This window comes from Blautia sp. HCP3S3_C4 (assembly GCF_052064095.1).
Lineage (GTDB): Bacteria > Bacillota > Clostridia > Lachnospirales > Lachnospiraceae > Blautia_A.
In genome coordinates this window covers 114,244-171,914 of the sequence record NZ_JBQHWF010000003.1, presented here as the reverse complement: position 1 = coordinate 171,914, position 57,671 = coordinate 114,244, and the positions used below count along the sequence as shown (strand labels likewise).

Below are 57,671 nucleotides of genomic sequence, written 5' to 3'. Positions count from 1 at the left end.
TACCTCACTTGGAAAGGCAGTAAACTCTATTATTGTTGCTGTTGTCCGTAAGTTTGTACTGCTGATCCCGCTGATCTATATTATGCCTCATATGATATCTGATCCAACAACAGGCGTATATATGGCAGAACCCATTGCAGATATTACTGCTGTGATCTTTACCTCTGTTTTATTTGCATTTCAGTTTAAAAAGGCACTGGCAGAAATTCAGAATTAAATACTGTACAAATCCATAATAAGGGGTGAACATTACAAAACGTTCACCCCTTAAATTATGCATTTCTATAGTCAAAGGATATTCACAATCCGCTTCGCTACTTGATTGATTAAAACAAGTCATTAATCACTTCCTGTACTGTCTGCAAACGCTCTGCTTTCCATGCTTTTGCACCACAGAAAAGAAGCCCTTCATCTACATTTCCTTTTACTGCATTGATCAGTCCGTCAGTAATACAGTAGGGTATTTCTTTTGGGCTGCATTTTACGAGACATCCATGACAGGGACTGTGTGGAATCTGTTCGCCGTTCATGACACGGGTCATGAATTTGTTCATAATGGCACGACCTGGCATTCCTACCGGACTTTTTACAATGGCAATGTCGGATTCTTTTGCTTTTAAATGGGCTTCTTTATAGCGGATGTCTGCATCACATTCTTCCGTTGTGATAAAGCGGGTAGCAACCTGAATGCCATCAGCACCAAGATTATCCACTTTTCGGACATCTTCTATGTTATAGATACCACCTGCTACGATCACTGGAATTTCTGTCTCATATTTCTCTGCGTAGCTTTTTACTGTTGCGATGATTTTCTTTATTTCTTCACTGTAGGATTCTTCAGTATATTTCTCCAGCTCTTCTTTATGAAAACCAAGGTGTCCGCCTGCCTGAGGACCTTCGATCACTACCAGATCTGCAGTTCTTTTGTATTTTCTGTCCCAGTATTTCAGGATTACTTTTGCGGATTTGTCTGTAGATACGATGGGTGCAATCTTTGTCAGACTTCCTTTTACCAGTTCCGGAAGCTCTGTGGGAAGTCCCGCACCGGAAATAATGATGTCTGCTCCGGCTTTTACTGCAGCCTTTACGTGAGATGCATATTCTTTCAGTGCAACCATAATATTGTATCCTATGATTCCGTCTTCTGAAATCTCACGGGCTTTTTTCATTTCGCCGGCAATGGCACGTTCGTTGGCTGCCGCCGGATTTCTGTCAAAGTCTTCTTCCCTGTAGCCGATCTGTGCAGTGGAAATAATACCAACTCCTCCTGCTTTCGCAACAGAACCTGCAAGTCTGCCAAGACTGATCCCAACTCCCATTCCTCCCTGAATCAATGGAACTCTTGTGATTTTATCTCCTATTTTGAAATTCTTCATTTTGATTCTTCTCCTATTGTTTTGTTTGCATTTTAAATATTTTGATGCTCAAAGTATATCATAATATTTATTCTTGTCAAGAGAAACCAGTTTATATAGTTTTTAATACTATATGCATAACCGATATCTGTCCTTTTTCCTATAGCAGTCCTAATAAATAATGCATTTAAGACAGTTCATCAGAGTGTGTGAAAGACAAGGAGGATATCTGCAGGCGTGCCGACACACGGCAAAGATATCTGACGCAGAATTTCTCTGCTTTTTTAACCGAAACAGGTAAGTCTCCTGCTTCAATTGCGAATACCCACATGACTCCTATCATTTTTCATGATGGATATCACATTTTTATTTCAGAAGCCGAATTATTACAAACAGTCAATTCAAAATGATTTCTATTTGTTTTTATAAAGCCTTCTTTCTGCAGCTTTGATATCTCCGTAGACATTGCCGCACGGTCAATGCACAGATAATCAGCCAGCTGCTGCCGGTCAAAGGGAATATCAAAGGATAACGACGAATGTCTGATAGACTCTGCCGACAGATAGGACAATAGTTTGTCCCTTGTCGTTCGCTTGCCCACATGTGTGATTTTGTCGTTCAGAATCAGTATCTTATTTGCCAGGACACTGACCAGGTTGCGGATCAGCTTCTGATGGTGTTCGCATGCAGTCGGGCAGGAAATCAGAAGCCTTTGGACATTTAGCAGAATAATCTCACAATCCGTATCTGCCACCACACTGACATTCAGAACAGCTCCCGGGCTTGCTGCATATGGCTCACCAAAGAAATCACCGGTATGACATTTCGACAGAATATTCCGATGCCCCCAAAGGTCTTCCTGAATAACAAGAACACAGCCGGACACCACAAGTCCCATTACCTCGGTAGAATCTCCTGCTCTGAAAATATAAGAATCTCGTTTTTTGGAAACTGTTGTTGCTTTTACACAATGCAGTATAGATAATATCTCGTTATCAGTAAGGCCTGTAAAAAATGGACTAGTTTTTAAAATAGATAAATATTTTTTCAAAATCATTCCTCCTGTTGGAAATCAAACATACAAGTTGTATTTATCATACTATAATGCTGACAGAAACAAAAGTTAAATCTATTGACGGAGGTAAAATGATAAGAAAGATTATTCGAATCGATAAAGAAAAATGCAATGGCTGCGGCGCCTGTGCAGATGCCTGCCACGAAGGTGCCATTGATATCATTAATGGAAAAGCAGAATTGGTGAGAGAACATTTCTGTGACGGACTGGGGGATTGCCTCCCGGAGTGTCCCACAGGTGCCATTTCCTTTGAGGAACGGGAAGCACCTGAATATGATGAAGCGGCTGTGAAAGAAGCACAGAAAAAAATATTTGCCAAAAATCAGGCAATAACTGCTCATGCCGGCTGTCCCGGGTCTAAAAGCATGCAGATTCAGCGATCAGAAATGCCCAAATCAGAAAAAACATCTTCAACCACAGGTCAGGTATCCAATCTTCAGAACTGGCCGGTACAGATTAAGCTGGCACCTGTCAGTGCCCCATATTTTAACGGCACAAAGCTTTTAATCGCAGCCGATTGTACTGCTTACGCTTACGCAGGCTTTCATCAGGATTTTATCCGAAATAAGGTAACATTAATCGGCTGTCCTAAATTGGATCAGGTGGATTATAGCGAGAAACTGACTGCAATAATCCAAAATAACGATATTCAAAGTGTGACGATTGTAAGAATGGAAGTGCCATGCTGTGGCGGACTTGAGATGGCAACCAGAAAAGCACTTCAGAATAGTGGAAAATTCATTCCCTGGCAGGTTATAACCATAGGTATTGATGGAAATATTATAGAATAAAGGAGGATACGACAATGGATAAAAAAATGTTTTGTTATCAGTGTGAACAGACAGTGGGATGCACCGGCTGCACAGGAAATGCAGGTGTCTGCGGAAAAAAGGCAGCCACTGCCAAATTACAGGATGAGCTGACAGGTGCATTGATCGGTCTGGCAAGAGCTGTCGATGGCGCAGAAACTATTTCCAAAAGTACCAGTCAGGTCATAATTGAAGGACTGTTTACTACCGTTACAAATGTGAGTTTTGACGATGCAGCAATCGAAAATATGATACAAAAAGTCAGAGCAGAAAAAGAAAGACTGGTTCCTGACTGCAATAAATGTCAGTCACCTTGCGGTAAATCAGACGAATATGACATACAGCAGCTGTGGAATGCAGATGAAGATATCCGCTCCCTGAAGTCCCTTATTCTTTTCGGGATTCGCGGAATGGCAGCCTATGCTTATCATGCAAATGTTCTGAATTATGAAGATGCCGAAGTAAACCGTTTCTTCTGCGAAGCATTATTTAAGATTGGTTATGAAGAAAGTATGGACACACTGCTTCCTACTGTACTGAAAGTAGGGGAAATCAATCTGAAATGTATGGCACTTCTTGACAAGGCCAATACAGAAACTTACGGAACACCGGAACCGACTGCAGTTACACTTACTGTAGAAAAAGGACCATTTATTGTAGTAACCGGTCATGATCTGAAGGATCTGCAGCTTTTACTTGAACAGACAGAAGGAAAAGGAATCAACATCTATACCCACGGTGAAATGCTCCCTGCCCATGCCTATCCACTCTTAAAGAAATTCTCTCACTTAAAAGGAAATTTCGGAACTGCATGGCAGAATCAGCAGAAAGAGTTTGATCATCTTCCGGCTCCGATCCTTTACACCACCAACTGTCTGATGCCACCAAAAAGCAGTTATGCTGACAGAGTATTTACAACAGAAGTGGTTGCTTTCCCAGGCGCTGTTCATATCGACGAGAAGAAAGATTTCACACCGGTTATTGAAAAAGCACTGGAACTGGGTGGTTACAAAGAAGATCAGACACGCACAGGCATCAACGGCGGTACGAAAGTGACAACCGGTTTCGGACATGCAGCCATTCTGTCCCATGCAGATACTGTAGTAGAAGCAGTAAAATCAGGCGCTATCCGCCATTTCTTCCTGGTTGCCGGCTGTGATGGTGCCAAACCAGGTCGAAACTATTATACGGAATTCGTGAAGCAGACACCTTCTGACAGTATTGTTCTCACCCTGGCATGTGGAAAATTCCGTTTCAATGATCTGGATCTGGGAGAAATCGGTGGTCTGCCACGACTGATGGATATGGGCCAGTGTAATGATGCTTATGGTGCAATCCAGGTTGCTGTGGCACTTGCGGATGCATTTGGATGTTCTGTAAATGAGCTTCCGCTTTCCTTCGTTCTCTCCTGGTATGAACAGAAAGCAGTTTGTATCCTGCTGACACTTTTACACTTAGGTATCAAAAACATCCGTCTTGGTCCTTCTCTTCCGGCGTTCCTGTCTCCTAATATTCTGAACTATCTGGTGGAAAATTATGGTATTGCACCTATCACCACACCGGAAGAAGACATCAAAGCACTGATGAACCAGTAAAATAAATTTTTCAAAATCTTCGCAAATTAACAAAGCCGATACAGGATTCAAAAATCCCGCATCGGCTTTATTTATGGGTCTGAAGACTCGGATCTGCCGACAACAATTTTAAACATGTGCAGCGATATTCTGATGGGGTTAAATGATAACGTTTTTTAAACAATCTGCAAAAATAATCAACGTTATGAAATCCACTTTCATAGGCAATTGTTTTTACTTTTTTATTCGTATTTTTCAATAACCAGGAAGCTGCCTGAAGTCGATATCCTATCAGATAATTAACCGGTGTAGTATGTAAAAACCGGTGGAACAAATTAAGTGCAGTACTTTTACTGATTCCTATATGCGAGGAAATTTCATCCAGAGACAAATTGCGATTATAGTTTTCATGTATATATTGCATGATTAACTGTACTCTTTTCTGTGCAACTTCATCAACTGTCTGTACCTCTCCTTTATCAGAAAACTTTACATTTTCATAAAAAGTCAGCCATAAATCCTGCATCAATGCCAAAGTAGCAAGTTCTCTTATTTTCTCATTCTCCTGTATTTCCATTATTTTTATCATAGTTTGTATAATCTTTGTCTGCCATAGTTCATCAGTCTGAAAACACCGGAAATATATATTCGATGAAATGATTGGCAAGATATATTTCTTATAGATCAGACTGTTCTCCGGTGCAATAAATTCCGGCATACATACAAAGTTAGGAATGATACCACCTGATGATGCGTAAAAGCGGTGCAATATTTTAGAATTAATAAAAATTGCTTCTCCTTCTGACAATATAATCTGTTTTTCTCCTATTCCGCATGTAACTTGTCCAGACTCCACATATAAAAACTCAAATTCTCTGTGCCAGTGCCACTCAATACAATGAAAATCAAACAATTCCAGATTATCATAATAATACTGGAATGGATAATCACTGCTTCCATGCTGTTTAATTTCCATGAACTCCTCGTCTGTAAGTATTCTATTATATGTTTTATTATAATCCATCTCCATATCACGTTCTTTCTTTTTTACGATATTATACAGTATTTCTACAATTTAATTCAATGTATATATCTAATATTTGCTATATAATCAAGTAAAAAAGAAAAGAGGTATACTTATGATTTTTAAATGTAGAAATTCTATAAAAAAAACAGACTACCATAAGACAAAAATCGCCTGTTATATGGGGTTTATCACACAGGCTATTACGGCAAACTTCGCACCGCTTCTTTTTTTGAAATTTCACAGTGACTACCATATTTCTCTCGGTAATATTGCTCTGATATCCACTTTCTTCTTTTTCACACAGCTTCTGGTTGACCTGTTCTGTGCCAAATTCGTGGACCATATCGGGTATCGTGTGTGCATTGTTACATCAGAAATATTTTCTGCACTGGGTCTGCTTGGACTGGCATTTTTACCTGATTTTTTACCTGATCCTTTTATTGGAATTATATGTAGTGTTATTGTTTATGCCATCGGAAGTGGTTTAATAGAAGTACTTTGCAGCCCTATTATCGAGGCCTGTCCGTTTGAAAACAAAGAAGCAACTATGAGTCTGCTCCATTCCTTTTACTGTTGGGGAGCTGTTGGGACAATTTTGATTTCCAGCTTATTTTTCCTGATATTTGGAATAGACAACTGGAAATGGCTCGCCGTAATATGGGCAATCATTCCTGCAGTTAATACTTATAACTTCATGACCTGTCCCATTGAACCTCTGGTTGACAATGGTTCTGGAATGGGAATTAAGAATCTGTTTTCCAAACCATTTTTCTGGGTTGCAATATGTCTGATGATCTGTTCCGGAGCTTCTGAGCTTGCAATGGCTCAATGGGCTTCTGCTTATGCAGAAGCCGCACTGGGATTGTCAAAAGCCCTGGGAGATTTAGCAGGTCCATGTATGTTTGCAGTAACAATGGGAATCAGCCGTATAATTTTTGGAAAATATGGAGAACAGTTAGATTTAATGAAGTTTATGGGTGGTTCAGGCATATTATGCGTTGTCTGTTATCTACTTGCCGCTTTGTCATCCAGCCCGATTATCGGACTTATCGGTTGTATTGCATGTGGATTTTCAGTTGGAATCATGTGGCCTGGAACAATCAGTATTTCCTCAAAAACTTTTCCAACAGGTGGAACGGCTATGTTTTCTCTTCTTGCCATGGCAGGAGATTTAGGTGGCAGCATTGGACCTGGAATTGTTGGTCGTATCACCCAGAATGCCGGAAATAATATTAGGATTGGCATGGGATTCGGACTTATTTTTCCGGTAATTCTATTGTTTATGTTATTCCTGCTGTATCGAAAAAAATCCACACAGCCTCAAATATCAACGCACTGATGAACCATTAAAAGTAAATTTTTCAAAACCTCTGTAAGATCAATAAAGCCGATACTGGATTCAAAAGTCCCGCATCGGCTTTTTACTTTGGTTTCTTTCTTTTCCCTGTAATTTTTTCTACCTTCAAAACATATCATTGCTCCATAACAAGGAAATCTATTGTATATCATTTTTTAAGTTCATAAAGAAAATTGCTATTTTATCTAACTTTCCTTCATTATATTCTGCAAAATCCAAATAATATTTTGGAATACTTTCATCTTGAATTTCTTTTTTATATAACCATTGTCTTGTTTTAGCTTCCGGAGCAAAAATAACTGCTTGATGTTCACTGGAAAAAATCTCATTATAAGTACATGCTGAATGGTCTAAAACACACTTCCAATCCATATTCTCATCCTGAAAATATCGATTTAGTTGATTCAAAAATTTCTTTGCTTTTTGCATATAAATGACATTCATAATTGGATTATAATGTTCTCCCTCTATTACAGGAATTTCCCATACCAAACAACACGTTTTCATTTATAGATCCCCCTTTACAAAATGCATAACTCCCCAATTTCCTAATCAATAAAACTTGAATTTAGCTGCTTAGAGATTCAGCTCTGAAACATCCATTTCGCCAGACATCAGTTTAGGAAGCATGGAATCTCTTATTGATGCAAGTGACTCATTCTGTTGTCTATTGCCAGAAATCATTTTATGTATAGGGCTACAAGTTTCGATAAATGCTGAAATTTTTTCTTCTACTGGATACTTAATAGGTATAGCATTTAGAATTGCTTGCGTCATTAGCGGTTGTCCGGTGCCAATATGTCGGGAAGATAGTGATGCATTTCGCAATAAGTAATAAATAAACAATGGTGAGGAGCCAGTACGATTTTTTGCTTGTATGGCATTATCGCTTGTCCAGCATTTATCAAGGCATAAAAATGTATTACCGCAATATGCGCCAACCCTACCAATGATAACACAATTATCAGCATTAGATTTATCAGTATATGCTAATATGCCATTTCCACCATATACGGGGATGTTTCCAATTGTTTTTGGGCGTTTTTTGCCATTTGCAAATACGATTAAATCTTGGAGAGTAGCATCCGTATTTAATGAAAAAATGTCAGGAAACATATCATCAAATATAGCCTGAGCTTGCTGCTCTAAATTTTTGTTTTCCTATAACATCTTACTCCAACATACACTATTGCTATCAGCCCAAATCTCCGTGGCGGAGTAGATGGGCGATGCTTGCTAAAGCAATACTAGTAGGTTTTGCTCCCCTTCTGAATGTAAAAGTAGCCCTGAGCAACTGAGCTCAGGGCATGTAGTTTAATTATTCTGTTTGGTTTTTGTAATTGTTATCAGTGTACACCTATCAAATCTTTGCCTTCTTAGCCTTTGAGTCGTAGCTGTAAGCCTTATACTTAGTATCATTATAAGTCTTTACCTTAACTGAAACAGTTTTACCCTTTAAGCTCATAGGCATATCCCAATTGAAATTCGCTGTGTAGGTATTCTTTGTGCCCTTAAGTGTCTTGTATGAAGAAATGCCGTTTACACTTGTAGTAAGATCTATACCCTTTGCACCCTTAGCCATCTTGCTTAAGGTTACAGTCATCTTGAATGTGGTCTTATATCTATATTTCCCTTCATTATAGCTAAAATATCTCTTAACCTTAACATTAGAAATCTTTACCGACTTGATTACAGGCTTAGTTGAAGGACCCATAGTCACTGTAGCTAACTTATAAACCTTGGAATTAACCTGATAGTTGTTAACTCGGTCTATCTGTCCTGCATACAAGTTATATTTCTTACCTGGCTTCATTGTCGATGGAGCCTTTGTTGCCATCCACTCTCCCCATCCATTCTTGAGCATTGCATCAAAGTTATGTCCTTTAACAAACACATTTGTATACTCACCATGCTGGTCACGAGTCAGACGGTCAGCATTAAACAGAATCTTGTCAGGATATGTTGTAATCATCATCTTAGTAGCTTTTTGGAAGTTTGCATAGAAGAAATCTATCGTATAATTCTTCCAACCATCGCCATTACATGTAAGACTATACATTCCTTGCTTAAGATTACTACCTTTAATATTTAATACACCATATGCAACGGTTCCATTCTTGTCCCACTCCTGGTTAGGAAGTCGTTTACTATAAGTTAGACCAAAGAAAGGGTAATTGCCGAATTCATCGCCTTCCCTAAGCTGAATTTTGCACTGAATGTAGTCTGTAGCGACAGGTTCATTAATAAGATCTCTAGTAAAGGACACAACAGTACCATCTTCAAGAGTCTTAGAATACTTATAATCTGCATCATTTTTGTTAATTGTTGCTGCGCTTGCAACCACTGCAGTTGCAGCGATCATAGCAATTGTCACTGCCAGAATTAACAGCAGTCTCGATACTCTACGCTTTTTCATCTTCTTGCCCTCCTATTTGAAAGAACATTAACATTAACTTCTGAGTTCGAAATATGAAAAGTTTTGATGTATTAAGGTGCTGTACGTTCACCTCCTCGTCACCTAATTTACTTTAACGCTCTATATTGTTATAAACATAATACACTAGTTTACCCCTCCTCGCAAGACTTTTCGTATAAACTTTCACACCCTGCAGTTTGTATTCAGACTTATGGAGTTACGCAAATGTGCGATTATATGGAAATAGACAGCCGAAGCTGCCTATTTATGTTCGTATATAGGGTTTCTGTAAACTGGAAGTTACCTAATAATCTTTTCAAACCGAAACATTCCGTTCGGAAACTGCTCGTCCTGCTTTTCAGCATTCATTTCCGGATTATTGGGGGCTTGGTGATATTTGTTAAAGAACTCTACGATGTGAAAACCACATCTGTTCACATAAAAATGGATGTTCCGCTGCTCGAAATAGGGCGTTACGGTTTCCCAGACTTTCACTTCTGGATATAACTTCTCAACTTCGCACCATGCAGCATACCCGATGCCTTTGCTATGAACTGATGGCGCAATGAAAAGAAGATCTAGGTCGCCTTTTTCACCCTCGACTTTAATCACAACACCGCCTACTTTTTTGCCATCGAGTACGATGCGGTAAGCTTCACCATCGTCAATGGACTGCTCAATCGTTTCTCGTGATATAATCTGTCCATCTTCCTCAAAATGATTATCTCTAAGGCCAAATTCTTCCAGGGCACCGTAATTGAAGGCTTCCTGATTGTCTAAAACAAATTGCTCTCTATCACTGTGTTCAAGGGGGCGCAACTGCACAATAGTAGTCATGTCTTTACTCCTAAAAATTCCGATTGTTCTAATTATTTTTAGTTCCACCTTCTTGCCCCTCGGACAAGAAGTATCCCTCGCTTTCAGCTCGGTCAATTCCGATTGAGATTTCACCCGTTTTGTAAGCTGATTTTCTTTCCAGTCAATTGTGGAATCCACCTGGCATATAAATCACAGAGTGGCTGTGACTATTTTCCAACCCATATTTTCGTGACATGCTCCCACCACTTAAATCCCAGATTTTGAAGTGGGGGTTTCTTGCTCAATGACTCTACTGAGCCAAGTATCTACAAGCTATCCTCGCGTGCCCCGCGATTCTTTTTGCCCGGACACGGGCGTATTTTCTTACTTATTGTCCGGATATGGACAGTTTATACTGCCAGCATCCTTCTTGCCTCTTCACGGATATTGATCGCTGCATTTCGATCTCTGTCCATCTCATTTCCACACGTGCAGCGGTATACTCTTTCAGATAATCCCAGCTCTTTTTTTATCTTTCCGCATTTACTGCATTTTTTGCTTGAAGGGAAAAAGCGGTCTATCTTTACTAATTTCTTTCCCTTCCAGGCAAGCTTATAATCCAGCATATTCCGGAACATCCCGTATCCATTATCCTGTACACTTTTCCCAAAGTGCAGGCACTGGCCCATTGCTTTCATATCAATATCTTCTACCGCGACTATATCGTACTGGTCTGTAATCCTGCGGCTCAGTTTATGCAGATAATCCTTTCTCTGGTTTCGTATTTTTTCATGGCACCTGGCAACTTTCTTTTTCTGCCGCACATAATTGCGGCTTTCTTTTACACATCTCGACAGTTTACGCTGCTCCCTTGCCAGCCTTTTTTCATTTCTTCTGAAGAATCCTGCTCTTTCAAGTTCAATCTCTTCTGAAAACACTGCCATCCCCTGCATCGCATAATCAATCCCCAGTATTTTGGCATTGCTGTAATCTTCATCTGCTGCTTGGTTTTCGCAGCTGTATCCTTCATACAGCAGACTTGCAAAATACTTTCCGGACGGCTCCATACTGACTGTCACTGATTTCAGACAGCAGTTTTCTGCAGGCTCCCTGTGTTTTTTCATGGAGATCCATTTTAATTTGGGAAGCCGGATCCGCTTATCTTCTACCAGAATATTTCCGTTGACTACATTTGTTGTGTAGCTGTTTTTGGAGTGATGTTTTGACTTGAAACGTGGAAATCCAACCTTGGGATCACGGAAAAAATTCTTATATGCTTTCTCCAAATGAAGCTGAACATTTGCCAGTGCCAGCGAATCTACTTCTTTCAGAAATGAATACTCCTTTTTATACATGGCTGGTGTATTTTTTAACAGTTTTTTCGTCTTTTTATACTCCCGGATCTTGTCATTAAGCATCTGGTTATACAGAAAACGGCAGCAGCCAAATGTTTTTCCCAGAAGTATCTTCTGTTCTTCTGTTGGATAGATCCGGAAACGATATGCTATGTTCAATGCTTTTTCTCTCCCTGGGTTTCGATGTATTGACGGATTACTTCAGCTGGTGCGCCTCCTGCCGTCAAAAGGCAGAAACTCTGACTCCAGAATGCTTCTTTCCAAAGTTTTTCCCGGATTTCCGGATGCTCTTTTTTCAGCAGCCTGCTGCTGGCACTTTTATATGCATTGATAAATTTACTGAGTTCCGTTTTAGGCTGTGCACGAAACATTACATGCACATGGTCAATATCATGATTCCATTCCTCCAAAACAATTCCATATCGGGGTGCAATATATTCCCATATTTCTTTTGCTCTTTCTGAAATTGGGTCATTGATAACTTTTCTTCGATATTTTACCACCATGATCAGATGATAATACATCAAATATACTGAATGTGCATTGTGATCTATTTTTTCCATAAAAACAGTCCTTTTTTGATCTTTTACCTTATCGACTGATTCTATTATACCATGAATCGCGTTGCAGAACAAGTGTTCTTTTCTGTTTTTTTTGCAATTCATCTCCCACCTATAGAGGAAGGAGAATTCTTGCTATATATTATGTTAAAACTTACAACAAAAAACAGAGTTTCTGCAAGTCCTGTAATTCCCCATGAGAAGATATACAAAAGATACAGTGATGAAATCGTCTGGAAATGTGCAAATACTGTATAAATCCAGACAATACGAAATACGCAGGAGCCCAGAATAACGATAATGGTAGGCGGAATACTTTTTCCGATGCCTCGGGATGCGGCGATACTGCCATCCATAAAACAGCTAAACGCATAGCTGAATGCCATAATACGAATCCTCTGCATACCAGCATCAATAACTGTTGGTTCCGTAGCGAACAGAGAAAGAAACTGTGGGCCAAACACAAGGAGTAGTCCACCCAGGATTGCACCGAAAATGAAGGCATATGTAAGGCTGACTCTATAAGATTTCAGCATTCGTTTTTTATTACCGGCACCCCAGTTCTGACCGATAAAGCTTGCACATGCAGTATAAAAAGAAAACATGACATTATAGATCAGGGAGTCAGCATTTGCAGCAGCTGCATTTCCGGAAACCATCACTGCATCAAAAGAGTTGACACCAGTCTGCACAAACAGGTTTGCAATAGCAAAGATTCCGTTCTGAAGACCTGTAGGGATACCAAGCATGAGAACTGCTTTGCAGGCCTTGGGGTGCAGACGGATTTTACGCAGAGACACTTTGCAGTCATCGGTTCTTCTGAGGAGATGGATCATCACCAGAGAAGCAGAGATATACAGAGAAATTGCGCTGGCTGTTGCAACGCCTGCGGCTGCCATATGACAGACAATAACAAAAAACAGATTCAGAAGAACATTGACCACACCTGCAATGGAAAGGTAGATCAATGGTCGTTTCGTATCGCCTATGGCACTTAATACGCCGTTTCCGAAATTGTATACGGCCATTGCAGGCATTCCCAGGGAATAGATCTTCATATATAAAATAGCCTGATCAATAAGTTCCGGCTTCGTGTTCATCATGGACAGCATCCGCCCGGAAAACAGAAGACAGATGGCGCAGACGAGCAGACCTGTGATTGCGCACAAAAGAAGAGAAGTATGGATTGTTTCTTCTGTGCCTTTTTTATTACCGGCACCCAGTTCGTGAGCTACGCGGACATTGACACCGGCACCCATTCCGATAAGGATTCCGGTAAACAGAGTAACCAGCAAAGTTGTGGAACCGACAGCACCTAGTGCCATATAATCTGCAAACCGTCCAACAACGGCAACATCGCTTAAGTTAAAAAGAACCTCCAGTACCTGTGATCCCATAAGAGGAAGGCTGAAGAGAAGTATATTTTTCCAGAGAGATCCTGTGGTCATCTCAATGGAATGATATTTCTTTTTTTCATTTTCACACATAAAATTACCTCATAAAAATTACTTCATCCAAATTATACAATACTCTGTTGAAAAATGTTTGTCTGGAAGTTATTCATTTAATTCAACTTCAATTTCTTCAATGGTAGGCATACTACCTCTGAACTCTTCTGGTATAAGTTTTGATAATTCATAACCGGAAATACCGAGTGGCTGGCTTCTTATATTCATTATCAGCCTTAATCAACTCACTCATATATAATCCTTTCTAATGTGTCAGTTCGACAATTTCCGATTAGTAAATACTTTTCATTTCATATGTAACTGCTACTCCGCCAGTACATATTCGTAAAATACGAATTCTGTTTCTCCGGTACTTTCATAGTACTCCTGTGCTGTTCCGCAATTAACAAAGCCGTATTTTTCATACAATTTCTGTGCTGGCACATTAGTTCCGATCGCGTCCAGCCGCACTGCCTTTTTCTTTTTGTCTGCAGCCAGCTTGATGATTTCATCAAGTGCTGCTGTTGCCGCTCCATCTCCCTGATATTCAGGTAAAACCATCAGCAGATGAACCACCGCTGCATCCTAATCATCCACCTTAACTTTCCAGTGAATCTTTCTATATTCTTTTGACTGAGCATTCGTCACCGCTACTGCACCAATCACATCCATGTCCTTCAAAATCAAGTACATTTCACCTTTTACAATATAAGAATTCCAATCGTCATCATTTGGATATATATTCTTTTTCCACTGCAGGATCTGACCATATTTCGGAGAACTGTCCAAAAGTCTCCAGTACAGTGCCCTGATCTGATCAAGATCTTTTATAGATACTTCTTTTAATCTAAGATTTTTCATTATTGTTTTCTCCTCACCTTCTTGCCTTTCGGAGAAGAAGCATTCCTCGCTGTCGATATAGTCAAGATATTTCTTATCTTGTCTTCATTCCAACGCTCTCGTTCTTTCCAAATGTTTTTCTCAATTGTACCAGAAAAACAAAGAATTCTCAATCTGACCAAAATCGTTTTATCTACAAAAGGTAACATCCTGTTTCCTGACTAATGTCTCAAAGGACAAATCCTGATAAACTCCACAGTTAAGGAATTAGACAAAGCCATTTCTGATGCAATTAAAAATGGTTAACTCATACAAGAAGAAGGGGATTCCATTCACCAATAAAAAACATCTGCTGTACAACGGTAAAAGAACGTTGTACAGCGAGTCCAAAAGGCGTATGGAGTTAAATTAAAACTTCCATACGCCTTTTTAAACTCCGCTCTGCAAATTGTCTAAAAGTTAACTAAAAATATATTACCGTTCATATGATGCAATAATTTCTTTACTATCTGCTGTTTTATAATCAATTGTTCCCAAATTACCAATCAAGTCAAATGTCATATCTGCATTAGCCTGCAATTCATCTTCAAGGGTATCCCATAAGCTTATATGAGTCCGGTAATTCTTTCCTGCGATCCTGTATTCTTCCAGATGTTCTACAAAACCATATATAGGATAAAAGCTGGCCATAACTATCTCAAAGCCGAATTGACGCAGAAGAAATAAAAGGCTACAATAATAAATAAAAACAGAAGCGCATAATTGATTGCTACATACCAACTGAATAATGGAGGATATAAAGTAATGGCTGAACGAAAACCCTATACTACAAAAACAAGGCAGGTTATTCTAGAATATATGAAAGAACAAAGCGAAGTTACTGTCAGTGTTGCTGATATTGAAAAGTATTTAAAAGAAACGGGAATTAAAGTAAACACAACAACTGTCTACCGCTATCTGGATAAGCTTTGCGCGGAACACGTTGTAATTAAATACCCAGATCTGAATTCTGACAAAGCAGTGTTTCAGTTCGCAGGAAAAGAAAAAAAATGTACAGACCACCTGCATCTGAAATGTATCAGATGCGGCAAGGTTGTACATCTTGACTGTGACTTTATGGATGAATTAAAAGAGCATCTGTTCCGGGATCATGGATTCCGTCTGCAGTGCAGCGGAGATATGCTTCATGGAATCTGCAAAGACTGTGAAAACAAATCCGATCAGCTGTGATCTGTTTCAGATGCAGCATGATGGATCTGGCGGATCACACATCTGATTGATACCGGTACTGTAAAAAGGCAGGCAATCGCCCCAGACAGCATGATTGCAACATCCTGAAAAAGAAATTTGGAATTGAGAATAATTTCCAGGTTATATTGCTGTGTCTGAACATAGGCAAATAACAGAATAGAGCCTCCAAGATAAGCAAAAAGCAGCGTATTTACAGTTGTTCCTATAATTTCTTTTCCAACCTGATAGCCGGAAGAAGTAAGTTCTTTCGCTGTCAGGCTGTTTTTATGTGTCCAGACTTCATATACAGAAGAAGTTACAGATAAAGCAGTATCAATAACCGCTCCAAGAGTACTGAAAACAGTTACAAAAACTGCCACATGAAGCATATTAATATGGATATCCGTACTGTAATAATACATAAAATCATCTTCTGAAAGCTGAAGCTCATTCAGTCCATAGCTTCCTGATCTCCATATAATAAGATAAATCGGAATAAATAAAAGCAGCATCACAAGCAAGGTAGCCAGAAAAGCCGCCCGTGTCTTTGGATTGTTTCCATTCTGGTAGAACAGGGAATTATAGCAGACTCCTGCCCCTGCTGCCAATATCAGAAGCAGAGCCGGGAAACCAATGGACATCAGAAGAATCGAAATAAACAGAATTACAATATTACCGGCCAATGTCATAAGAGAAACTGCTCCGCGCTCCCCACCAATCAGAATCATTAAAATAATCAACACCAGTGCAAGAAAAATTATCATTTTTTGTCGCTCCTTTTCAGAAATGGTAGTTTCATGATAATAGAAGAAATAAAAACAGATACAGGGATTGCCAGTACAATTCCTATACTTTCAATCAGAAAACGACAGATATCATATGGAATATGATATCGTATGATCGTTATAAACCTGATCTCATTATTCATTTTCAGGATAAACATAGGAATCATGCCGCTTGCCAGAACAAAAAGCAACACATTTATCATGGTTCCCATAATATCATATCCGATTTCCCGTCCTGAATGTATTAATTTTCTCAGAGAAACATCTGGATTTTTCCGGACAATTTCCCCTGTTGCAGCACTAATAGTTACAGCTACATCCATGATAGCTCCAAGTCCTGTCAGCATAATATCTGTCCAGAATATATCAGCAGAATTACTCATACTCCCCAGATATTCCAGATTAGAATAATCCAGATCTCCAAAAAACTGAATAGAAAATTCAAATAATGCCATGATCAGAAACAGTACGCATATGGTTGAAATAACAGAAGCCCATGTTTTTCTGTGGATTCCATTCAGACAGATCAGAGTTGTTATCGAAAATAGAAAAGCAATTACATTGCAGATATTTAAGATATTTTCCCCTTTCATAAAAGCCTGAAATCCAAACGCGAATATAATTGTGTTCAATATCAGCGATATGATCGTATAGAATCCCTGCTTTCCTGTAATACAGATCAGAAGAAAAAACAGACCACCTGCCAGCAATACCAGATAACCATCACGCTTTATGGAACGTATGGATTTCCCTGGATTTTCCCTTGAACCACTTAAAAAGACCGTGTCTCCTTTGTGATATTTCTGATTCTGAACCTGAGACGATGTATATTCATTAGAAATAGAAATCTCTTCCCCTTTATGGGTACCGTTTAATATACGCGCTGTAATTTTCTGAGTATAATAATACTCTTCTGCATCCCTGGTTCCTTTCCTACTCATTGTTTCCTTTTCTGTTACTGAAGATATCTTCGCCAGAGGCGTATGATAAAACCTGGCGTTAAAACAGGTAAATATAACACAGATAATATAGATGCCTGCTAAGAAATATTTCATCTGAAATGCATGAGATTTCATAGGATTCTTTTTCTCCTTCTTAATAAAAAATATTGCAACCTTAAAGATACTAATCAGTTACTTTTTATCGAAATACTGTGAGTTCTATATCTTTCAGCTGCTATAATGATCCAGTATTTTTTCCATATCCCCATCTTCCACTTCTCCAATTAACTGTTCACAGCCAAATAATTCTCTGACTGCATTTTCATATACCACACATTTCTCAGCCTTCTTAATCTTTTTGGCATATTTTTTATTGTTTGTAAACATAGGTGCCAGATAAGACCATAATTCTTTCATACGGAACAGGATATTTCTGTCTCCGGACAGGTCTTCACAGTATTCATTGTACATCATATCATGAAATCTGCGGATTTCTTCCTTTGACGCAGGTGCACCGCCAAGGATCTCTCTGGCAAGTGCAGGATTCTTCAGTGTTCCTCTGCCTGTCATAATGCAGTCCAGGGTCGGAAACATTTCCTGTAATCTGGTACAGTCTTCTGCTGTGACAATATCTCCGTTATAGCAAACCGGGCTCTTTGAGTGCTCCACAGCCTCTCCAAATGTTTCCAGACGGGGCTTATTTTTGTAATAGTCTTTCTGCACTCTTGCGTGAACAATTAACTCCTCCAGTGGATATTTATTATAAATGGTCAGCAGATCTTCAAATTCTTCCGGATCATCCATACCCAATCGGGTCTTGATGGAAATCTTCATATCACATTTACGGAAAATCTCATCCAGGAATTTATCCAGCTCATCCGGTCTGTCCAGAAATCCTGCTCCTCTTCCCTTTGTCACAACAGTCTTTGACGGACAGCCGAGGTTCAGATTTACTTCATTATAACCGTATTCCTGCAGTGTTTCCGCTGTCTGGATAAAATCCTCTGCATTCTTTGTGAGAATCTGGGGAACTGCATACATCCCCTCATTATTCTCAGGCATAATGTCTTTCTTTTCTCTGGTGCTGAGATGTCCTTTCTGATTTGGAAGGATAAAGGGAATAAAAAACTTGTCAAAACCTCCAAAGCACTGGTAAAGTGCCCTTCTGTATGTATATCCTGTGATTCCCTCAAGGGGGGCTAAATATATTTTCATGTGCTTCTCCTGTTGTATTTATTGTATTCTTCATTCATTATACTGTAGTTATTCTGTTTTCTCAATGCAGATTTGAAACAGCCGCTGCAAATTGTAAAAAGGCTCAAAATTTCTTGGAAAAGCACCAACACCCTGTCCCGGACATAAACTATATAGAAATCCCCTTCGAGGTAGCGATTTGAAGGCCTTTCAAAAACCTTTGTCCATATCCCAGGAAAAATATTATCTTCAAAAATATCAGGAGGGCGATTCCCAGGCAAAAAATATCCTGATTGAGCATAATCTCCGACTGGTGGCCCATGTGGTCAAAAAGTATCAGGGAACCGGTGAGGATACTGATGATCTGATTTCTATTGGCACCATCGGACTGATCAAGGCTGTCACAACCTTTAATCCCCAAAAATCCTCCCGGCTTTCTACCTATGCTGCCAGATGTATAGAAAATGAACTGCTGATGTATTTTCGGGCTAAGAAGAAGCATTCGAAAGAAGTATCTCTGTACGACCCCATCGGAACGGATAAAGAAGGAAATGAAATCAATCTTTTAGATGTAATAGAAAGCGTGCCTGTGGATATTGTAGAAGAATGTTACATCCGGGAAAATACCACATATCTGCTGCAATCTCTGAAAAAAATCCTGTCAGAAAAGGAATATCAGGTGATCTGCTACAGATATGGGCTCTTTGGCATGGAGGAAGAAACTCAGCGGGAAATCGCACAAAAGCTGTGCATCAGCCGCTCCTATGTTTCCAGAATTGAGAAAACCGCTTTACAAAAACTCCGTGGACTTTTTCCCCAGACAGAATAAACGCAGCCAACGTTTCATTTGTTGGCTGCGTTTACTTTTACTCTGCTCTTCTCAATAAATCATAAACCTGGATTTCAGTTCCTAAATCAATAAACAGCTTCTGCTGTGCATGAGGTGCACTTTCCATGGAATTGCCATCTTCATCATAAATCCCCCTGACAGTAACAGATAAATTCTGTCCATCCGGTTTCATGATCTCGATGGTCTCTCCTACAGAAAATTTGTTTCTCTGTGTGATCTGTGCAAAGCCACGCTCATCCACTGCTTCTGCAAATCCCAGATAAGTATATTCTTTCTGATAAGTGTTATTATCATAAATCTGTGTATTCTCATCCGGTTTTCCATAGAAGAATCCGGTTGTAAACTGTCTGTAAGTACAGTTGGAAATCTGTTCCTGATACCATGGCATATTTGCCTGATATTTCTCAGGACTCTCCATATAATCATCAATTGCCTTACGGTAGGTTCTGGCAACAGTTGCAACATAAAGGGCAGTCTTCATACGGCCCTCAATTTTCAGACTGTCAATTCCACTGTTTACAATATCGTCCATATGCTCGATCATGCACAGATCTTTGGAATTAAAGATATAGGTTCCTCTCTCATTCTCAAATACAGGCATATATTCTCCAGGACGTTTCTCCTCCACAATGGAATATTTCCAGCGACAGGGATGGGTACAGGCTCCCTGATTTGCATCACGTCCTGCCAGATAATTACTGAGCAGACATCTTCCTGAATAGGAAATACACATTGCACCGTGGATAAATGTCTCTATCTCCATATCCTCCGGAATATGCTCCCGGATTTCTCTGATCTCAGCAAGTGAAAGCTCCCTTGCTGTTACCACACGCTTGGCTCCCAGCTGATACCAGAAACGGTATGTTTCATAGTTCGTATTATTTGCCTGTGTACTGATATGGCGTTCGATCTCCGGACAGATTTCCTTTGCATACATATAGATTCCGGGATCCGCAATGATCAGAGCATCAGGCTTCAGTTCCTTAAGCTCTGTCAGGTATTCTCTTACACCTGGCAGATCATAGTTATGAGCCAGGATATTTACAGTCACATATACTTTTACCCCATGCTCATGGGCAAATGCAATTCCCTCTTTCATATCTTCATGGGAAAAGTTCTTGGCTTTTGCTCTCAGTCCAAAGGCTTCCCCTCCGATATATACAGCATCTGCTCCAAAAATAACAGCAATTTTTAATACTTCAAGGCTGCTTGCAGGAACAAGCAATTCGATTTTTCTCATAATGATTACTCCTGTTTCACACTGACTGTAACTCCATCTCCCAGAGGAAGAATGGATGTTACAAAGGATGGATCATGCTTCAGTTCATACAGATACTCCCGCATCCGTTTATATATGGTTCTCTTTCTGCGCTCTACCAGGTAATGAGATTCAATAATATCTCCCTCCTGAAGTACATTGTCAGAAATCAGAACACTGCCCTTGGCCATCAGCCTCCTGATATCCGGAAGCCAGTGAATATATTGCCCTTTGGCAGCATCCATAAAGATCATGTCAAATGGTCCCTCCAGAGTTTTCAGCAGTTCTCCTGCATCTCCTTCCAACAAAGTGATCTGATCTTCTCGTCCGGCCCTGCGGAAATTTTCCCTGGCAATAGGAATCCTTTTGTCATAATTCTCTATTGTTACAATCTGCAGATCCTCTCTCCCATATTCGCACATAAGAAGTGTGGAGAAGCCAATGGCTGTCCCCACCTCCAGAATGCGTCCCGGCTGGTTCATAGCCAGAAACGTCTTTATAAAGCTCTGCATTTCTCTTCGGATCACAGGCACCCTGTCTCTCAGGGCTGTCTGTTCCAGTTCCTCCAGAAATGGGGTATTTCCCCTATCCAGAGAATTGATATAGGTACGCATCCGCTCCTCTACTATCACGAAGTACTTACCCCTTCCTGCTCCTCATCTCCCGCAAGGATTCCCATGATCCGATTGGGAGTATAAGCTGTACTCAGTAAATAGGTACCTGCCTTCAGCTTTCCATGATAAGTGGAAAGTCTCTCCTGCACATAAAATACCGGTGCACTTTTCACCAGTCCCTTTTTCTGGAGTGTCTTTGCTATTCCATAAAGAGAAGCATCCTCTTTAATAACAACTGTTACCTCCTGGCCTTCACCAGGGCTCATAGCCTGCTGATTAAATACGTCATGCCCAAACTGAAAAGCAGATTTACCGATCCAGAAAAGCAGGACAATAACACAGATATAAAGCGCGATTTTGAAAAAGACACTTGCAATTGCAACTCCTGCCGCGCCTACCCGGTCTCTTGTCTCACCAGTATCACCCATAATTCTCTTCCTTTCTGATCCTTAGCTTATATTCGGAGTATCAAAATCTATTCCATCGGTCAGTTCCATATAAATCCTCTGGATCATCCTGCAGAGAGCAAGCTCTGCATCCAGATATGCATTTACCAGCGGAAGCCGGCGAAGCTCTGCAGATTCCTTCCCCATTTGTTCTACCACTTCAAAAAGCTGGTCTGAACTGCACTGGCTCTGTATCCGGTAGTTTTTGGCCCGGAATGCATCCACACGCTTCTTCAGATCCGGGTCCTGACTTAGGATTTCTTTCTGTTTCTCAAATTCTATATATTCAGCACTTTCTTTTATAGAAGCCAGAAGTCTGCTGATACTTTCTTCTAATGTGTTCTCTTCCATTTTATTATGCCTCCATAATGATCGGAAGGATCATAGGGCTTCTCTTTGTACGTTTCCAAAGGAATTCGCTGAGAGCATCCTTGATCACAGTCTTGATCTTGCCCCAGTCTGTAATATTGCGTTCCAGACAGGAATCCAGTGCATTCTCCACTACTTCCCTGGCATTATCCATCAAATCCTCGGATTCTCTCACATAGACAAACCCTCTGGACACAATATCCGGTCCTGCAAGAACTACATTGCTGTGACGCTCCAGAGTCACAACTACGATCATAATTCCGTCCTCTGCCAGATGCTGGCGGTCACGAAGCACGATATTTCCTACATCTCCTACTCCAAGCCCGTCTACCAGAATTGCTCCGGTGTGTACAGTTCCGGTTACCTGTGCACTCTGACTGTCAAGCTCCAGCACATTTCCGGAAGCAAGAACAAATACGTTCTCCTTTGGAATTCCCAGCTCCATAACAATATTTTTCTGAGCTGTCAGATGACGGTACTCTCCATGCACAGGAATTGCATATTTAGGTTTCACCAGAGAATAAATCAGTTTGATCTCTTCCTGGCAGGCATGTCCGGATACATGTACATCCTGGAAAATTACCTTGGCACCCTTCATGGATAATTCATTGATCACCTTGGATACTGCCTTCTCATTACCCGGGATCGGGTTGGAGCTGAAAATGATCGTATCATTGGGCTTGATCACAATCTTTTTATGAATATTAGCTGCCATACGTGACAGGGCTGCCATAGATTCTCCCTGGCTGCCGGTAGTGATCAGCACAACCTGCTCATCCGGATAGTTCTTCACCTGATCAATCTCTATAAGAGTCTGATCCGGAATACGCAGATATCCAAGCTCCGCAGCAGTTGTGATAACATTCACCATACTGCGTCCCTCTACTGCTACCTTCCTGCCAAAACGATATGCAGTATTGATGATCTGCTGCACACGGTCAACATTTGAAGCAAAGGTTGCGATAATAATTCTGTTCGTTTTGTATTCATTGAAAAGATTATCAAACACATGTCCCACAGAACGTTCTGACATGGTGAAGCCACTGCGCTCTGCATTGGTACTGTCACACATCAGTGCCAGAACACCTTTTTTGCCGATTTCTGCCAGACGCTGAAGGTCGATAGCATCTCCGAATACAGGTGTATAGTCTACCTTAAAGTCACCGGTATGGACTACAATTCCTGCCGGAGAATAAATAGCCAGTGCAGATGCATCCTGGATACTGTGGTTGGTCTTAATAAATTCAATTGAGAAGTCTCCCAGATTGATCACCTGTCCATGCTTTACTTCTTTCAGTTTGGTAGTACGGGTCATGTTGTGCTCTTTCAATTTATTAGCGATCAGAGCAATGGTCAGCTTTGTGGAATAAACCGGCACATTCACATCCTTAAGCACATAAGGAAGTGCTCCTATATGGTCCTCATGTCCGTGAGTGATCACAAAACCCTTTACCTTGGAAATATTTTCTTTTAAATAAGTCACATCCGGAATAACCAGGTCAATTCCCAGCATATCATCTTCAGGGAAAGCCAGACCACAGTCCACAACTACAATACTGTCTTCATATTCAAAGGCAGTGATATTCATTCCGATCTGCTCCAGACCTCCCAGCGGAATGATTTTCAATTTTGATGCCGGTTTTCTGGATTTATGCAGATTATTCTTTACAGAAGCCTTGATTGGAGCTTTAAACGTAACCGGTTTTCCTGTTTTTTCCTTCTCCGGCTGCTGTTTTCTCTCCCCGTTCAAGCCTGACTTTCTGTTATAATTATTTCTGTGCTGGGATTTATATTTATAATTTTTCTGTCTGTTATACGGTCTCTTCGCTCCATGTCCAGACTGTCCTTCATGGGTGCCACGTTCTTCATTATTAAATTCGTAATTATTTTCGTTACTCAAGCATTTACACCTCCATGCTTATTTCCTGCTGCTCACCATACCTCTTCTCTGATCTGTTCCGGGTATTTTGTTTTATGCAGCTTTTCATTTTTACATTTCAAGATCCACGTCATCATCAAGCATCTGCTCAAATACTTTAAATACAGCCTGAAGCTCGTCCTCGTCCTCTACCATCTCATAACAGGCTTCCTGGCTCTCCTCTGCAGACACATCTTTAAAAATATACGCTGTTGCCTCATCATCTAAGGAATCGGACACAAGAAGATAAGCAGTTCCTCCAATTCTGGTCTGCTCCTCTACATAAAACTCTACTTCTGTTCCGTCTTCCAGCTGAAATTTGATTTTTTCCATTATATTCTCCTAACAATGCAGAGAATCCAGATATCCCTGCAAAATAAAAACAGCTGCCAGCTGGTCCAGATATTGCTTACGATTCTCTCTGCGCACACTGGCCTCCATCAAAGTACGCTCTGCCTCCACTGTAGTAAGGCGTTCATCCCACATCACAACCGGCAGACCTGTCCGTCTCTCCAACATCTCCCTGAACTCCAGCGTTTTCTCAGCCCGCTCTCCAATAGTATTATTCATATTCTTGGGAAGTCCAAGTACGATTTTCTCTGCCTGGTACTCCGCTGCCAGTTCTTCAATACGAGCAAGAGTCTGACGCAGCTTATTCTCCTGTTTACGCCATATGGTCTCCACGCTCTGTGCAGTCAGCCCCAGTGGATCACTCACCGCTACCCCTACTGTTTTGGAGCCATAATCTAATCCAAGGATTCTCATATCAGCGTTCCCAGGATTTGTTTTTAATATACTCTGTCAGAAGTTCCTCTACCAGCTCATCACGTTCCACTTTCATGATCATGCTTCTGGCACCTTTATGACTGGTAATATAAGTAGGATCTCCGGACATAATATATCCTACAATCTGATTCACCGGATTATATCCTTTTTCCTCCATTGCATTGTACACAAGGTCCAGGACCTCTTTTACCTGAATCTCCTGATCCGGTCTTGTTCTGAAATATTGGGTATTTCCCAGATTATTCTCTGCCATTTCTCTCACGTCCTTATTTTTTTAATAATTGCAAAACTATCCGTTTTACTTTTTATATCTATACTATTTTAATATAATTCACAGTATTTATCAACTCTAAATTTATCCCTGCAGGATTGCTCAGGATGTATGGACTGTGACAATATGATTTTCCAGGAAGCCATCTGCTGTTACCCGGACAATATCATTGATTCCATACTGCGGCCGCTTCTTTAATACAGCTTTTATATACTCTTTGCTGTGCCCCAGATACCACTGCTCACCGTTCATCTCTATTTCCTCTTCCAGCAGGATCTCCAGTTCTCTGCCCAGCATGGCTTCCTCATATTCTCTGGAATGTTTTTCATTCAGTGCCAGCATTTCATCACTTCTGATTGCCTTTTGAGACTCTGTCAGCTGACCATCCATTGCAGCTGCCTTTGTTCCATGCCGTCTGGAATATTTAAAAATATGGGTCTCATAAAAATGGATACTGTCCACAAAATCACGGGACATCCTGAATTCTTCTTCTGTTTCCATAGGGAAGCCTACGATCACATCTGTAGTCAGTGCAGGATTATCAAAATACTTTCTGAGCAATGTACATTTTTCTGCATATTCTGTGCTTGTATATCTCCGGTTCATTCTCTCCAGTGTAGCATCACATCCACTCTGAAGGGACAGGTGAAAATGCGGACACATTTTCGGCAAAGCAGAAATTGTTCTGGCGAACTCCTCTGTGATGATCCTTGGTTCCAGTGAGCCCAGCCTGATTCTCTGTATTCCCTGAACCTCATGAACAGCCTTAATCAGCGAAAGCAGTGTTTCTCGTTCTTCTTCCGGAAAATCCAAACCATAAGAAGACAGATGGATTCCTGTAAGGACTACCTCTTTGTACCCTCTTGCAGCCAGTGTCTGAACTTCCTCTATGACCTGGGAAATCTTACGGCTGCGCACCCTGCCTCTGGCATAGGGAATGATACAGTAAGTGCAGAACTGATTGCATCCATCCTGTACTTTGATATAGGCACGCACATGCTCTGCTGTATGACTGATCTCCAGCTCTTCATATTCCTTTGTCTGGTTAATTTTGATCACATGCTTCTGTTTTTTGTGCTGGCGCTCATATTCCTCCAGCACCTCTACAATCTGTTTTTTCTGATTATTGCCAAGAATCAGATCCACAGCTTCGTCTTTATCCAGTTTTCCCTCATCTGTCTGCACATAGCACCCTGTTGCCACCACAATGGCATCCGGATTCATTTTTTTTGCTTTATGCAGCATCTGCCTGGATTTTCTGTCTGCAATATTCGTCACCGTACATGTATTGATCAGATATACATCTGCTCCCGGTTCAAAAGGCACAATCTCGTAACCGGCCTTCTCCAGAAGCTGCTGCATGGCTTCTACTTCATAGGCATTAACTTTACAGCCTAAATTGTGAAGTGCGGCTTTTTTCTTCATTATCTCCTCCTGAATTTTTTTAAAATTTATACATATTCACTAAATCTTTCTGGAAATTTTATCCCTTTTCACCTTGACTTTTCTCCGATTGAACGTTAAGATGAGAACTGTAAGCTGATAAAAATCAATCAGCAATAATATTCTAAAGGGAGGTTCTCATAATGAAAACAGTAAAAATCTCACTGAACTCTATTGATAAAGTGAAAGCATTCGTTAATGAAATCAGCAAATTCGACTGCGATTTCGATTTAGTATCCGGAAGATATGTAATCGACGCAAAATCTATTATGGGTATTTTCAGTCTTGATTTATCCAAACCAATCGACTTAAACATCCATGCTGATGGAGCTGCTCTTGATACCGTTATGGCAATTGTCAGCAAATACGTTACTGAATAATTCCGTTATATTTATTTTAGCAGCTGCTGAGGAACTGATTATCAGTTCCTCTTTTTGTTTGGGTTGAACAGGATCATATCCTATTCAACCTCTATGATCTCCACAGTATCCAAAGCTGTTTTCATCAATTCATCAATCTTCTCTGCCAGTTTTGTTTCTGAGCGATGGATCACATTCAGATTGGGTTTGGTCACCGGATGCTTGGCAACAAAAATCGTACAGCAGTCTTCAAATGGCTGAATAGATGTCTCATAAGTGCCGATCTCCCAGGATCGTTCCACGATCTCCTGCTTATCAAATCCAATCACCGGGCGGTAAACCGGAAGTGTACATACCTCATTGGTAGCTGCAAGACTCTGCAGGGTCTGGCTTGCCACCTGTCCGATACTCTCTCCTGTGATCAGTCCCAGACATTTTCTCTCTTTTGCAAAATGCTCTGCTATACGCATCATATAGCGGCGCATAATGATGGTCAGCTCATCATGAGGACACTGATCATAAATATACAGCTGAATATCTGTGAAATTCACCACATGGAGACGGATAGGTCCACTGAACTTTGCCACCTGCTTTGCCAGATCAACTACCTTCTGTTTTGCTCTCTCACTGGTATAAGGCGGTGCATGAAAATATACTGCATCAATCTTTACTCCACGCTTCGCGATCATATGGCCGGCTACCGGGCTGTCAATACCGCCGGAAAGAAGCAGCATTGCTCTTCCATTGGTTCCGATAGGCATACCGCTAGCACCTTTGATAGTCTGGGAATATACATAGATCTTATCACGGATTTCCACAGAAATGGTCAGCTCCGGACTATGTACATCCACACTGGCATCTGGAAATTCATCCAGAATACGTCCACCTATTTCCGCACTTACTTCCATAGAAGTAACAGGGTAAGATTTTCTGGCCCTGCGGGTATATACCTTAAAGGTTCCGCTATAGTCCGGATGGCAGTCCTTCATATAAGAAACAACGTCTTTTGCCATCTGTTCAAAGCCCTGATCCTCATAGATCACAACCGGACAGATTCCTACAATACCGAACACTCTCTGAAGAGTTTCCACAGTCTCCTCATAATCATATTGTTCCGGGCAAAATACATAGATTCTTCCCTGTTCCTTTTTTACCTCAAATTCTCCTTCTATCTTTGAAAGAGCAATATTCATCTGATGAACAAGGGCATCTTCAAACATATATCTATTCTTGCCTTTAATAGCAATTTCTGCATATTTTATCAAAAATGCGTGAAATATCATATTTTTCTCCTTTTCCTTTTATCGACGTGCATAGCGCTTCAACATGGGAAGTACTTCCTTCAAAACTTCCAGACAATAATCAATCTCTTCAAAAGTATTTTCCTCTGAAAAGCTGAACCGCACAGTATTTTCGATCTGTCCATTACTCATTCCCATAGCAGAAAGTGTGGCGCTGGGTTTCCTCTTATGACTGGAGCAGGCACTTCCTGCAGATACATAAATCCCTCTGTCCTCCAATGTATGAAGAAGTACCTCACTGCGAATTCCCAAAAAGCTGATGCTCATAATATGGGGGGCACCCTCACGCAACGGCATTCCATTAATCACCACATCTTCCATCCCTGAAAGCCCCTCTGCAAGCCTTTCTTTCAACTGATACAGATGCTCCGTCTTCTGTTCCAAATCCCTGTAGCTTAACTCTGCCGCCACTCCCAGGCCTGCAATACCAGGTACATTATCTGTTCCGGAACGCATCCCATTCTGCTGTCCACCGCCCAGGATCAAAGGCTGCACCTTTGCCCTGCTGTTGATATACAAAAATCCCACGCCCTTGGGTCCGTGGATCTTATGTCCACTGACAGACAACAGGTGAATTCCCCATTTCTTAGGATAAATCCTGTATTTTCCAAAAGCCTGTATTCCATCTACATGATAAAGAGCCTTCGGACTTTTCTCCTGGATCAATGCCCCTATCTTTTCTACAGGCATCACGGCTCCCACTTCATTATTTACCATCATAATGGAAACCAGGATCGTATCCGGCCTTAATGCCTTCTCCAGAGCCTCCAGCTTTACCACACCATCCTTATCCACAGGAAGTACTGTCACCTCGAAGCCCTGCTCTTTCAGAAAAGCTACCGGCTGACTTACCGCCGCATGCTCCACTGCTGTTGTAATAATATGGTTTCCGCTGCGTTTATTTGCCATGGCACCTCCAATCAGTGCCAAGTTATTGGACTCTGTTCCCCCGGAGGTAAAAAGTATTTCCTTTTCCTCCACCTTCAAAAGCTGTGCCAGTGTCCGGGCTGATTTCTTTACATACTGCTCTGCATCTACACCTTTCTGATGCATAGCCGACGGATTCCCGAAGTCCTCCATCATTGTTTTCACTACAATATCCTTCACTGCCTCATAGCAGCAGGTAGTAGCTGAATTGTCAAAATATACTTCCATTTCTTATTATCTCTCCACTATTTGGCTGTCATTAGTCATTTTCCAGCTGAAACATTAATACAGACAGAATTGCCAGTCCTGCAGTTTCTGTACGAAGGATTCTCCTTCCCAGAGTAATTGCCTGTGCACCTTTTTCCAGAGCCTGGCTTACTTCATTTTCCTCAAATCCACCTTCCGGCCCAATAAAAATTCCCACAGACTGTCCGGGACGGATCTGATTCAGGATTTTCTTTGTTTCCTTCATTCCTTTGGCCAGCTCATAGGGGATCAGACGGATATCCAGTTCTTCTGCCAGCTTTAATGCATCCTGAAAACTCATCACCTCATGAATTTTCGGAATCAGCATTCGTTTGGACTGTTTTGCCGCACTCTCTGCAATCTGCTGCCAGCGGGCAGTCTTTTTGGCAGCCTTTTTTTCATCCAGCTTTACAACACAGCGTTTTGTTTCCACCGGCACAATTGCATAAGCTCCCAGCTCCACTGCTTTCTGAATGATCAGCTCCATTTTGTCTGCTTTTGGCAGTCCCTGAAAAAGATAGATCCGGTTAGGCAGCTCATAATCCGGCTCCTGGGCGTAGATAATATGAAGCAGTATCTCCTCATCTCCCAGACTCTCGATCTCACAGCGATATTCCTTTGTTCCTCCGTCACTGATCCAGAGCTCCTCTCCCTGCTTCATACGGAGAACATTTTTAATATGGTTTACATCTGCACCAGTAACATGGATACAGTGATTCTCTTCCTCAATCTGATAAGTTTCTACAAAAAAGCGCTGCATAGGTTCAGTCCTTTCTGGCTGTCACAGAAACCCATTCACCCTGATGAGTAATCTCTACTACTGTCAGTCCTGCTGCTTTTACAGCTTCCACAACTACCTCTTCCTTTACATCCAGAATACCGGAAGTAATATAATATGCTCCCTTCTTCATCTGGTGCACGGTGACTGGTGTCAGCGGAATCAGTACATCTGCCAGGATATTGGCTGTCACAATATCATATTTCTCATATCCTGCCTGATCCTGTACTTCTTTGTCATCAATGATATTTCCGATCATCATGTCAAAGGCTTCCTCCGGAATACCATTAGCTTCTTTATTCTCAGCCACAGCAGGAACTGCGCAGGGATCCAGATCTGTTCCCAGCACATGCTTTGCCCCCAGCTTAATAGCTACAATTCCAAGGATTCCGCTTCCGGTTCCCACATCCAGCATCTCTGTATCCGGTGTTACATATTTCTTCAACTGACGGATCACCAGCTGTGTAGTCTCATGCATACCTGTACCAAAGGCTGTACCCGGATCAATATGAAGGATCATTTTATCCTGGTCCTCTGCCTTTACCTCTTCCCAGGATGGTACAATGAGAATATCATCTACATAGAACTGATGGAAATATTGTTTCCAGTTATTGATCCAATCCTTATCCTCTGTCTGGGATTCCTCAATGGTGGCTTCTCCGATATCCATGTAGCTTTTCAGCTCATCCAAGGCAGCACGCACATCCTTCAGAATCGCCTCCTTATCAGCATCCTCCTCCAGATAGAAATTCAGATAGGCAATCCCGTCATCTGCAGGTCCTTCAGGCATAATATCCACAAACATCTGTGCTTTATCCTCTTCCGTAAGTGGTTTCTTATCCTGAATCTCCACTCCTTCAATCCCTACTTCTGCCAGGGTACAGATCACCATATCCTCTGCATCTGTTTTTGTTTTTAATGTAAAACGGTTCCACTTCATAATTTGTCTCCATTTCTTTGTACTATATTTATCCTATATTTTTTCCCTGAAAATTTTCTTAACGATCTGATGCCTGTTTCCCTTTTTATAAAAATTCCATGCAAGCTCAACCAGCACCACGCCCGCCACTGCATCCACCAGATAATGCTGTTTCAGCACCTGTGTGGAAATAATGATCAATATTGCAAAGATCAGAGAAAAATGCTGATACCATTCCGGTATTTTCTCAGATTTGTGAACACTGCGCCAGCTCAGCCAGCTCACATAACAATGAATAGATGGGAACAGATTCGAAGGGCTGTTACCTCCATCCATGGCATAAACAAACTGCAGCATCTGTTCTGACCAGGAGTTTCCTGTAATTTCCGGTCTCACATTGGTAGTCGGAAGAATCAGAAAAATCACAAAACAGGTCAGATGAATGGTCAGGTCTGTGGCCACAAACCGGTAAAACTGATCTTTTCCCCTCTGAGCGGCTAATATATAATTCACTGCCCAGAATGGAAATGCCAGAATATAAATCCAGATAAATGCCGGAACCAGTGGTACCATGCGGTCCAGTGTACCGGTAAAATCATAATGATATCTTGCCGAGGTAAGCTGATCACTGCCCCAGTAAATCAGGCAATTCAGCACTACAATGGTGAGCAACGGAAGAATTGCCCATCCCGGAAGATATTTTTTTATAAAATCTTCAAACTTTTTTTTCATATTCAGCCTATATGCATACCAGGTCTCAGGTTACAGGACATTTTTGCCCATTACTATTCACTATACACGAACACTCAAAAAAAGAAAAGAGGTTTCCCCTCTTTTCTTGATTTTTATTTTTATTATAGGATATATTTTTTTGAAATATTAGTCTTCAAAAGTTTCTTTTAATTTATCCATGAAGCTTTTTTTCTTCTTTTCACTGCCATCCGTATTTTCCTTCGGACGGTTACCGCAGGCTTCATCAAACTTGCGCAGCGCTTCCTTTGCCTCTTCATTCAGATTTGTAGGAACCTGTACTACCAGAGTCACATAGTGATCTCCACGGACATTCTTATTTCTCAGTGACGGCACACCTTTGCCCTTCAGACGGATTCTGGTATCTGTCTGAGTTCCAGGTTTTACCTCATATTCAACTTCCCCGTCTACGGTATTGATCCGCACTGTACCACCCAAAGCAGCCTGTGCATAGGTAAGAGGTGCAGTGGAGAAAATATTCATATCCTGTCTCTGGAAAATCGGATGACGGGCAACATTTACTTCTACAAGCAGATCGCCTCTTGGGCCTCCGTTTGTACCCGGTTCACCCTTTTCACGGATGCGGATGCTCTGTCCATTATCAATACCTGCAGGTACAGATACCTGGATTTTCTTTCTGGAAGATGTATAACCGGTTCCACGGCATGCTGTACATTTATCTTTAATGATCTTACCTGTTCCATGACAGTCCGGACAGGTCTGTACATTACGCACCATTCCAAACATGGACTGCTGGGTAAATACTACCTGACCCTCTCCGTTACATTTTGGACAGGTTACCGGTGAAGTACCTGGCTTGGCACCTGTTCCGTGACAGGTGGTACACTCATCCTTCAGTACGATCTCCAGTTCTTTTTCGCAGCCAAAGACAGCTTCTTCAAAAGTAATATTAACACGTGCACGAAGGTTCGAACCCTTCATCGGTCCATTATTAGCACGTCTGCTTCTTCCGCCGCCGCCAAATAAATCGCCGAAAATATCGCCGAAGATATCGCCCATATCAGCACCGTTAAAATCAAACCCTCCAAAACCGCCGCCGGCACCACCGCCGCCGTTTTCAAAAGCTGCATGACCAAACTGATCATACTGTCTCCTCTTATCCGGGTCACTTAAGATAGTATAAGCCTCTGTTGCTTCTTTAAATTTCGCCTCTGCCTCTTTATCTCCCGGATTTACATCTGGATGATATTTCTTGGCCAGTTTACGGTATGCTCTTTTAAGTGTTGCGTCATCGGCGCTTTTATCCACGCCTAAAACTTCATAATAATCTCTCTTATCAGCCATTATTTTAATTAATTCCTATACCTATATTCAACTGTTCTGTCTCTTCGCTGCACCAGTACCTGATACTGGATTTATAGCACAACTATTCAGTGAGAGAATCTCTCCCACTGAACAGTTATGATTTGTCACATTATACTTCTTTGTAGTCAGCATCTACAACATCATCGTTGTTTCCTGCATCTGTGCTGCCTGCTGCACCGCCGCCCATATTCATGTCCGGTCCTGCCTGGCCGCCTGCCTGCTGTGTCTGCTCATACATTTTAGCGAAAAGCTTCTGAGCACTTTCCATCATCTTCTCCTGAGCAGCTTTGATATCAGCTACCTGAGAGTCTGTCATCTCTTCTGCATTTGCAGTCTGGGACAGTAAGTCTTTCAGTGCATTCAGATCTGCTTCTACAGCAGCTTTATCGTTAGCATCAATCTTGTCGCCAGCTTCTTTCAGTGCATTCTCAACCTGGAATACCATGGAATCAGCGTTATTTCTTGTATCGATTGCTTCTTTACGTTTCTTATCCTGAGCTTCGAACTCAGCAGCTTCTTTGACTGCTTTATCGATATCAGAATCAGACATGTTAGAACCAGCTGTGATTGTAATATGCTGTTCTTTACCTGTTCCAAGGTCTTTTGCAGATACATTTACGATACCGTTTGCATCAATATCAAATGTAACTTCGATCTGCGGAACACCACGACGTGCTGGCGGGATTCCATCCAGACGGAACTGTCCAAGGGATTTGTTGTCTTTCGCAAACTGACGCTCACCCTGTACAACGTTGATATCTACTGCTGTCTGGTTGTCTGCTGCTGTAGAGAAAATCTGGCTCTTTCTCGTAGGAATAGTAGTATTTCTCTCGATCAGTCTTGTTGCGATACCACCCATTGTCTCGATAGACAGTGACAGTGGAGTAACATCCAGAAGAAGAATATCGCCTGCGCCTGCATCACCAGCAAGTTTACCACCCTGGATAGAAGCACCAAGTGCTACACACTCATCCGGATTCAGGTTCTTGCTTGGCTCTTTGCCAGTTAACTGTCTTACTTTATCCTGTACAGCCGGGATACGGGAAGATCCACCAACCAGAAGTACCTGGCCAAGTTCAGATGCTGTGATACCTGCATCAGAAAGTGCACGACGTACCGGTTCAGCTGTCATTTCTACTAATTCATGTGTTAATTCATCAAATTTAGCTCTTGTAAGGTTCATATCGAAGTGTTTCGGGCCTTCTGCTGTAGCTGTGATGAATGGCAGATTGATGTTTGTAGTTGTTGCGGAAGAAAGCTCTTTCTTTGCTTTCTCTGCAGCTTCTTTTAATCTCTGAAGTGCCATCTTATCATTGCTTAAGTCAACGCCTTCTGCTTTCTTGAACTCAGCAAGCATATAATCTGTGATCTTCTGGTCGAAGTCATCGCCACCAAGACGGTTGTTACCAGCTGTGGAAAGAACTTCGATAACGCCATCACCGATCTCGATAACGGATACATCGAATGTACCGCCACCTAAGTCGTATACCATAATCTTCTGTTCTTTTTCATTGTCAAGACCATATGCAAGAGCTGCTGCTGTAGGCTCGTTGATGATACGTTTTACATCAAGACCTGCGATCTTACCTGCATCTTTTGTTGCCTGACGCTGAGCATCATTGAAATATGCAGGAACTGTGATAACTGCTTCTGTAACTTTCTCACCAAGGTATCCTTCTGCATCTTTTTTCAGTTTCTGAAGAATCATAGCGGAAATTTCCTGTGGGGAATATTTCTTGTCGTCGATTGTTACACGATAGTCAGTACCCATCTCTCTTTTAATGGAAGAGATTGTTCTCTCTGCGTTTGTTACTGCCTGACGTTTTGCAGGTTCACCTACAAGACGTTCTCCTGTTTTTGTGAAAGCAACAACTGATGGTGTTGTTCTTGCGCCTTCTGTATTAGCGATAACTGTTGGCTGTCCACCTTCCATTACAGCTACACAGCTGTTTGTTGTACCTAAGTCAATACCAATGATTTTTCCCATAATCTTGTTCCTCCTAATTTATTCTCAATTAATTTTGATATATTCTAAATTTATTAGTTGGCTACTTTTACCATACTGTGACGTACTACGAAATCCTTGTAAGTGTAACCTTTCTGGAATTCTTCTACCACAATATTCTCACCGGCTTCTTCATCCTCCACATGCATCACTGCGTTATGGAAGTTCGGATCAAATTCCTTACCGACTGCTTCAATTGGTTTCACACCCAGCTCATCTAATGTGGTGAGCAGCTGTTTGTAGATCATCTTCATTCCATCTGCGAAAGAATCTCCTTCCGGTGCCTGTGCAAGACCTCTCTCGAAGTTATCCACAACCGGAAGGATTTTCTCAACGATGTCCTTGGCTCCGATGATATACATGCTGGATTTCTCTTTCTCCGTTCTCTTACGGAAGTTATCGAACTCAGCCATGTTTCGTTTCAGTCTGTCTGTAAGTTCTTCGATCTGCTGTTCAAATTTATCTTTCTCTTTTTTCTTCTTGCCGAAGAAAGAAGCTTTTGATTTGCTGTCTTTAACATCATCCTGGGAAGCTTCCTCATCTCCGTCCTCTACCGGGATTTCTTCTGTTTCAGCTTCACCGTTTTCTACAACCTCAGGTTCATTTTCAACAGTTTCTTCTGTTACAGGAGTCTCTGTTGTCTCTTCTTCCTGAGCTGTGTTCTTTGTTTCTTCTGACACTCTCTATTACCGCCTTTCTAACTCTCTTTCTTAATCAGTTCGTCCAGCTGGACTTTCAAAGCCTTCAGGCTGTCAACTACATTTGCGTAATCCATACGCTTAGGACCGATGATACCGATAGTGCCATGCAATCCCTTTCCAAGCTCGTAAGTGGCTGTGACCACACTGCAGTCCTTCATAGTCTGCACCGGCATCTCATCACCAATGTATACCTGAATTCCTGTGTTCTCTGTATCAGACATTCTCTCTTTTACCAGGTCTACCAGATCCTGCTTTTCTTCAAATGCTGAAATCAGCCCGCTCGCTTTACTTGTGTCTGCAAGCTCCGGATACTTGAAAATGTTTGTTGCTCCTGAAGTATATATCTGCATATCGTCTTCATCTACCTGAATGGTATCTGCCACTGCATCAAGGACTGTACCAACTACAGAACTGTGAGCACCAGCCTGTTCCTTGAGGCGGGCGATCATTCCCAGGTTGATATCCTGGATCGGTACGCCATTTAAATTGGTATTAAGAAGAAGATTTAATTTCAGGATTGTCTGATCGTCCATCTCCCCGTCCAGATCAATGATCTGGTTTCGGATGACATTGTTATCACTCACTACTACTGCCACAAGCTGAAGGGGTGTTACACGTGAAAGCTGAATGAATTTAATCTTGCTTCCGCTGTACTGTGGAACAGAGATCATTGTTGCATAATTAGTATTGGAGGCAAGCACCTTCGCTACCTGTTTCAGCATTTTATCCAGTTTGTCAGTTTTCTCGATCATGAAATCTCTGATTTCCTGTACCTCTGATTCCTTTTCTTTCATCAACTCGTCTACGTAGAGGCGATAACCCTTATCAGAAGGAATTCTTCCGGCTGAGGTGTGGGGCTGTACGATATATCCCATATCTGTCAGATCTGACATCTCATTCCGGATGGTGGCAGAGCTTACATTTAAATCTGCAAACTTGGAAATGGTCCGGGAACCCACCGGTTCGCCTGTTTCCATGTAGGTTTTGATGATGGCTTTTAGTATTTTCTTTTTACGATCATCTAATACCTGATCCATGAAATTCCACTCCTTTGCTGCCTTTGTTTTCGGGCTGTTAGCACTCAACTTTTAGGAGTGCTAACAGCTTATGCTCATAAGATAGCACTCTTGATTGGGTTTGTCAATATTATTTTGTGAATTTTTTGTTATTTTATGAACAATGGGGATTATTAAGATTATGTTATAGAAAGGGACGCTAGGAGAAATTATTAATATTGTGTGCGGTTTCGGACGCTAAGAGATACTATAGCAGTCCTAGTAAATAATGCATTTAAGACAGTTCAGCAGAGTGCGAAAGACAAGGAAGATATCTGCAGGCGTGCTGACGCACGGCAAAGATATCTGACGCAGGATTTCACACTCTGATGGGCTGGATTAAGAAACATTATTTGTCTAGTGTATCCAGGTTCTTTTTCAGGTCGATCATTTTATCGCGGAGTTCTGCAGCTTGTTCGAAGTTGAGATCTGCGGCTGCGGCGCGCATTTGTTTTTCTACCTGGGCGATGAGTTTGGTGAGTTCTGTACGGGTCATGGACTCTGGGTCTTTCTGGAGTCGGACTTCGGTTTCGGCTACTGCTTTGGATACGGCGATGAGATCGCGGACTGCTTTTTTGATAGTAGTCGGAGTAATTCCGTGTTCTTTGTTGTAGGCTTCCTGAATGGTTCGGCGGCGGTTGGTTTCGGTGATGGCTTTGTGCATGGAATCGGTCATGTTGTCTGCGTACATGATCACGTGACCTTCGCTATTTCGGGCAGCTCGTCCGATGGTCTGGATGAGGGAGGTTTCGGAACGGAGGAAACCTTCTTTGTCTGCATCCAGGATTGCTACCAGGGTGATTTCCGGGATGTCCAGGCCTTCTCGAAGGAGGTTGATTCCTACCAGGACATCAAAAACATCCAGACGCATATCCCGGATGATGCGGGCACGCTCTAAGGTATCAATATCGGAATGGAGGTAACGGACTCTGATTCCTACTTCTTTCATATATTCTGTTAGGTCTTCTGCCATTCGTTTGGTGAGGGTGGTAATCAGGATTTTGTGTTTCTTTGACACTTCTTTATTTACTTCCCCGATCAGGTCGTCAATCTGTCCTTCAATGGGGCGGACTTCTACCTTCGGATCCAGAAGTCCGGTTGGACGGATGATCTGTTCTGCGCGGAGGAGTTCGTGATCATACTCATATTGTCCCGGAGTGGCAGATACAAACATGACCTGATCCAGTTTGGATTCGAATTCCTCGAAGCTTAAGGGGCGGTTATCTTTGGCTGAAGGAAGCCGGAATCCGTAGTCTACCAGCGTCTGCTTCCTGCTCTGGTCACCGGCATACATTCCTCCTACCTGAGGTACTGTGATATGAGATTCATCTATAATAAGTAAGAAGTCATCTCCAAAATAGTCCAGCAGTGTGTATGGCGGCTGTCCGGGCTTTAATCCTGACAGATGTCTGGAATAATTTTCGATTCCTGAACAGAATCCAGTTTCTTTCATCATTTCAATGTCGAAATTGGTGCGTTCTGAGATTCGCTGGGCTTCCAGAAGCTTGTCCTCGCTTTTGAAATACTCTACACGTTCTTTTAATTCTTCTTCTATGGCTACGGCTGCTTTCTGGATCTGTTCTGCAGGCACTACATAGTGGGACGCAGGGAAAATGCTGATATGAGAACGCTGGCATTTGATTTCTCCTGTCAATATATCAATTTCTGAAATACGGTCAATCTCATCTCCGAAAAATTCTACTCTCACGGCTGTGTCGGAGCTGTTGGCAGGGAAAATTTCCAGGGTATCTCCACGGACACGGAAGGTACTTCGGTGGAAGTCCATCTCATTTCTGGTATATTGAATGTCGATCAGTTCCCGGATTACCTCATCCCGGTCTTTGGTCATTCCCGGACGCAGGGAAATCATCATGTCAAAGAATTCCTGAGGGGAACCCAGTCCGTAGATACAGGAAACGGAGGAAATGACCACTACGTCTTTCCGCTCTGACATTGCGGCTGTGGCAGAGAGACGGAGTTTGTCAATCTCGTCATTGATGGAGGAGTCTTTGGCAATATAGGTGTCTGAAGACGGGACATAAGCCTCCGGCTGATAGTAGTCATAATAGGAGACAAAATATTCCACTGCGTTCTCAGGGAAGAATTCCTTAAACTCACCGTACAGCTGTGCTGCAAGTGTTTTATTGTGCGCAAGTACCAAAGTTGGCTTATTTAACTGGGCGATAACGTTCGCCATGGTGAAGGTCTTACCGGAACCTGTGACACCCAGCAAAGTCTCGAACTGGTTGCCTTCTTTGAATCCTTTGACCAGTTTCTCAATTGCCTGTGGCTGGTCACCGGTGGGTTGGTATTCGGAATGTAATTTGAAGATTTGTTGTGAATTCTGCACAAAAGCACCTCCTGGTTTTTATATCAAAAAAGTTCGTCTATCAGGCAGAAATTCGTCGAAGCACATTCTCTGATTTTGCCCAAATATGCCTCTCGACGAATTCTGTTCACCACCTGACATTTTATAGACTTATAAAAAGTAGTAAAACTGACGTGGACGAATTAACACTCAAATGTAAGAGATATTATATCATGGAAATATGGAATTGTATATACAAACCGAACGTTAGTTCTTTGAAAATTTTTCTACATTTATCATCGTATCTAGAACATTTTCTGTATTATCCTTCTTCTTTTCCGGTAACACTTCTTCCATATAAGAAAGCAATTCCGGCGGGATCTCCTCAGCTATAATATTTCCATTATCTCCATACACATCCATGGTTATCAACTCTCTTGCATGTCCCATCAACTTGGATACTGCCTTAGGAGAGAAATTATTCTTTAACAACAGAGTGCAATATGTACTTCTCAGATCATGCCACCGAATATCAGGAAGTCTGTCTCCTGCAATAACTATTTATAGTGTTTCCAGTGAAAATCCTTACTTCTCGGTTTTCCATAAGTTGAACAGCAAATGTAGTCTCCATCGAAAAAGTATTTTCCTCTACGCCGACGATTCTTTTCATATTGCTTACGTTCCTCAACAATGGCTTCAAATACCAGATGGCGCGCAAACAAAGAAAAGCACCCAACCGTTGAAGTTGGATGCTTCCTATCAATTACATTGCATTATATTGTTTTCTGAAAATATACAGTTTTATAAACGCCAGACAGAAGTCGAACAGATAATGTCTGCTTAGGAGGGAAAGGCTGCTTTCTTGGCAGAGGCTCACCGTTATCTTAACTCACTACACCCGGTATGATTCTTACATGCCCAGCACAATTCAATTTATGCGAAATATGAATTTATTTTTTATCCCAAAAAGTGAGGTACATTTGTGCAACGGACTCAAGCAGTACAAGAAGAATATGAAGTATGACGAAAATACAGATTGCCGAAACATACTTCAATGATTGAAGTGGGAAAATTGATTTGGTCAGAGCAACAGCAATCAAGAAAATCAGATAAACCGTTTCACAAATAATATTATATGCTATATTAGATAATAAAATCTGGAATAATGATAGTTGCTTTCCGTTTACTGAATGATAGTGTTTCTCATTCGACAATGTGTTTTTAAGTTCCTGTATATTATGATTATCTGCAGAAACTAGTATCGTAATAATCGCAATAGAGAACGATATTAAAATGGCAATAATATTTATTTGAGTGCTAATAAATTCAGAAAAAACTGCATTGAGCTTTTCACCATCGCCAAAATTAAAGAAAAGAGTAATTGCCAAAGCTGTTGTTGCAACCACCATTGGGAATATAAATTTGACATACAGTTTTTTTCTGGATTTTATATAGTCTTTAACTGGGACAAAAAGAATTGACTTCATTATCACCGCCTCGTTTCATCTATAAAAGTTTGAGCCTTATTGAAGAACTCAGAACTACACACCTCGTTAGTTAATCCTTCGGCTTCCACTGTAAGATAGTGTTTCATCTTAATCAAGTCTGTGGCAGCTTCAAATGTCCCGGATTCATTTGTTCCCTTGACTGCTATTTTCTTAATTTTGTTATTGCTTTGCATATCCTCATAATATGCTTTTATCAAATTTTCCGGGAATTTCTTGGCCTTTCTCGGTTTTTTTATAAGAATTTGCACTTCATCACTGATATCAGTTCGATTTGCAAATCTCATAAAGTCATCATTCAGATCATCTTTGCTAACGGTCAACGTAATAAAAGATGTAGTTTTAGCTTTCTTGAGAGATGTCAAAAAATCATCTCCTGGCATTATCTCATGTATAAGTGTATATAAATAATTGTCGTTACATTCCTCACTGTATTGCTTGAATTTTGCATTAAGATAATCAATAATACACTTTATCGAAATGCCATAGTGATTGCTTTCATGTACAGCTAAAAACCGATGTTGTCCTTTCGCTAACCGAATACAAAGATGAGTTTTTTCTTCGTCACCATCCTGCTGGCGTTTCCGAAGTCCAAGTTCTTCCATCGTTTCAGTATCAATTTCTTTCCGTACATGATTATATTTGGCAGATTTGAAAATAATATCATAATTGCCCGGTGTCAATTCTTTAACAGAATCCAGCCATACAATTTTCTCTGAAGTTGTCAGATTCCGTTTTCTATCACTCAAGCTTTGGGAAAGGACATGCTGCAGCATTGCCGAAAAAGATGCAACAATTTGATCCATGCTGTACTTGGAACCATCTTCGGCATTTTTTTGCTTTGCAATGGTTAAATAGTAAAAATAAATAGGAACATTTTTCTTTTTGGTCTCTGTGCCCATTTCTATCCTCCTTAAAGCACGTCAGAAAGCAGTGACCAGCAGTCGCTTCCAATGTCATCAGAATACTGGTCACTACAAATACAAAGCTCCCCACTTTGCTTATCTTGGCGTACAATTCCACCTTTAAGATTGTAGCGATCTACATATTTTTTTAATACGCCAAATTTTTTAGCCGTGTATTTATCAATGTCTTCACTATCTCCAGACTTTGTAAAGCCACCCTTTGTCTCAATAATCCAAACTGAACCATCGGTCGCTCCAACAACATAGTCTGGATAAAAAGACTTTTGCTTTCCGAAGTTGTCCACATACACAATGGAGAAATATTCGATGCCCTTATCTCCGTTTTTATAAAACCACGAAACTTTAGAACTATTTTGGCAATGGCGTTCGAAAAGTTTCTCTGGAAGAGAACGCCTTTCTGCAGAAGCCAAGTAACGCTTATATACGTTCTTTGTCATTTCACTCTGAGATTTTCCGGTTATATCATATGTAAATAGTGTTTCCTGTGGGAAACCAATCGGCTTTTCCGTGACTCTCGGTATATCCAAACTAAGTTGAAGTGCTTCATCGGACATTGCACTTCTTACATCTTCAATCAAACGATGCTTATTATTGATAACAAAAGCATACAGTGCACGAGTGTCAATTTTTAAGATTTTACAATCACAGTGCAGGCCCTGCAGAAATAACTTTCGTATAATTGCATTGATACTGCTGTAATCAAGGTTTATTTTAAATCCAATTTCTGCTACGCAATGATGATATGCCTTACCATGCTTGTGAGTATTCAAAGGTTCATGAATTGCAACATCATTCAACCCAGAAATATTCTCTTTAGATAAAATGGAAACCTCACCAGATTTGGTGTAGTCAATAATATCTTCAGCAAACGAATATCCATGGGCTTCAAGCAATGTCTTGTTTTTATCCATATCACTCGTGGCATGATATTTCTTTTCAAAGAACTTGCTGATTACTTTTAGGGCCAGTTTGGCATCACGAGGGAACGGGACATTCGTTTTGTACTCGCTAATTAAGGTAAAGGAACGGTGCTCCGGTTTCAGGAATACCCGGTATGCCTCCAAAGCGTCTTTACCAAGACTCAGCTTGACGCTTTCCGTAAATTTTTCATCCAGCGTAAAAAGATAGCAACAATCCAACAAATCACAATCGTAATGCTTTGCCTCTGGCATACGGCGAATACGTCCAATGGTCTGAATTTCAAAGGTTTCACTCATGTTGTCACGGAGTTTGACTAAGATATGAGCTCTCGGACAATCCCACCCCGTTGCAACAGCTTGCTTTATAATTACCGCTATTGGTGTGGCATCTGGGTCGGAAATTCCTTCTAAATTCTGCTTTTTATCAGAAAGCCAAACTGCCAGTTGACTATTCTCATAAGTGATTCCCTGAGATTCAAAGTATTCTTCAATTCGATCCAGCAATGCATCAGACTTATTGGGAATCTGGACCACAATCAGAGGGTTTACATTGACATTACGTCTTAAAAATTCTGCATGAATCTCCTGTTGCTTAGCAATTGCTTTTTGGATTAAGTAAGAAATCTGATCGTCAACGCTGATATTCTGCTCGAAGTTTTCGTTGATGACAAGAAGTTTCTTAATCAAGCCTTCGGAAATAACATCTTCTTCTGGAATGTCAATAACAGTTGCGTTTTTATATCCTTTAGGTGTAGCAGAGCATCTGATTATTTTGTCTGGATGAAACAACTCAATAATATCATCGGCCTTGATGGTATCGTTTTGATGGGACTCATCCACAATGACTTTGAATGAAAGGCCAGCATCCAATGCGTTTTTAATATACTCAACAAAATTGGTTCGTTCACTATCCCTCAAGGCAGTATTGCCTTTCTTAGTAAGTTTTTCCCAATTGATAAAGCAGACATCGTTTTCTTCAAATCCGCTTGCCATAATATCATGCAATAATTTAGTGTGGCTGCCGTGGATATATTTATCCATCTTGTTTTTACTCTGTTCTTCTAAACCGCCCTTCCCAGGGGTCAGCCAGATGAAAACAGTTCTACTATTGCTTTTAATATATTCGTCTATAAAATGAGTCAGAATAATTGTTTTTCCGCTACCTGTGCAGCTCTTTAAAACAATCTCATTGTGTAACCCTTCCATAGCTTCCATCAAATCAAAGATAGCCTTCAACTGAAAATTTGCAAGAGTAATTTCCATGTTTAGCCCTCCAGTTCTTTATAATAATAGTCAGGAATGATATTCACGGAAATCTTTTGATCTCTTAGCTTTTGCTCTTGCTCTGCATCAAGTAAAATGTCATGGGCCATATACAGCTTACGACACTGAGAGAGATTAACCGCATTTTCCATAAATCCTTCCAGCTCTTCTTCACTCAATATAATGGCAATTTCGGCATTTCCTGTGAAGTTAATTCCATTTTCAAGCTCCACAAGTTCACGAACATGAAGCAGAAGTTCATCTGCATACTCATAATACATCCTGTCAGTGATTGGAATATATCCAACACGGAAATATTTCAAACTGGCATTGTACCCTTCGTTAGCAATAACTCGTTTGATTCTTTCATACGTAACGTTTCTACAAATATCGTTTTCATTATTGGTGCACAGAATAAATTGTCGCTTGCTATCAGCATGCTCTGCATTATACTTGAGTAGTGCATGACCTGTAGTGCCGCTTCCTGCAAAAAAGTCGAGTACGATGCTGTTATTTTGGGACGCAATATCTAAAATTCTATTGATGAGCCTAATCGGCTTAGGGTTAGTAAACATACCCGCTTTTCCAAAGACTGATTTTAAGTCACGAGTGCCCTCCTGCGTATCTCCAACTTCTGTTCTATACCATATTGTTTTACATACAGTCCCTTTTTGCACCTCTGACAAAAAAGTTTTAATCCTTGGCACATTATTTCCTTTTGCGCCGAACCAAATCCGATTATCAGCTCTTAACGCTAAATAGTTCTCTTCTGATGTAGCCCAGCTCCTGCTTGATGTGGGACGTACAACTCTTCCTGAAGGTGTAACAATATCGTACATATATGCTTCAGATGCTGTTTTGACTGTAAAATCACTTGATGTCCATGGCCCCCGAGGATCATTATCTGGGTTTGTATATCGTTTATCCATTTCAACTGTACGTTCCAACAATTTCGGATGCCAGATTTCTTTGTTCTTTGCATACAGGAGGATATGATCATGGCTATCAGAGAGCCATTTTGCATCATTTTGTGGAGAAAATTTCTTTTCCCATATGATGTTAGCCACAAAATTCTGATATCCAAATAGTTCATCACAAAGCACCCTTAATGCTGCAACTTCATTGTCATCAATAGATATGAATATTGTCCCATTGGATGATAAAAGTTTTTGGGCTATCACAAGTCGACGTCTCATAAACGATAACCACTTTGAATGCCGAAAGGTATCGTTCTTATCAACCAGAGTATCCGAATATGTGAATCCGTCTTTTAATGTATTATATGGGGGATCGATGTAAATCAAATCAACTTTTCCTCTATGAGTTTTCTCTAACATTTGAAGCGATGCTAAATTATCTCCCTCGATTAAAAAGTTAATTATTTCACCATTGTTGATGAAAAGATCTTTATCTTCATTCAATACTGGTGTATTTGATTCAAGAACCTCATCAATATGCTCTTTGTGCTCCTCAAAAATGAGGCCGTATTTTTTTCCATTAATATCTTTTTCTAACTCAGATAAATAAGAAAGAAGATTTCCTGTATTCGTGTCTTGTGGCGCAGAGGCAATGAATGTTCGTATTTGTCCGATTTTACTTAATAAATCCTCACGTTTTTTCTTAGAAACATTAGTACTCATTTCGTTACCTCTTTGCTTTCTTTTTTCGGCATGATACTGGTCATACTATGAAGCAAATCATTGTATGCTTGTTGAGATCTTGCCTGAGCTTCCCACTGGTCGATCATTCCTTTGGGTACATAGGGATTCTGAATAGTTTCCCAAGTGATTCTGTCTTTATAGCCGAGATTCTTCGCCATTTCTTCCAGCAAATTATAGTTTAAATTTTGTCGTTTTTGCTTCATTAATTCAGATTCTTCCGAAGATGAATATGCATCTAAAAGGTTTTTCCAAGCGCCTCTGACAGCAGTATCTTTTGCAAAAACCACATCAATAAGATTGAGTGCATGAACACTGTCTACAGTCCAACCGTAAATTCGTGATGTCATAAGGGTACGAAAAATTTGCATTTTATCTTTCCGTTTTTCTGCACGGTTTTGCAGGTATTGACCTATAACAACTGCTAAGATTGGAATTCCTACAATTGCAACTAAATTTAAAACTGCCATTATCATTTCAAAACGAGTCATATTAATTTCCCTCACAATCAAGACCTTATCTTTAATCTATATTTGAGATTTCTGCCGCTACCAACTTTTACAATCAGTCCGTTATCCAACATTTCACGTAGAAGAATACTGGATGTAGACTGAGATACGCCCAGCAGATCATCTACATCTTTTCTTACAATGCTATCCTTTTTTCCAAACAATGAGAGAACCATTTTCATGCGCTCATTTTTAATCCCTACTTCGTGCATTTCTTGATTATAATTTAAGTTAGGCAAGGTGATCTTAAATGCATTGTTGCTCACTTCAATAATAGGCTTTACCGCTTGATCCGCATAGCATTCATTAATTTTCATAATGCCGGTGCCATAAGCTTCAATTAACTTAAGACGATAAAAAACATTTGCTAATTTTTTGTTACGCAAAACAGATACACCCAGCATTATATCCTCATAAGAAATCCCACGGACCAATCCACCAATGGTTACGAATTCTATGCGTCCATCAAAAATACTAATAAGGGTGGAACCGCTCACGGAATAGTCTCGATGCACAAGTGCATTTAAAAGAGCTTCACGTAGTGCTTCGGCAGGATAATCTCGCTTGTCAATTCGATCTAATCCTTTAAATTCTGCACGAGTGTGATTGAATTGGTCGATATAGGTGTACGCCTCCTCAAGCTGTTCCAGCAAAGAACCTGTCAGTTCCTTGCGATCCTTAAAAACACTTTTCTTACTTCCCTCAAAGACGGCCATTTTGATGGTATGCGTGCACTGATCAGACAGCAACATTCCAAGATTTGTGTAAGTGCCATCTTCACCGATTATATTCAGTGTGCGCTTCTGAGCATCGCCAAACTCCACCTTTTTCTTTGCAAAATATTCTTTCGCTTTTTCAAATGTCAGCTGCTGATTAATGGAACGTGCATCTTCATAGCAATCTCCGCTGGTTTCTCGAATCATATTCAAAATGGCTGTTTCAGAAGCTGGAACTGAAGAAGCACCTTGACGTACATATACGCCCTCCGGGCGAATACCTTTCGAATGCAAATAGTAAGGACGAGCTGTGCCACGTTGCACAGTTAAAACAATAACATCTTTATGTTCCATTTTCTCAACAGAGTAATCAGTGAACATAGTCACGTCTGGACGCACAATATCTCGAATCATATTAGTTAGGCGAAGCATAGTATCATCTACATTATCAACACCGTATATTGTTCCGTCATCATTGATGCCGATATAAAGCTTCCCACCATTTGTATTTGCAAATGCAATAACAGCGTACTTAATGTCGTCCATATATTCACGCTTGAACTCCACATTCTTTCCTTCTATCAAGAAGATTACCTCCTTTAGCCGTCACTATTATTTTAATTATATCTAATTATCATGTAATTATCAAGTGATTAGATGAGCTAACTTGATTTCTTTCAATTATGCAAAAATCTGCCCAGTGGATTAAGAATCATCAAAAAGTTAAACAATCTCTCGAAAGGGAATAATTTCACGCACAATTTTATAATTTCTGTGTGTGAAATTTTTTATTCTGGATTTCGACACTCGATATTTACCAAAAAATATATAAAAGTGTGATTGCAATCGCAAAATTATGAATTATTGTGTGATACATCCAAAAAATCAAGAAAAGCCGGATACCACTTCTTGCGAAGCAGCATCCGGCCTTGTTCTATGCTTTATTATTCCATAACCTCAACCATCATCTTGGCTCCCAGCTTAAAGCTGCTCTGGAACAGCAGGCACTCTACCATGGTCTGATGCTCATGGACAGCATCCGTATAACGGGAAAAAAGTTCCTTCTGCTCTTCCGTCATGATTGCCAGAAGTTTTTCCTCGTTTCTGGTAATCAAGCGGAGGGCTTCTTTCAACTCCTTGCAGGCGGCTGAAACATACTCTGTTGGCTCGATATTGCCATACCAGAATTCTTCCAGGATTCTCATACTGCACCCTCCCCGTAAATCAGCTCCCGGAGAATGATCTCCTCTGCACGATTATGAATGCTGTTCATGGCTCTGACCCAAGCCATCTGGTCACTGGCTTTCAGATCCTCTGTCACGCCCTCTGCGACCTTCATCTGCTCGATAATACATTTCAGGTGACTTTGTGCCTGCTCGTTCAGATTGGCAAGGTAAGTCCAGATCTGCCCCTCCAGAACCAGATCGTTGAACATCATTGGATTGTGCTCTTTCAGATACTCTCGGTGCATCCGCCCATATTTTCCGATAGGGCGTTCCTCATTGGGAAGCTTCAGATCCGGGATGTAGTAATCTCCAACCAATACATATTCCATATTGTTGATTCGTAAAAGGAACACTTCAGGAAGTAACTGAACAGTTCTACATTGTCAGAAACTTATACTATAAAAGCAATTATATTCCTCTCAGACATTTTGTCTTGTCTTTTGATCCATATTATGAATACGATATTACGCCTTTTCAGGCATATCAGATTGCTAAAAAGGTATGTAAAATCTTTGCGAACGCACAGTATCAGGTTATCTTCTCCGTCCATGAAAATACCAATCATCTTCACGTTCATATCCTTGTAAACACGATAGTTTTGACTAATGGTATGCTCTATAACTGTGATATGCATAATTTCTATGCCGTCAGAGACCATGTTAAATTTGTTCTGCAATCATACCGATTATGGTATGGAAATCGTCCACTACTTTTACATAAGCAGCCTTTCCTATAGAAGTATTCCTAGCAATACCCAGATTATCATTATATAAACAATTAACTTGAATAAATATTTTCTTTATAGTATTATAAATGCGGAGCATTAGTTTATTATGGTAGAACACCTTTTATGGAGGGAGGTCCCGGTTCAATTCCGGGATGCTAAAGCTCATTAAATCTTTAGTGATTTTTAGCATCTCGAAATTCCTGATATATTACTATGGCAGAAGAAATATTCACAGCAAGTACTGAAAATTTAAGAGATTTAAAAAAACAGCGAAAAAGAATTTGTGCTTTAGTTAATAGAGCCATTCGTGAAAAACAAGATCCTGATTTAATTTCTCTGACAAAAATGTATGCTCTTCTTTATTCTGCTTATGTCGAAACTTCTTTCTTAAAACTTATTCATACGCCCAAGGCATTTACAGAGTCAGAAATCATTCAAATAATGGCTGAACGTAATTTAGAACAAAAATGGTTAAAATGTGTCGATCTTGCATTTAATAAACTTAATACAACTAATTTGGGAGAAGTTGCAAATAAAAAACAAACATTACACAGACTTCTACACGAATATATTATTGACCCCAGCCAAATAAGAAACAAAGTTGCACATGGGCAATGGGTTTATTGCTTAAATAATGAATGTACAAAAGTAAATCACGATACAACTGCCCTAATGGCTAACTTAGATTTTGTTAAAATCGAAAAATACTTTTGTATATATGATAAATTCCATCAATGTATTTTAGATTTACTTATATCACACCGAACACATTATAGAGACTATTATCAAATAATAACAGAACTACAAGATTATGTTGATTCAACAAAATCTTGGTCATTAGAAACGAAAAAACATCAAATACTATCTTCTTCAAAATATCAAAATTATAAAGAAAAGAATTATGGTAATGGTACTCATTAAACGTCTTACATTTATAAAATCCCTCAGGAATGTTCCGAGGGATTTTTCTTTCAATTTAATTTCTTTAGCCATTCATCAGGTTCTATAGCTGACACTATAGAAGTCTCAAAATCTTCGGTATTTCGAGTAATTATATAATTTGCCGAAACTTCCTCGGCACATCTGTCCTGCAAACAATCTTCAAAATCTTTGAAGTTATTCATCTTAATAGCTTTCATGACTGCTTCCTGAGATGCAGACGCTACTTTTAGAATCTTGCAGACCTTTTCTAACCATGATCTTCTTGTCTCTGCTGGAACTTTTCTGAGAATGTACCACAGATTAGGCAAAGAGTGAAATGCTATATATCCCTCTGCTTCTCCAGATGCACATTTCTCCATCACATGCAACGCAGAATCGTAAAACGGTTCTCTTGCAACAAGAAAATCAATAATTACATTCGTATCAATCAATACTATCATATTTTTCCCTTCTTGCTGCTTCCAGCTCGGCATCCGGATCAAAGTCATCCGGCAAATATTTTTTTGCTTCACTTCTGGTAGCTACCAGTTCTTTAAACGCCTGCATTTTTTCATCTGGTTTCTGAGACGGATAAATAACACTGGTATATGTTTTCTTTGGTATTAATCGCCGAATCACTTCAATCAGAAAGCCTACATTATCATCGGACATATCCTGAATCATCTGAACAGCCTGCTCCTGTAACATAGTCATATGATACACCGCCTTTCCTTATCATTTTATGCAAATCATTATTTTCCTACTTTAATTATAACTGCTTTACACCTGTTTCTCAATCAATATTTTCCATGTATCAATTTTACTACTTTCTTCGACGAATTTTGTTCACCGTTATAGCCAATCCATCATGTCCATTTGTTTTTAGCTCATCGTTTATCATACTTTATATAGTTTTACTTCACATTATTTAATCAATATATAGTATATAAATCAATATCGAGATACTAGGAGACAAAATATTCCACTGCGTTCTCAGGGAAGAATTCTTTCATCTCACCGTAAAGCTGCGCCGCGAGAGTTTTGTTGTGGGCGAGGATGAGGGTTGGTTTGTTTAGCTGGGCGATGACGTTCGCCATGGTAAATGTCTTGCCGGAACCGGTGACACCCAGTAAAGTTTCGAACTGGTTGCCTTCTTTAAAGCCCCTGACCAGACGCTCAATTGCCTGGGGCTGGTCTCCAGTTGGCTTGTACTCGGAATGCAATTCAAAATGATCCATAATATTCTCCTGTTTTAATCAAATTTCACTTATCAAAAATTGAAATATGTTTAATATGGTTATATTTTCAGTATATCATCCCATATAAAAAAAGTACAGAGCAAGCGAATACCTGTTCTGTACTTTAACGTGTCGCGTTACTGTTCACTCTGGCTGCGTGAATTACTCGGTAACTGAGTTACCAGAGCATCTGAATTAAGGCGGGATACCGCCTTTTTTCAGGGTGCATCCATGGCACCACTACTGTTTGCTCTTTAGAGCTATACAGCTACTTTTATTATTTCCGGTGTTTTCAGTCCGGTTACGGACAGTTCTTTTTTTACTCCGGATACGGAGTGATATTTTCTCAGGATATTATATGCGCCTACGGCATCTGCGTTATAGGTTCTGTTTCCATCTCTATACAATCCTCTCTCTTTCCGGTTGGACGGCTCTGCATATCTTTTCCCCACTTTCGGTGACAGCGGACTGCACTGGCTGGTATAACTTTCTTCCTGTTTTATAAAACGGATCCCATATCTTTTCAGCTTATATTCCAGCATGATATAGATCCTGTTATACGGCAGGCTGTGGAACTTCTGGTTTGTCCTGTTTCCCAGGTCTTTTTCTCTCCGGATGTTCCGGATATCCCCTGTAACGACACAGGTGATTCCCTGTTCCCGGCAGTATTCTGCAAGATATCTTGTGATCTTGTGCAGATAATCCGTTACTGAGTCTTGTTTTCTCTTATATAACTTCCTGATATGTTTTGATGTGACCGGGTGCTTTACTCCCTTTCCGGACTGCTGTCCATACCACTGGGCCTGCACCCTTGCGATCTCTTTATAGAAATATCTTTCCAATTCAAGGTACTTCCTGCCCAGGATAAACGTCTTCCCATTTTCAGAATCATAACACGTCATAAGGTTGTGAAGCCCCAGATCAATAGACAGTTCATGTCCGTTCTGTGGAAGTTCTTCCTGGTCAGGAACCTCATAAACAACAATAATTTTACAGCTTCCCTTCTCCGGCGGATAGATCCGCAGCTGTTTGATCTGATCCATGCCCCTGAAAATCTTATTTTCAAGGTAAAGAAAGTTTTCATGGATCTGATATGTTTCTTCCATATATTTTTTTAATGTCTTTGGAAGGGACAGGCGGACTCTGTCCGTATCCCGTTCATGCACGATCCCCATCTGCATATAGGTAATGGGGATACTTTCCTGCTTAAACCGTGGCGGCCTGGGAGTCTCGATCCCCCCGGATCTTTTCAGGGCATAGAAAGACTTCCATGCCTTGTCCAGCAGCCTGCAGACTTCCTGGGCAGTCTGGGACGGGAGCTGTTTATACCACAACTCCTCTTTATGGGCTTTTTTCTGATAATACCAGTCCGGATACTGCTCCATCCCTGTTTCTTTGTAATGCTGACGCTCGTAATTACAGACATTCCAGAGCTTGGATGCTGCATAGCACATATGCCCGATGAGATTCGCATATTCCCGGCTGACCTTTATGGATGTTTTCTTTGACAGCAGCATTTCCTCTCCTCCATCGTATCAGTAAGCTTTGCTCTGATGTTCGATATACCTGCGGATATTTTCTTCCGATACAGATCCGACCGTTTCCACATAATAGGAATGGTTCCACAGCTCCCCTTTCCAAAGCTGGTTTCTTATTTCCGGAAAACGTTCGAAAAGCTTCCTGCCGGAGATCCCCTTCAGGTATTTCACGATCGCAGTTATGGATAATTTCGGAGGGGCTGACACAAAACAGTGTACATGGTCTCCTTCCCCACATTCAAACAGATGGACCGTAAAGCCCTTATCTTCTGCGATCTCCTGCACCAGTTCCTGCAGATATGCCTCGACCTCCGCATTTAATATCTTCCGCCGGTATTTTACCGACCATACCATATGGTAATTAATATTGCACACACAAGTGCGGTAACGTATAAGATTTTCTTTCATACATATAGTATACCATGATATCAAAAATTTCGCAATAAAATATCGAACATATTTTCTTTTTTATAATACCGGATACAGTTTTTTATAGGCTTTTTATAGGGAGAAATTGAATGAAAACCGTTTTGTTATTTTTATTTATTATGAGTGCAGATATGCACAGTTTGCGCTTTCATCTCGGTAATTGAATTGCCGAGGATTCCCGCTTATTATCCTAAAACCGAACAAATAGTCTTCTCAACTTTTTCTGCATCAACAGGTTTTGCAATATGTCCGTTCATTCCTTTTGCCAGTGCCTTTTTTCTGTCTTCCTCAAAGGCATTGGCTGTCATGGCTATGATTGGAATAGTGGCTTTGTCTTTATCTGACAGTCCGCGGATCATCTCAGTTGCCCTGTAGCCATCCATATTCGGCATCTGGATATCCATAAGGATCAGGTCATAGGTGCCTGCCGGAGACTGTTCGATTTTGCGGACACACTGAAGGCCATCTTCCACTCTGTCAACTACCAGTCCCGCAGTCATCAGAATTGCTGTTGCAATCTCTGCGTTCAGATCGTTGTCCTCTGCAAGCAACACATGCTTTCCTCTAAGGATTTCTGCTGAATCATCTGTTTTTTGCTCTGATCTTTTTTCATAACATCCTGCATCTGCAATCCTGTGCTGAAGTATGACAGTAAAACGGCTTCCTTTCCCGGATTCGCTTTCTACTTCGATGGTTCCGCCCATCATATCAACCAGGTTTTTCACAATAGACATTCCCAGTCCGGTTCCGCCTATTTTTCCGGCTGTTGTATTCCGTTCCCGACTGAAGGACTCAAAGATAATGGGGAGATATTCTTTGCTCATGCCAATTCCGGTATCCGTAACCTCTGTTTTTATCCTTACATATCCTTCCTCGCTACATGGAAGTTCTGTGGTTATCAGAGATACGGTGCCACCGTCCGGTGTATACTTAATTGCATTGCTGAGAAGATTAATCATAATTTCTCTTATCTTGGTGCTGTCACAGATAATATGCTGGTGTACCACATTATCCTCATGTAAAAAAGTAATCCCCTTCTGTTGTGCTTCCTCTTCGAAAACATCATAAAATTCTCTCAGTATGCTGCTTACTTTTACATAATCCTCATCCAGTTCCACCCTGCCACTCTCAATCCGCGCCATGTCAAGCACATTGTTAATGATCGATAAAAGCATATTTCCTGACTGCTCTATCTTTTTCTGATAATCCAGAAGTTTGGGATCTGTCAGTCTCTTTCCAAGCATCTGGTTGTATCCCAGGATCACATTCATAGGTGTACGGATATCATGAGACATATTATTCAGGAAATTGGTCTTTGCCAGATTCGCACTCTCTGCCTTTTCCACAGCAATCTGCAACTTTTTGTTCAGTTGTTGTGTTTCATCTGCAGCCTGTTTTGCAGCAGCCTCAGCCTGACGCGCTTTTTTCAGCAAGCCCAGGATTGATATCAGAATCAGCATAATAACCACTGCACTGCACAGTAAAACCACAGCCAGATTATCCTTTACAAATTTTGCCAGAGTGACCTTTCCCGGTGTACTCTCATACATGGCGATGGCACTTGTAAGCATATTGGAAGGCATGGCTTTAATGGTCTTATTCAGTATGGACAGCAGGTAATGATTACCGCTTTTTACTGCGAAAGCCGACTTCTCAGGGTTAGAAAGAGGCAAACTATATAAATTGTATTTTTCACTGTAATCCAATGCAGACGCAACTCCTGTAACAAATCCGTCTGCCTGCTTCTTTATCACAAGATTTGCCGCATCATCCACAGAATCACACTCTACGATTTCCCACTGAGGATAGTAATATTCAATATGCTTTTCCAACGGCAGATCATCCTTTGGAACTGCAATACGGTTTGATTCATTCTCATTAAAAGATGTCTTATTGGTGACAGCCATCAGATTATAGGTCCAGGCTGTATTGGTAAAAGCGAAGTGGTATTCCTCTGCTGTATCCGGATTCTGACTGAAATGAAAGATCATATCAATTTCATCCGATTTCAGGGCTTCAGTCTCCTCCTCGTAGCTGTTATATTCTGTCAGTTTAAAATCCAGCTTCTGGTTTCCCAGACAGCCTGCTGCATATTGAATATAGTCAGTCATTGCACCGCTGAATCTGCCGTCAGGCATCTCTATGGTGCTGATGCCTGTATCATCTTTCAGGAATCCGATGCGGATGGCCCCATGCTCTTTCAGCCATTTTTTCTCCTCACCGGAAAGAATCGGTGTATAATCCATGGAAAAATACTGCTTATACAAATCTGCCAGGTAAAATGGATTATCATCCTCCAGTCTGCGCATGGCATTATCCAGTTCTTCTTTGATCTCCGGATGATCCTTGTTGATCGCATAATAAATGCCAGATTTTCCCACATTTACAACTGTGGAAATCCCCTGGGCAGCCCATAAAGACTCCTCCAGGGAAACAAAGGCATCGATTTCATGATCTGCCAGCTTTCTTTTCACATCATCATTATTGGCTATATTCACATGTGTTGTTTCCAGGTTATATTTCTGCTCCCATTCTGTGAGCATGACTTCCGGCTGGGTTCCTTTCAGCACACCGATCCGTTTTCCATTCAGTGTCTGGAAATTATAAGCTGAAATATCCGTATCTGAAAGATCTACATACAGATAATATTTCTCCTCACCCATAGGTTCATCGGAAAACAGCATCTGTTTTGCGCGTTCCTCTGTATAGGAAATATCACCCATAATGTCAAATTCACCGTTTATAAGCTTTTCAAAACAGTTGGACCAGTCACAGGTGACATACTCAAACTTCCATCCTATATAGCCGGACAGAGTTTCCAGAAGCTCATATCCATAGCCCTTCCTTGCACCTTTCTCATTGACATAATTAAAGGTGTCCTCAAAGGAGCCTACGCGGACAACTCTTTCCGTGGTTTCTTCCTCCGCAGCTTTTGCTGTGGCAGGTGTCGCACACAGGATGCAGGTCAGAATCAGACTTAGGACCATGCATATGCATACAATCCTTTTTCCTGTTCTGCTCATTGATTCTTTTTCTTTCATTTAATTTCTGTATTCCCTTCCCAGTCTGTCGATTGCCTGAAATGTGTTTGAAAATACCTTCCACAAGAAATGATTTTTCAAACACGCTCTGAGGTAATCCATACTATCACTTAAAAGTATTCTGCAGAATTTCTCTCATCTTCTCAATATCCACAGGTTTCGCAATATGTCCGTTCATTCCTTTTGCCAGTGCCTTTTTTCTGTCTTCCTCAAAGGCATTGGCTGTCATGGCTATGATCGGAATAGTGGCTTTACTTTTATCTGACAGTCCGCGGATCATCTCAGTTGCCCTGTAGCCGTCCATGTTCGGCATCTGGATATCCATAAGGATCAGGTCATAGGTGCCTGCTGGTTTCTGTTCTATCCTTGACACACACTGAACTCCATCCTCAACACGATCAACCATAAGTCCCATATCCTCCAGGATAAACTGTGCGATTTCCGCATTCAGATCATTATCCTCGGCAAGCAAAATATGTTTTCCGCTGATTCTGTCTGTTTCATCCACATCTGAAGATTTTTCCGTATCCTGTTCATAGTAGCTCTTATCAGCAATCCTGTATTCCAGGGTAACTGTAAATTTACTTCCTTCTCCCTGCTTACTTTCTACCTCAATAGTTCCGTACATCATGTCAATATACTTCTTTATGATCGGCATTCCCAGACCTGTTCCCGCAATCTTTCCGTCTGTTGTATTTCGTTCCCTGGCAAAAGCCTCAAAGAGAGATGGAAGGAATTCTTCGCTCATTCCGATACCTGTATCAATTACCTGAGTCCGTATCCGCACATAGTCTTTCCTGTCACAGTCAAGCTCTGTGATCCTTATGGTAACTCTTCCCCCTGAAGCTGTATATTTTACCGCATTACTAATCAGATTGAGGAAAATTTCCCTGTTCTTCGTCTCATCGCAGATTACGTGCTCATGCTTGACATCGTATTCCATCTTAAGGTGAATACCTTTTTTCTCCGCTTCCGCCTGGAAAATTTTGTAAATTCCCTGATAAATATCTCTGATCTTCACATAATCTTCATCCAGTTCCACCTTACCGCTTTCAATCCGGGCCATGTCCAGCACATTATTGATAATAGACAGCAGCAGATTTCCGGACTGTTCCATCTTCTCCTGATAATCCAGAAGCTTGGGATCAGTCAATTCCCTTTTCATCAGCTCACTGTATCCCAGCAGGGCATTCATGGGTGTCCGGATATCGTGAGACATATTGAAAAGGAAATCTGATTTGGCGGCATTGGCCTTTTCTGCCTGAATCTGGGCTTTTCTCGCTTGTATCAGCAGATAAACTATAATCCACACAATAATCAAGACCACACTTACAAACCAAATGGAAACTACCCGCAGATTATCCTTTATGTATTCTGCCAGAGTAACCTTGCCAGGTGCGTTTTCATATACGCAAAACTGACTGGAAAGTCTGGAAGCAGGCAGAGTCTGAATGGTTTTGTTCAGGATATTCATTAATGTTGTGTTTTCCCTGGTGACCGCAAAGCAGGAAGCGCCGGATTTCGTAAGAAAAATACTGCGCATTTTGCTGTCTTCCAGTGTCTTTAATGACTGTCCTGCCTTCGCAACAAAGCAGTCTGCCTCTCCACTTTGAACTGCTTTATCGGCCTCAGCAGATGAGTCATATTCCTTTATTTTCCA

Annotated in this window: 56 protein-coding genes and 5 pseudogenes (2 of these 61 only partly in view); 9 read left to right on the top strand and 52 right to left on the bottom strand. The window is 40.8% G+C overall.

What is annotated here, in order from left to right:
- Positions 1-217: pseudogene (locus ACTNC6_RS04400) on the top strand (MATE family efflux transporter) (it extends 1,144 nt beyond the left edge of the window).
- A gap of 109 nt (positions 218-326) precedes the next feature.
- Here the strand turns inward: ACTNC6_RS04400 and ACTNC6_RS04395 are convergent.
- Together ACTNC6_RS04395 and ACTNC6_RS04390 are read right to left on the bottom strand one after the other, a co-directional pair.
- Positions 327-1,376 carry an NAD(P)H-dependent flavin oxidoreductase gene (locus tag ACTNC6_RS04395; protein WP_441043306.1) on the bottom strand — a complete coding sequence of 350 codons (1,050 nt, stop codon included), beginning with the start codon at positions 1,374-1,376 and terminating at the stop codon, positions 327-329.
- A 337-nt stretch (positions 1,377-1,713) separates the two neighbouring features.
- The gene (locus ACTNC6_RS04390; protein ID WP_441032726.1) at positions 1,714-2,406 is read right to left on the bottom strand and encodes a Crp/Fnr family transcriptional regulator; all 693 of its coding nucleotides are present in this window, start codon (positions 2,404-2,406) and stop codon (positions 1,714-1,716) included.
- A gap of 95 nt (positions 2,407-2,501) precedes the next feature.
- Between ACTNC6_RS04390 and ACTNC6_RS04385 the strand changes: the two genes are divergently transcribed.
- Together ACTNC6_RS04385 and hcp are read left to right on the top strand one after the other, a co-directional pair.
- Entirely contained in the window at positions 2,502-3,221 is a 720-nt protein-coding gene (locus ACTNC6_RS04385; protein WP_441032723.1) for a 4Fe-4S binding protein, read from the top strand.
- 14 nt (positions 3,222-3,235) lie between these two features.
- Positions 3,236-4,834: a hydroxylamine reductase gene (gene hcp / locus ACTNC6_RS04380; protein ID WP_441032721.1), complete on the top strand. Its 1,599-nt coding sequence runs from the start codon at positions 3,236-3,238 to the stop codon at positions 4,832-4,834.
- Between the two features lie 67 nt (positions 4,835-4,901).
- Here the strand turns inward: hcp and ACTNC6_RS04375 are convergent, their stop codons facing one another.
- On the bottom strand, positions 4,902-5,789 hold the full coding sequence (locus ACTNC6_RS04375; protein WP_441032719.1) for an AraC family transcriptional regulator: 888 nt from the start codon (positions 5,787-5,789) through the stop codon (positions 4,902-4,904).
- A 163-nt stretch (positions 5,790-5,952) separates the two neighbouring features.
- On the opposite strand from ACTNC6_RS04375, the gene ACTNC6_RS04370 reads away from it, so the two are divergent.
- The gene (locus ACTNC6_RS04370) at positions 5,953-7,179 is read left to right on the top strand and encodes an MFS transporter (protein ID WP_441043305.1); all 1,227 of its coding nucleotides are present in this window, start codon (positions 5,953-5,955) and stop codon (positions 7,177-7,179) included.
- 156 nt (positions 7,180-7,335) lie between these two features.
- On the opposite strand, the gene ACTNC6_RS04365 is transcribed toward ACTNC6_RS04370, so the two are convergent.
- The 11 genes and pseudogenes from ACTNC6_RS04365 to ACTNC6_RS04315 form a co-directional block, all read right to left on the bottom strand.
- Complete coding sequence (locus tag ACTNC6_RS04365; protein WP_062807890.1) at positions 7,336-7,704, bottom strand: hypothetical protein; 369 nt, start codon at positions 7,702-7,704, stop codon at positions 7,336-7,338.
- A gap of 69 nt (positions 7,705-7,773) precedes the next feature.
- On the bottom strand, positions 7,774-8,313 hold the full coding sequence (locus ACTNC6_RS04360; RefSeq protein ID WP_441043304.1) for a restriction endonuclease subunit S: 540 nt from the start codon (positions 8,311-8,313) through the stop codon (positions 7,774-7,776).
- Positions 8,314-8,557: 244 nt separating this feature from the next.
- A complete protein-coding gene (locus tag ACTNC6_RS04355) occupies positions 8,558-9,613 on the bottom strand; it encodes a hypothetical protein (protein WP_441043303.1) in 1,056 nt (351 codons plus the stop codon).
- Between the two features lie 300 nt (positions 9,614-9,913).
- Positions 9,914-10,450, bottom strand: coding sequence for a GNAT family N-acetyltransferase (locus ACTNC6_RS04350; protein WP_441032708.1), 537 nt, complete (start codon positions 10,448-10,450; stop codon positions 9,914-9,916).
- A 371-nt stretch (positions 10,451-10,821) separates the two neighbouring features.
- Positions 10,822-11,925 (bottom strand): RNA-guided endonuclease TnpB family protein, encoded by a 1,104-nt coding sequence (locus ACTNC6_RS04345; RefSeq protein WP_441043302.1) that lies wholly within the window; start codon positions 11,923-11,925, stop codon positions 10,822-10,824.
- Positions 11,922-12,329 carry an IS200/IS605 family transposase gene (tnpA, locus tag ACTNC6_RS04340; RefSeq protein ID WP_441043301.1) on the bottom strand — a complete coding sequence of 136 codons (408 nt, stop codon included), beginning with the start codon at positions 12,327-12,329 and terminating at the stop codon, positions 11,922-11,924. Before tnpA (ACTNC6_RS04340) ends, ACTNC6_RS04345 begins: the two co-directional genes overlap by 4 nt.
- Positions 12,330-12,427: 98 nt before the next feature.
- Positions 12,428-13,813: an MATE family efflux transporter gene (locus tag ACTNC6_RS04335; protein ID WP_441043300.1), complete on the bottom strand. Its 1,386-nt coding sequence runs from the start codon at positions 13,811-13,813 to the stop codon at positions 12,428-12,430.
- A gap of 69 nt (positions 13,814-13,882) precedes the next feature.
- A pseudogene (locus ACTNC6_RS04330) lies at positions 13,883-13,990 on the bottom strand (PDDEXK nuclease domain-containing protein); the annotation flags it as partial.
- A gap of 108 nt (positions 13,991-14,098) precedes the next feature.
- Positions 14,099-14,350, bottom strand: a complete 252-nt coding sequence (locus tag ACTNC6_RS04325) for a GNAT family N-acetyltransferase (RefSeq protein WP_441043299.1) — start codon at positions 14,348-14,350, stop codon at positions 14,099-14,101.
- A 9-nt stretch (positions 14,351-14,359) separates the two neighbouring features.
- Positions 14,360-14,635: a hypothetical protein gene (locus tag ACTNC6_RS04320; protein WP_441043298.1), complete on the bottom strand. Its 276-nt coding sequence runs from the start codon at positions 14,633-14,635 to the stop codon at positions 14,360-14,362.
- Positions 14,636-15,088: 453 nt separating this feature from the next.
- A pseudogene (locus ACTNC6_RS04315) lies at positions 15,089-15,205 on the bottom strand (DUF4825 domain-containing protein); the annotation flags it as partial.
- A gap of 213 nt (positions 15,206-15,418) precedes the next feature.
- Between ACTNC6_RS04315 and ACTNC6_RS04310 the strand changes: the two are divergent.
- Positions 15,419-15,844, top strand: coding sequence for a Fur family transcriptional regulator (locus ACTNC6_RS04310; RefSeq protein ID WP_441032699.1), 426 nt, complete (start codon positions 15,419-15,421; stop codon positions 15,842-15,844).
- Here ACTNC6_RS04310 and ACTNC6_RS04305 read toward each other — a convergent pair.
- The 3 genes from ACTNC6_RS04305 to ACTNC6_RS04295 form a co-directional block, all read right to left on the bottom strand.
- Complete coding sequence (locus ACTNC6_RS04305) at positions 15,835-16,608, bottom strand: YibE/F family protein (protein ID WP_022381228.1); 774 nt, start codon at positions 16,606-16,608, stop codon at positions 15,835-15,837. The genes ACTNC6_RS04310 and ACTNC6_RS04305 overlap by 10 nt on opposite strands.
- Positions 16,605-17,705, bottom strand: a complete 1,101-nt coding sequence (locus tag ACTNC6_RS04300; RefSeq protein ID WP_303241980.1) for a YibE/F family protein — start codon at positions 17,703-17,705, stop codon at positions 16,605-16,607. The genes ACTNC6_RS04305 and ACTNC6_RS04300 overlap by 4 nt, the downstream gene beginning before the upstream one ends.
- A gap of 93 nt (positions 17,706-17,798) precedes the next feature.
- On the bottom strand, positions 17,799-18,785 hold the full coding sequence (locus ACTNC6_RS04295; protein ID WP_441043297.1) for a tRNA dihydrouridine synthase: 987 nt from the start codon (positions 18,783-18,785) through the stop codon (positions 17,799-17,801).
- 178 nt (positions 18,786-18,963) lie between these two features.
- Between ACTNC6_RS04295 and sigK the strand changes: the two genes are divergently transcribed.
- On the top strand, positions 18,964-19,593 hold the full coding sequence (sigK, locus tag ACTNC6_RS04290) for an RNA polymerase sporulation sigma factor SigK (RefSeq protein ID WP_441043296.1): 630 nt from the start codon (positions 18,964-18,966) through the stop codon (positions 19,591-19,593).
- Positions 19,594-19,630: 37 nt separating this feature from the next.
- Here the strand turns inward: sigK and ACTNC6_RS04285 are convergent, their stop codons facing one another.
- The 9 genes from ACTNC6_RS04285 to mtaB all read right to left on the bottom strand — a co-directional run bounded on the left by ACTNC6_RS04285 (position 19,631) and on the right by mtaB (position 26,701).
- On the bottom strand, positions 19,631-20,854 hold the full coding sequence (locus ACTNC6_RS04285; protein WP_019162414.1) for a peptidase U32 family protein: 1,224 nt from the start codon (positions 20,852-20,854) through the stop codon (positions 19,631-19,633).
- Between the two features lie 5 nt (positions 20,855-20,859).
- Positions 20,860-21,504 carry an O-methyltransferase gene (locus ACTNC6_RS04280; protein ID WP_173743478.1) on the bottom strand — a complete coding sequence of 215 codons (645 nt, stop codon included), beginning with the start codon at positions 21,502-21,504 and terminating at the stop codon, positions 20,860-20,862.
- On the bottom strand, positions 21,501-21,914 hold the full coding sequence (locus ACTNC6_RS04275; protein ID WP_173743479.1) for an endolytic transglycosylase MltG: 414 nt from the start codon (positions 21,912-21,914) through the stop codon (positions 21,501-21,503). Before ACTNC6_RS04275 ends, ACTNC6_RS04280 begins: the two co-directional genes overlap by 4 nt.
- Positions 21,915-21,935: 21 nt before the next feature.
- The gene (locus tag ACTNC6_RS04270; RefSeq protein WP_441043295.1) at positions 21,936-22,283 is read right to left on the bottom strand and encodes a YlbF family regulator; all 348 of its coding nucleotides are present in this window, start codon (positions 22,281-22,283) and stop codon (positions 21,936-21,938) included.
- Positions 22,284-22,287: 4 nt separating this feature from the next.
- On the bottom strand, positions 22,288-23,982 hold the full coding sequence (locus ACTNC6_RS04265; protein WP_441033136.1) for a ribonuclease J: 1,695 nt from the start codon (positions 23,980-23,982) through the stop codon (positions 22,288-22,290).
- 309 nt (positions 23,983-24,291) lie between these two features.
- Positions 24,292-24,552: a DUF1292 domain-containing protein gene (locus ACTNC6_RS04260; protein WP_019162419.1), complete on the bottom strand. Its 261-nt coding sequence runs from the start codon at positions 24,550-24,552 to the stop codon at positions 24,292-24,294.
- A gap of 9 nt (positions 24,553-24,561) precedes the next feature.
- Positions 24,562-24,984, bottom strand: a complete 423-nt coding sequence (ruvX, locus tag ACTNC6_RS04255; RefSeq protein WP_019162420.1) for a Holliday junction resolvase RuvX — start codon at positions 24,982-24,984, stop codon at positions 24,562-24,564.
- A gap of 1 nt (position 24,985) precedes the next feature.
- Positions 24,986-25,258 (bottom strand): IreB family regulatory phosphoprotein, encoded by a 273-nt coding sequence (locus ACTNC6_RS04250; RefSeq protein WP_173743480.1) that lies wholly within the window; start codon positions 25,256-25,258, stop codon positions 24,986-24,988.
- Between the two features lie 120 nt (positions 25,259-25,378).
- Positions 25,379-26,701 (bottom strand): tRNA (N(6)-L-threonylcarbamoyladenosine(37)-C(2))-methylthiotransferase MtaB, encoded by a 1,323-nt coding sequence (gene mtaB, locus ACTNC6_RS04245; RefSeq protein ID WP_441043294.1) that lies wholly within the window; start codon positions 26,699-26,701, stop codon positions 25,379-25,381.
- A gap of 161 nt (positions 26,702-26,862) precedes the next feature.
- Here mtaB and ACTNC6_RS04240 point away from each other — a divergent pair, with 161 nt between their 5' ends.
- Positions 26,863-27,099, top strand: a complete 237-nt coding sequence (locus ACTNC6_RS04240; protein ID WP_019162423.1) for an HPr family phosphocarrier protein — start codon at positions 26,863-26,865, stop codon at positions 27,097-27,099.
- Positions 27,100-27,179: 80 nt separating this feature from the next.
- Here the strand turns inward: ACTNC6_RS04240 and thiI are convergent, their stop codons facing one another.
- From thiI to ACTNC6_RS04145, 19 genes are all read right to left on the bottom strand, one after another.
- The gene (thiI, locus tag ACTNC6_RS04235) at positions 27,180-28,361 is read right to left on the bottom strand and encodes a tRNA uracil 4-sulfurtransferase ThiI (protein ID WP_441043293.1); all 1,182 of its coding nucleotides are present in this window, start codon (positions 28,359-28,361) and stop codon (positions 27,180-27,182) included.
- A gap of 18 nt (positions 28,362-28,379) precedes the next feature.
- A complete protein-coding gene (locus ACTNC6_RS04230) occupies positions 28,380-29,534 on the bottom strand; it encodes a cysteine desulfurase family protein (RefSeq protein WP_433845255.1) in 1,155 nt (384 codons plus the stop codon).
- 31 nt (positions 29,535-29,565) lie between these two features.
- Positions 29,566-30,312 carry a 16S rRNA (uracil(1498)-N(3))-methyltransferase gene (locus ACTNC6_RS04225; RefSeq protein WP_441032676.1) on the bottom strand — a complete coding sequence of 249 codons (747 nt, stop codon included), beginning with the start codon at positions 30,310-30,312 and terminating at the stop codon, positions 29,566-29,568.
- Between the two features lie 4 nt (positions 30,313-30,316).
- On the bottom strand, positions 30,317-31,270 hold the full coding sequence (gene prmA / locus ACTNC6_RS04220; RefSeq protein ID WP_441043292.1) for a 50S ribosomal protein L11 methyltransferase: 954 nt from the start codon (positions 31,268-31,270) through the stop codon (positions 30,317-30,319).
- A 33-nt stretch (positions 31,271-31,303) separates the two neighbouring features.
- Positions 31,304-31,981 carry a phosphatase PAP2 family protein gene (locus ACTNC6_RS04215; RefSeq protein WP_303241974.1) on the bottom strand — a complete coding sequence of 226 codons (678 nt, stop codon included), beginning with the start codon at positions 31,979-31,981 and terminating at the stop codon, positions 31,304-31,306.
- A gap of 147 nt (positions 31,982-32,128) precedes the next feature.
- Positions 32,129-33,304: a molecular chaperone DnaJ gene (gene dnaJ / locus ACTNC6_RS04210; RefSeq protein WP_441032673.1), complete on the bottom strand. Its 1,176-nt coding sequence runs from the start codon at positions 33,302-33,304 to the stop codon at positions 32,129-32,131.
- Between the two features lie 130 nt (positions 33,305-33,434).
- On the bottom strand, positions 33,435-35,312 hold the full coding sequence (gene dnaK, locus ACTNC6_RS04205) for a molecular chaperone DnaK (protein ID WP_441032670.1): 1,878 nt from the start codon (positions 35,310-35,312) through the stop codon (positions 33,435-33,437).
- Positions 35,313-35,365: 53 nt separating this feature from the next.
- Positions 35,366-36,010 carry a nucleotide exchange factor GrpE gene (gene grpE / locus ACTNC6_RS04200; RefSeq protein ID WP_441032668.1) on the bottom strand — a complete coding sequence of 215 codons (645 nt, stop codon included), beginning with the start codon at positions 36,008-36,010 and terminating at the stop codon, positions 35,366-35,368.
- A 17-nt stretch (positions 36,011-36,027) separates the two neighbouring features.
- On the bottom strand, positions 36,028-37,068 hold the full coding sequence (gene hrcA / locus ACTNC6_RS04195; protein ID WP_441032666.1) for a heat-inducible transcriptional repressor HrcA: 1,041 nt from the start codon (positions 37,066-37,068) through the stop codon (positions 36,028-36,030).
- A gap of 367 nt (positions 37,069-37,435) precedes the next feature.
- Positions 37,436-39,436: an excinuclease ABC subunit UvrB gene (gene uvrB / locus ACTNC6_RS04190; protein WP_441032664.1), complete on the bottom strand. Its 2,001-nt coding sequence runs from the start codon at positions 39,434-39,436 to the stop codon at positions 37,436-37,438.
- 225 nt (positions 39,437-39,661) lie between these two features.
- The gene (locus ACTNC6_RS04185) at positions 39,662-39,844 is read right to left on the bottom strand and encodes a hypothetical protein (RefSeq protein ID WP_441032661.1); all 183 of its coding nucleotides are present in this window, start codon (positions 39,842-39,844) and stop codon (positions 39,662-39,664) included.
- Between the two features lie 500 nt (positions 39,845-40,344).
- Positions 40,345-40,881, bottom strand: coding sequence for a hypothetical protein (locus ACTNC6_RS04180; RefSeq protein WP_055067231.1), 537 nt, complete (start codon positions 40,879-40,881; stop codon positions 40,345-40,347).
- Between the two features lie 2 nt (positions 40,882-40,883).
- Positions 40,884-41,801, bottom strand: coding sequence for a hypothetical protein (locus ACTNC6_RS04175; protein WP_441032658.1), 918 nt, complete (start codon positions 41,799-41,801; stop codon positions 40,884-40,886).
- Between the two features lie 11 nt (positions 41,802-41,812).
- Positions 41,813-44,008 carry a DEAD/DEAH box helicase gene (locus ACTNC6_RS04170; protein ID WP_441032655.1) on the bottom strand — a complete coding sequence of 732 codons (2,196 nt, stop codon included), beginning with the start codon at positions 44,006-44,008 and terminating at the stop codon, positions 41,813-41,815.
- 2 nt (positions 44,009-44,010) lie between these two features.
- Positions 44,011-45,648 (bottom strand): site-specific DNA-methyltransferase, encoded by a 1,638-nt coding sequence (locus tag ACTNC6_RS04165; RefSeq protein WP_441032652.1) that lies wholly within the window; start codon positions 45,646-45,648, stop codon positions 44,011-44,013.
- Positions 45,645-46,157 carry a DUF6680 family protein gene (locus tag ACTNC6_RS04160; protein ID WP_441032649.1) on the bottom strand — a complete coding sequence of 171 codons (513 nt, stop codon included), beginning with the start codon at positions 46,155-46,157 and terminating at the stop codon, positions 45,645-45,647. Before ACTNC6_RS04160 ends, ACTNC6_RS04165 begins: the two co-directional genes overlap by 4 nt.
- Before the next feature lie 17 nt (positions 46,158-46,174).
- A complete protein-coding gene (locus ACTNC6_RS04155) occupies positions 46,175-47,482 on the bottom strand; it encodes an RNA-binding domain-containing protein (RefSeq protein WP_441033133.1) in 1,308 nt (435 codons plus the stop codon).
- A 353-nt stretch (positions 47,483-47,835) separates the two neighbouring features.
- Positions 47,836-48,096: a DUF6809 family protein gene (locus ACTNC6_RS04150; protein WP_441032646.1), complete on the bottom strand. Its 261-nt coding sequence runs from the start codon at positions 48,094-48,096 to the stop codon at positions 47,836-47,838.
- Complete coding sequence (locus tag ACTNC6_RS04145; protein WP_441032643.1) at positions 48,093-48,446, bottom strand: TnpV protein; 354 nt, start codon at positions 48,444-48,446, stop codon at positions 48,093-48,095. The genes ACTNC6_RS04150 and ACTNC6_RS04145 overlap by 4 nt, the downstream gene beginning before the upstream one ends.
- 29 nt (positions 48,447-48,475) lie before the next feature.
- On the opposite strand from ACTNC6_RS04145, the pseudogene ACTNC6_RS04140 reads away from it, so the two are divergent.
- Positions 48,476-48,853 (top strand): annotated as a pseudogene (locus ACTNC6_RS04140) (relaxase/mobilization nuclease domain-containing protein); the annotation flags it as partial.
- Between the two features lie 204 nt (positions 48,854-49,057).
- The gene (locus ACTNC6_RS04135) at positions 49,058-49,765 is read left to right on the top strand and encodes a hypothetical protein (protein ID WP_441032641.1); all 708 of its coding nucleotides are present in this window, start codon (positions 49,058-49,060) and stop codon (positions 49,763-49,765) included.
- A gap of 50 nt (positions 49,766-49,815) precedes the next feature.
- Here ACTNC6_RS04135 and ACTNC6_RS04130 read toward each other — a convergent pair whose 3' ends face one another.
- From ACTNC6_RS04130 to ACTNC6_RS04100, 7 genes and pseudogenes are all read right to left on the bottom strand, one after another.
- Complete coding sequence (locus ACTNC6_RS04130; protein WP_441032638.1) at positions 49,816-50,226, bottom strand: type II toxin-antitoxin system VapC family toxin; 411 nt, start codon at positions 50,224-50,226, stop codon at positions 49,816-49,818.
- On the bottom strand, positions 50,210-50,479 hold the full coding sequence (locus ACTNC6_RS04125) for a hypothetical protein (RefSeq protein ID WP_441032635.1): 270 nt from the start codon (positions 50,477-50,479) through the stop codon (positions 50,210-50,212). The genes ACTNC6_RS04130 and ACTNC6_RS04125 overlap by 17 nt, the downstream gene beginning before the upstream one ends.
- A 254-nt stretch (positions 50,480-50,733) precedes the next feature.
- Positions 50,734-51,003, bottom strand: a pseudogene (locus ACTNC6_RS04120) (DEAD/DEAH box helicase family protein); the annotation flags it as partial.
- A 260-nt stretch (positions 51,004-51,263) separates the two neighbouring features.
- Positions 51,264-52,520: an RNA-guided endonuclease InsQ/TnpB family protein gene (locus ACTNC6_RS04115; protein ID WP_441032632.1), complete on the bottom strand. Its 1,257-nt coding sequence runs from the start codon at positions 52,518-52,520 to the stop codon at positions 51,264-51,266.
- 18 nt (positions 52,521-52,538) lie between these two features.
- A complete protein-coding gene (gene tnpA, locus ACTNC6_RS04110; protein WP_441032630.1) occupies positions 52,539-52,949 on the bottom strand; it encodes an IS200/IS605 family transposase in 411 nt (136 codons plus the stop codon).
- 206 nt (positions 52,950-53,155) lie between these two features.
- Positions 53,156-56,011: an ATP-binding protein gene (locus ACTNC6_RS04105; protein WP_441032627.1), complete on the bottom strand. Its 2,856-nt coding sequence runs from the start codon at positions 56,009-56,011 to the stop codon at positions 53,156-53,158.
- Between the two features lie 106 nt (positions 56,012-56,117).
- A protein-coding gene (locus ACTNC6_RS04100) for an ATP-binding protein (RefSeq protein ID WP_441032625.1) crosses the window boundary here: on the bottom strand, positions 56,118-57,671 show its 3' portion. The gene runs 138 nt beyond the window's last position; 1,554 of the gene's 1,692 nt are visible here — the last part of the coding sequence; the start codon falls outside the window, past its right edge — the gene reads right to left on this strand; its stop codon occupies positions 56,118-56,120.

Excerpts from the sequence above, each read along its gene's own strand:
- ACTNC6_RS04310 (WP_441032699.1), top strand. The coding sequence starts at position 15,419 with ATGGCTGAACGAAAACCCTATACTACAAAAACAAGGCAGGTTATTCTA.
- tnpA (WP_441032630.1), bottom strand. The coding sequence starts at position 52,949 with ATGAAAGAAAATCTTATACGTTACCGCACTTGTGTGTGCAATATTAAT.
- ACTNC6_RS04150 (WP_441032646.1), bottom strand. The coding sequence starts at position 48,096 with ATGAGAATCCTGGAAGAATTCTGGTATGGCAATATCGAGCCAACAGAG.
- ACTNC6_RS04170 (WP_441032655.1), bottom strand. The coding sequence starts at position 44,008 with ATGGAAATTACTCTTGCAAATTTTCAGTTGAAGGCTATCTTTGATTTG.
- ACTNC6_RS04230 (WP_433845255.1), bottom strand. The coding sequence starts at position 29,534 with ATGGAAGTATATTTTGACAATTCAGCTACTACCTGCTGCTATGAGGCA.
- ACTNC6_RS04250 (WP_173743480.1), bottom strand. The coding sequence starts at position 25,258 with ATGGCAGAGAATAATCTGGGAAATACCCAATATTTCAGAACAAGACCG.
- ACTNC6_RS04135 (WP_441032641.1), top strand. The coding sequence starts at position 49,058 with ATGGCAGAAGAAATATTCACAGCAAGTACTGAAAATTTAAGAGATTTA.
- ACTNC6_RS04335 (WP_441043300.1), bottom strand. The coding sequence starts at position 13,813 with ATGTGTGAAAATGAAAAAAAGAAATATCATTCCATTGAGATGACCACA.
- tnpA (WP_441043301.1), bottom strand. The coding sequence starts at position 12,329 with ATGGAAAAAATAGATCACAATGCACATTCAGTATATTTGATGTATTAT.
- ACTNC6_RS04375 (WP_441032719.1), bottom strand. The coding sequence starts at position 5,789 with ATGGAAATTAAACAGCATGGAAGCAGTGATTATCCATTCCAGTATTAT.
- ACTNC6_RS04165 (WP_441032652.1), bottom strand. The coding sequence starts at position 45,648 with ATGAGTACTAATGTTTCTAAGAAAAAACGTGAGGATTTATTAAGTAAA.
- ACTNC6_RS04295 (WP_441043297.1), bottom strand. The coding sequence starts at position 18,785 with ATGAAAATATATTTAGCCCCCCTTGAGGGAATCACAGGATATACATAC.
- ACTNC6_RS04215 (WP_303241974.1), bottom strand. The coding sequence starts at position 31,981 with ATGAAAAAAAAGTTTGAAGATTTTATAAAAAAATATCTTCCGGGATGG.
- dnaK (WP_441032670.1), bottom strand. The coding sequence starts at position 35,312 with ATGGGAAAAATCATTGGTATTGACTTAGGTACAACAAACAGCTGTGTA.
- ACTNC6_RS04300 (WP_303241980.1), bottom strand. The coding sequence starts at position 17,705 with ATGAAATCTCATGCATTTCAGATGAAATATTTCTTAGCAGGCATCTAT.
- ACTNC6_RS04130 (WP_441032638.1), bottom strand. The coding sequence starts at position 50,226 with ATGATAGTATTGATTGATACGAATGTAATTATTGATTTTCTTGTTGCA.
- ACTNC6_RS04125 (WP_441032635.1), bottom strand. The coding sequence starts at position 50,479 with ATGACTATGTTACAGGAGCAGGCTGTTCAGATGATTCAGGATATGTCC.
- ACTNC6_RS04320 (WP_441043298.1), bottom strand. The coding sequence starts at position 14,635 with ATGAAAAATCTTAGATTAAAAGAAGTATCTATAAAAGATCTTGATCAG.
- dnaJ (WP_441032673.1), bottom strand. The coding sequence starts at position 33,304 with ATGGCTGATAAGAGAGATTATTATGAAGTTTTAGGCGTGGATAAAAGC.
- ACTNC6_RS04185 (WP_441032661.1), bottom strand. The coding sequence starts at position 39,844 with ATGGGACATGCAAGAGAGTTGATAACCATGGATGTGTATGGAGATAAT.
- ACTNC6_RS04275 (WP_173743479.1), bottom strand. The coding sequence starts at position 21,914 with ATGGGTGATACTGGTGAGACAAGAGACCGGGTAGGCGCGGCAGGAGTT.
- ACTNC6_RS04350 (WP_441032708.1), bottom strand. The coding sequence starts at position 10,450 with ATGACTACTATTGTGCAGTTGCGCCCCCTTGAACACAGTGATAGAGAG.
- ACTNC6_RS04360 (WP_441043304.1), bottom strand. The coding sequence starts at position 8,313 with ATGTTTCCTGACATTTTTTCATTAAATACGGATGCTACTCTCCAAGAT.
- hcp (WP_441032721.1), top strand. The coding sequence starts at position 3,236 with ATGGATAAAAAAATGTTTTGTTATCAGTGTGAACAGACAGTGGGATGC.
- ACTNC6_RS04175 (WP_441032658.1), bottom strand. The coding sequence starts at position 41,801 with ATGGGCACAGAGACCAAAAAGAAAAATGTTCCTATTTATTTTTACTAT.
- ACTNC6_RS04370 (WP_441043305.1), top strand. The coding sequence starts at position 5,953 with ATGATTTTTAAATGTAGAAATTCTATAAAAAAAACAGACTACCATAAG.
- ACTNC6_RS04355 (WP_441043303.1), bottom strand. The coding sequence starts at position 9,613 with ATGAAAAAGCGTAGAGTATCGAGACTGCTGTTAATTCTGGCAGTGACA.
- hrcA (WP_441032666.1), bottom strand. The coding sequence starts at position 37,068 with ATGGATCAGGTATTAGATGATCGTAAAAAGAAAATACTAAAAGCCATC.
- ACTNC6_RS04260 (WP_019162419.1), bottom strand. The coding sequence starts at position 24,552 with ATGGAAAAAATCAAATTTCAGCTGGAAGACGGAACAGAAGTAGAGTTT.
- ACTNC6_RS04240 (WP_019162423.1), top strand. The coding sequence starts at position 26,863 with ATGAAAACAGTAAAAATCTCACTGAACTCTATTGATAAAGTGAAAGCA.
- ACTNC6_RS04115 (WP_441032632.1), bottom strand. The coding sequence starts at position 52,520 with ATGCTGCTGTCAAAGAAAACATCCATAAAGGTCAGCCGGGAATATGCG.
- prmA (WP_441043292.1), bottom strand. The coding sequence starts at position 31,270 with ATGAAGTGGAACCGTTTTACATTAAAAACAAAAACAGATGCAGAGGAT.
- ACTNC6_RS04105 (WP_441032627.1), bottom strand. The coding sequence starts at position 56,011 with ATGAAAGAAAAAGAATCAATGAGCAGAACAGGAAAAAGGATTGTATGC.
- ruvX (WP_019162420.1), bottom strand. The coding sequence starts at position 24,984 with ATGAGAATCCTTGGATTAGATTATGGCTCCAAAACAGTAGGGGTAGCG.
- ACTNC6_RS04145 (WP_441032643.1), bottom strand. The coding sequence starts at position 48,446 with ATGGAATATGTATTGGTTGGAGATTACTACATCCCGGATCTGAAGCTT.
- ACTNC6_RS04305 (WP_022381228.1), bottom strand. The coding sequence starts at position 16,608 with ATGATAATTTTTCTTGCACTGGTGTTGATTATTTTAATGATTCTGATT.
- ACTNC6_RS04225 (WP_441032676.1), bottom strand. The coding sequence starts at position 30,312 with ATGCAGCGCTTTTTTGTAGAAACTTATCAGATTGAGGAAGAGAATCAC.
- ACTNC6_RS04270 (WP_441043295.1), bottom strand. The coding sequence starts at position 22,283 with ATGGAAGAGAACACATTAGAAGAAAGTATCAGCAGACTTCTGGCTTCT.
- mtaB (WP_441043294.1), bottom strand. The coding sequence starts at position 26,701 with ATGAAGAAAAAAGCCGCACTTCACAATTTAGGCTGTAAAGTTAATGCC.
- ACTNC6_RS04285 (WP_019162414.1), bottom strand. The coding sequence starts at position 20,854 with ATGAGAAAAATCGAATTGCTTGTTCCTGCAAGCAGCCTTGAAGTATTA.
- ACTNC6_RS04385 (WP_441032723.1), top strand. The coding sequence starts at position 2,502 with ATGATAAGAAAGATTATTCGAATCGATAAAGAAAAATGCAATGGCTGC.
- ACTNC6_RS04160 (WP_441032649.1), bottom strand. The coding sequence starts at position 46,157 with ATGACTCGTTTTGAAATGATAATGGCAGTTTTAAATTTAGTTGCAATT.
- thiI (WP_441043293.1), bottom strand. The coding sequence starts at position 28,361 with ATGATATTTCACGCATTTTTGATAAAATATGCAGAAATTGCTATTAAA.
- ACTNC6_RS04395 (WP_441043306.1), bottom strand. The coding sequence starts at position 1,376 with ATGAAGAATTTCAAAATAGGAGATAAAATCACAAGAGTTCCATTGATT.
- ACTNC6_RS04365 (WP_062807890.1), bottom strand. The coding sequence starts at position 7,704 with ATGAAAACGTGTTGTTTGGTATGGGAAATTCCTGTAATAGAGGGAGAA.
- ACTNC6_RS04180 (WP_055067231.1), bottom strand. The coding sequence starts at position 40,881 with ATGAAGTCAATTCTTTTTGTCCCAGTTAAAGACTATATAAAATCCAGA.